Genomic DNA, 56,886 nt, shown 5'->3' on the forward strand with positions numbered 1-56,886 from the left:
TATTTGGTTGTCTAGGTTCTTGGCGCTTCTCTTTTCAGGTCGGGTTGCTTCGCTTTCGCTTCGCTTCCCTTCAGCGCTTTATTAAGTTAGCAAGGTTATTTCGGTTTGTCAACCCTTTTGTAAGGTTTGTTTTGGATTTTTTTACCTTGGCTCGTCTATTCCTTATGGTAGAAGGATTTCAGACTCCAAAAGAAATTTAAGATTTAGGCAATGCCGCTTCAATTGATTTAGTTACAAGAGCTTGAACTGCTTCTACACCTTCCCACCCTCTGATTTCAGTGACTTTCTTTTCTAGGTTTTTATAGGAACGGAAAAACTCTGCAATCTCTTCGAGGCGATGGGGGGCGATGTCATCTAAGGATTTGACATCAGCATAACGAGGATCTTTGGCAGGGACACAGAGAATTTTTTCGTCGCGATCGCCGCCATCAATCATGATCAGCATACCAATGGGACGCGCGGGGATAACACAACCAGGGAATGTGGGTTGATCCATAATTACCATGCCATCTAGGGGATCTCCATCATCGGCGAGGGTATTGGGAACAAAGCCGTAGTCGTAGGGGTATTGAACTGAAGAGTAGAGGACACGATCTAGGGCAAAGGCATTGAGGTCTTTGTCAAATTCGTACTTATTTTTGCTACCTGCGGGAATCTCGATTAGTACGTTCAGGATGCCTGCTTTGGGCTGTGGGGGAATACGAGATAAGTCCATGATATTGATTTCTCCTTACTTAATTTGGTTTGGTTTGTTTGGTTTGCAAGGTTATTTACAAACTATCTAGAAAAAGTATAAGTGTCTAGTGCGCTTATGTTTGAGGTTAATTAGTTACGCGGATATTCACTTAAAGAAAAGTATGCTTTACTGTGTGCATGTGAAGTGTGAGGATGTGCATGATTTTGCAGCAAGAAGCTCGGTTCCCTATTGGTGTGTTTGATAGCGGAGTTGGGGGACTTACGGTTTTACAAGAAGTTCATCGCCAACTGCCTAATGAGTCTGTTGTTTATTTTGGTGATACAGCACGTTTGCCCTATGGGAAACGCTCGCCTGCGGAAATTATTGAGTATGTATATGAGATCTTGCATTGGATGCAGTCTCTAGAAGTCAAAATGGCAATTATGGCTTGTAATACAAGTTCAGCTTTGGCTCTGGATGTGGTCAGACCTGAATTCAAGCTGCCAATTTTAGGATTGATTTTACCAGGGGCACGGGCGGCTGTGGGTAAAGGCAAGAGGATTGGCGTAATTGCAACAACAGCGACGGTCAAGAGTGAAGCGTATGTACAGGCAATTTGTGAGAGCGATCCACAAGCACAGGTTTTTCAGGTCGATTGCCCAGAATTTGTGCCTTTGATTGAGTCTGATCGCATTAACGATCCTTACACCTTACAAGTCGCAAGACAATATTTACAGCCGTTGATAGAGGCAAACATTGATACTTTAGTTCTAGGTTGTACTCACTACCCACACCTATCAGGTGTTTTGCGTCAGATTTTGCCATCCCATGTTGCACTGGTGAATCCTGCGTCTTATGTGGTCAAAGCTGCCGCTCAGGAGTTAGATTTAATGGGTTTAAAGTGTCTTGATGGTCGTCATGATCGCGCTGAAACTAAGTTTTTTGTGAGCGGAGAGCCTGAGAGGTTTGCTCAAGTATCACGTCGTTGGTTGGGCAAGTTACCTTTGGTAGAAAAAGTTCACCTATCTCCTGTAGAATTACTTTCTTAAAGTTTTGCTCAAGGGATTTAGTCAATATGGGAGTAATCTTTTGAACCAACATTACAAACGAGGGCTGTGGCTATTTTTGAGCTTACTAGCTGGTACTTACGGCAATACACAGACTGCCGAGGCACAAAGTAGTTTGCGATCGCAAGATATTGACAATCGGCAAGCCCAGTTGCCCTTATCTGCGATGCAGCAATTACAGCTCCGTGACATTAAAGTTGGTACTGACGGACTCGCATTATTGATTAATGGTCTACCGCAGATTAGTACATCGCGTGTTGCTAATCCCGATCGCATTATTGTGGATTTACAATCAACGGTTGTTCCACCATGGCTAAATAACTCGGTGTTGGCAATGAATCGCTATGGGGTGAAACAAATTCGAGTTGGGCAGTTTCAACAATCACCTGCGATCGCGAGATTAGTTTTTGATTTAGATAATAATTCCCCTACAAGCTGGCAAAGCTCTTTCGACCAATCAAGAGGGATATTGGCATTTCGCCCAACTGAGCAGACAGTAGCAAATAAAAATAGTAATCGCCATAGTAATCGTAGTCTCCCAACAACCATTGAGGGATTATCTTTTAACGGCTATGGTCAGTTAGTAATTCAGGCTAATCAGTCAATTACCTATAGCGGTAGATTAGACCCCACCACGAACACCTATAGTTTTTCAATTCCTGCGGCACAAATTTCTCAGCGATTACGAAGACCTGTTTTAGGTGCAAATAGCCCTATTGAGCAAATTCGCCTTAATCAAGTCAATGATGCCGTGGTAATTAGTGTCAAAACGATCACAGGATGGCAAATTCAAGAAACTGCTAGAACGAGTCCTCAAACAATTGCGCTTCAATTGACCAGTATTAGGCAAGTCGCACCAGTAAGTGTGTCCCAAAGAGCACAACCGCAACTACAATCACAATTACAGGCAAATAGTAATAGCAATGGTCGCCAATTGGTCATGATTGACCCCGGTCATGGAGGCCCAGATGTGGGGGCAACCAGAAATGGTCTGTATGAAAAAGATATTACGATGGCAATCAGCCGACAACTGGGTGGAATATTGCAACAGATGGGATATTCTGTGATGTATACCCGTACTAGTGATATTGATCTTGATTTGGAGCCAAGGGTAAAGATGGCGGATAATGCAAAGGCTAGTGCATTTGTCAGCATCCATGTAAATTCCCTTGATGCTAGTTCATCGCAAGTAAATGGGGTTGAAACTTATCATGCCCCTAATGCGTCTCTAGGAAAGAATCTTGCAGAATCAGTGCATCAGCAAATTATTGCTGACACGGGTGCAAATGACCGTGGTGTGAGGTCAGCTAGATTTTATGTGGTTACGAAAACTTCGATGCCTGCTGTTTTGGTGGAGACAGGATTTATCACAAATCCCACCGAATCAGCCAAGCTAGTCAATGCTGCCTATCAAGAGCGCATGGCTACTGCGATCGCAAAAGGAGTTGATCAATTTCTCAAATCTTACCGAAGATAGATGGTAGCGACAACGCTCTAACGTAAGAACTTATAAGAGATCTAGCTGTTCGATAGCTCAATTTCCAGATCTTGAACACCCATAGGAGAACTATTTTGCGATATCGACAACTAGCGGTTGGGGTTGTGTTAACTGTAGCTAGTGGCTACGCAATGCCCATATTAGCGCAGGTCAAACCAAACACAACGATAGCCTCAAGCCTATCCAATACATTACGCCTAAACAGCATTAGACCTGTAGGCAATGGCTTGATGTTAAACGTTAATGCTAATCCTCAAATTTCCATTCAACGCGAGGATAACCCCGATCGACTGATTATCGACTTACAAAACACAAGTCTACAACAGGAATTACATAAGGCAACTGTGCCGATGAATCGTCTTGGCATCAAGCAAATCAGAGTCGCTCAGTTTCAAAATAGCCCTGCGGTGACAAGGTTAGTTTTTGATCTAGATAGCGCAGATCCTAATAGCAAAAATGCATGGCGTAGTCAGTACATCGCGGCAACAAACACATTACTGCTCACTCCTACCAGCAGCCAACCTCAAGCAACATCAATACCATCTAGTCTCCCCACTCCTAGTGTCACTTTGCCGAGTAGACCAATCGTCTCGACGACAGGCGCACCTGCTGCGATCGAAAGATTGAGTTTTAGTAGCACAGGTCAGCTATTGGTCGAAGCGAACAAACCAGTAAATTATCAAACTAGACTAGACACAACATCTGGGACTTATAGTTTAACAATTCCCAACGCCAGCATATCTCCAAATCTGCAACGACCTAGTTTGGCAGCGAATAGCCCCATCGAAAGGATTCGACTGTCTCAGGTGGGTAGCGCCGTAGAAATCGGTATCCAACCAATTGCAGGCTGGCAAGTTAGAGAGCTACAACGTCGCAGCAATCAACAAATCCAGTTACAGGTTTCTCTAAATAGCAGCCCATCCCGAAACAATCCAGTACCTCTACCCGCAAATACAACTGTTACTCAATCTCCTCAAAATATAGGCGATCGCCGTCGTGGTGTAGTAGTAGTTGATGCAGGACATGGCGGACGAGATCCTGGTGCCATTGGTAACGGGATACAGGAAAAAGATGTTGTCTTAGCAATGAGTATGAATGTTGGTCGAGCTTTGCAAGCGATGGGTTATACAGTGTTTTATACCCGTACCAACGATGTGGAAATTGACTTAGAACCTCGTGTTGCCTTTGCAAGGCGCAACAATGCCGATGTATTTGTAAGCGTACACGCTAACTCTCTGGACTCGCGGAATAGTAGCGTAAATGGAGTAGAAACTTTTCATGCTCGTGGCTCGACAACAGGAAAAGAGCTAGCGAGCTATGTGCAGTCACAAATTATTGGTGCAACTCGCGCCAATAACCGTGGAGTCAAAGCGGCTGGATTTTATGTGCTTACAAAAACTTCAATGCCTGCGATTCTAGTCGAAACAGGCTTTGTCACTAATCCTACTGAAGCAAGAAACTTGAACAGTCCTGAATATCAGAGACAAATGGCTGATGCGATCGCAAAGGGAGTCGATCAATTTTTTCGAGTACGGGGAAGATAAGCAAAATATAAAAAGGCAGTGCTTAGCACTGCCTTTTTTATCTCATGATTTCGTCATGTCATTCTTTATACCAAAGGTGATTGCGTTTGTTGTTGATGACGCGCGTCGGTAATTAACCAATCCAAAGCCGCAGCTTGGAGATCAATAGTTGCACCTGTCTTATCTACGCAATAACGACCAAACACCAACTTATCAACCAAGCGGACATCGGATAAACGCGAATATTCAAAAATGACACTGCGTTCAACCACAGCACCACTGCAAACATGACAATTAGGTCCAATCATCGTAGGTCCCACGATAGTTGCGCCATCCTCGATTTGGGTCATGCCACCAATATAAACAGGACCGCGAATATCAACTTTGTCCCAGTTCACAGCTACGTTTAGCCCTGTGTATACTCCTGGTTTGACTTCATGACCGGGGATATTTACATTTTTGACTTTATTTAAAAGCACATCTTGAATTGCTTGCCAATAATCAGGAACTTTACCAATATCAACCCATTGAAAATCCATAGAAATTGCATGGAATGGAAGATCGGCGGCAACTAGTTTGGGAAATAAATCGCTACCCAGATCAAATTCAACATCGGAGGGGACGTAATCGAGAATTTCTGGTTCAAAAATGTAAATACCTGTATTGATCGTATTACTTAGAGCGGTTTCAATACTTGGCTTTTCTTGAAATTGCTTGATCCGTCCATTGGAATCAGTCACTACAACGCCGTAGCTAGACACCTGATCCTTTGGAACAGTTTTAGTAATAATTGTCGCTAGGGATTTCTTTTGACGATGCCAGTTAACGGCATAGGTCAGATCAAGATCGATTAAGGCATCGCCACAGAGGACAACAAAGGTATCATCAAAAAATGGTGAAAAGTCTTGGATCTTTTTAAGTCCGCCAGCCGAGCCAAGCGCACTACCTTGTAGTTTGCCATCGACAATAGTCCCTTCAAAGGAATATGCCATCTGCACACCAAATTTCTGTCCATCTCGAAAATAGTTTTCGATTTCTTCTGACAAGTGACTAACGTTGACCATGATCTGATCAAAGCCATGCTGCCTTAGCAATTCCACTAGAAATTCCATGACAGGCTTTTGCATGATCGGAATCATGGGCTTGGGCATGATATTCGTGATCGGGCGGATTCTAGTACCTTTACCCGCAGCCAAAATCATGGCTTTCATAAATTACGTTCTCCTCTCACTACGATTAAATGGTACTTGCTTATTTCCGAACTTGATCGGCTCAAGTATAAGCGAGTTACCGTAAAATCCGTCCTATCATACCTCGGAAGCAGTCTTAAAAATTTAGGGGCAAATACTGGGTGCAAATATTAAGGGCAAATACTGCGGCTGTTATACAAACTCATAGCTTTCTCCAAACCATCGGTCAAAATGCTATCTATTGCCACTTCTGTCATACTGAAAATTTCTGGCAAGAATTTGGTTTCAGAGGATGAAAAGCCGCCCAAGACATGATTAGTCACATTTTGATTCGCTTTTGTTGCGATCGCAGATTCAGACTTACCTCCACGCCCAATTCCCAAGCGCAGACGGGGAAAGTTTTGCGTACCAAGATGAGCAATGATTGACTTCATGCCATTGTGTCCACCCGCTGATCCTGATGGTCGTAGACGCAATTTACCGAGGGGCAAATCCATATCATCATAAATGACCAGAATATTTTCGGGATTAGCTTTAAACCAATCAGCACAGGCTCGAACCGACTGCCCCGATACATTCATATAGGTAGTGGGTTTGAGCAATCGAATTTTGCCGCTATTAGGATGACTAGTATGGACTAAGCGACTTGACAATCTACCTTCACCAAAAATGCCATAAAATCGCTTTTCTTTACCCAGAGAGATGCTCCAAGCTGTGGCTAGGCGATCAACTGCCATGAAACCAATATTGTGACGGGTACGCTCATATTCCGTGCCAGGATTGCCTAGACCCACAATTAGAGAAATAGATTGAGTCTCAAGCATCCTTGACGTTTGCTACTTCCTTAGCTTCAACTTCTGCGGGTACAGACTCTACTACTGTCGCAACAACAGCCTCAGCGTCATCAGACTTAGGACTAGTGGCAATAGATGCAGCCTCTGATGAAGTTTGCTCTATGCGATCAGCTTCACGCTTGAACTCTGATTCAAATTCACGGGAGGCATCTTGAAAACCTTTGATAGCTTTGCCTACACTCCGCCCAATTTCTGGTAATTTTTTGGGGCCAAATATCAAGAGGGCAACCAGCATGATCAGAATCATTTCGGGCAAGCCAATACCAAAAATATTCATTGAGAATGACCTTTTTTATAGACAGCTTAACGATGGAGACGGTAGGAAACATAGATATTTTCTAGATTTCACAAAAACAATAACTAATTTAAAGGCACGCAATGCGTGCCTTTAAATTAGTTATCAAGACGGCAAACTAGCCGCCCCAGTTGAGGTTAACGCCCTCAAGAAGTAAGGAGGAGTTGTACAACTGGAGAATAATAACGAGAAATACAAGAAATAATCCCATGAATACTGCCATCAGAGGAGTAGTTCCCCATCCGCGAGAAACTTTACCGTATTCTGCATTGAGTGGTCTGAGGATATCGCCAAGGCGAGTGCGTTGTGACATAAGTTTGTCTTCTTAAAAGGATTGTTACAAAATAGTATAATTGTAATTAAGAATAACTCAAATCATTGGTTCAATTCATGGAAAACGCAACTTCGATCGCGGTGACTATTGCCGTATGTGTGATCTGTTTAACGGCTTATGCGATATATGTGGCGTTTGGACCACCAAACAAGGGGCTAGTTGATCAGTTTGAAGAACACGAAGATTAATTGAGACAGGCAGCATGAAGCACTGCCTGTCTTAGTTTTAGAAATGTTTTAGTAATTATGATTAACAATTTTCGGCTTACCTATGATGTGTTAGATGTGGCAGATGTCTATGCGATCGCAGATAATGCGAGTAATGGGGCAGTGGTACTCATGAGTGGCATGGTACGCAATCAGACGGGGGGTAGAGCAGTGGATTATTTGGAATATCAAGCTTATGCACCGATGGCTTTGGAGATTTTTCAACAAATTTGCGATCGCAGCCGTGCCAAATTTCCCGACATTACCCAAGTTGTTATTCATCACCGCCTTGGCAAACTGAAAATTGGCGAGATCAGTGTATTGGTTGCCGTGGGTTCACCCCATCGAGCAGAGGCCTTTGAGGCATGTCGTTTTGCGATCGACACATTAAAAACCGATGCCCCAATTTGGAAAAAAGAATTTTGGCTAGACGGGATGAGCAGTTGGGTCAACAGCCCTATATAGACCCATATAGGAAAAGCACTTGATTTGATTGATTTATGTTGCTAGAACAATCTTTTTTTGAGCGCCCTGCAGATGCAGTTGCCCCCGATTTATTGGGCTGTACGATAGTAAGACGCATCGATGGCGAGGAATATCGCGGCGTGATTGTCGAAACCGAAGCCTATGATGCCACTGATCCCGCTTGTCATGGCTATCGTCGCAAAACTCAGCGCAATCAATCCATTTTTGGTGAACCTGGCACAGCCTATGTCTATTTAATTTATGGCACATATCATTGCTTTAATATCGTCACCGATCGCCAAGATTTTTGTAGCGCTGTGCTAATTCGTGCCATTGAATGCGAGAAATTACCAATTTGGCGAAACCCAACGGAAAAAGCCCATCGTGCAGGGGCTGGGCCGGGAAAACTCTGCCAACTATTTAAAATTGATCGTCAACTTGATGGGATTACCCTCGCTCCCAATTTTGGGTTGTGGCTAGAGTCGCGATCGGCTAATTTTGCAGAAGAAATTTATCAAACGACACGCATTGGCATTACGCAGGGAGTAGACTTGCCTTGGCGATGGTATTTACGCGATCGCAAATCTGTGTCGCGCAAATAGACAAAGAATAAAACCCCAGCTACTTAGAGGGGCAAGATCGGCATAACAAAGCGAGGCAAATGTTGTTAGAATTTCAGCATCATAATGATTGAGCAATACATTAAAACAAATCATGGAACCTGAAAAAACTACCGTTGAGGCGATCGCAGAAAATGTGATCGAAGCTGTAGAAGAAGTTGCCAGCGTAACTGCAAACCCTATCCAAGAAACAATGACCAAACCAGTAACACCTACGGCCCATGAGATCGCAGCCCCAATCGCGGTTACCAATAGCACTAAGGTTGAGTCCGACGCGACAAATAGTGATCAATTAAATAATGAGCAAGTCATTGATCTATGGAAGCAAGTTACTAAATTGTGGGATGAATATTTTGGTGAAGGCAAAAAAGCTAATCTCACCCTTGTACTAACGATTCTTGCAACTATTCCCGTATTAATAGCTACTTCGACACTTTTAGAATTCTTAAATAAATTACCTTTATTGCCTAGTATCTTTGAATTAGTAGGCTTTGGCTATTCAGCTTGGTTTGTATATCGCTACCTATTACTTGCTAATACCCGCAAAGAACTGACTGACACTATTTCAGGCTGGAAAAATAAAGTTTTGGGCTAGACTAGCTAGCCAATGGCAAGGGGTTATCCCCTTGCCACACAGTCATGGTGTCTATAGCGCGGTATTTAAGGCTAGGATATTAGAAAAGTAAAGCAAAATTAATAAACTAATAGACTGCTCTAAAACAGCAGTTACGTTGGGAAGTGAAGAGGTATATACGTCAAGCATGGGTAAAATTGTAGGTATTGACTTGGGTACGACAAACTCTGTGGTAGCCGTTATGGAAGGTGGCAAGCCCATAGTGATTGCAAACTCAGAAGGCAGCCGCACTACCCCCTCCGTTGTTAGCTTTACAAAAGACGGTGAGAGGTTAGTTGGACAAATGGCACGTAGACAAGCGGTGCTAAATCCTGACAATACCTTTTATTCAGTCAAGCGATTTATCGGACGCAAGCATAATGAACTGTCGGCAGAGACTAAGCGAGTTCCCTATACAGTGCGTCGTGATGACCAAGGCAATATCAAGTTACGCAGTTCTCGATTAGAAAAAGACTTTGCCCCCGAAGAAATTTCGGCAATGGTAATCCGCAAACTCGTTGATGAAGCAAGTCGCTATTTGGGCGAACCTGTGACGGGTGCGGTGATTACAGTACCTGCTTATTTTAATGATTCACAGAGACAAGCCACTAAGGATGCTGGACGCATTGCAGGAATCGAAGTTAAACGAATTTTAAATGAGCCAACGGCTGCATCCCTAGCCTATGGGTTAGACAAAAAGACCAATAAAAAGATTTTGGTGTTTGACCTTGGCGGCGGTACGTTTGATGTGTCAGTGCTAGAAGTGAGCGATGGTTTATTTGAAGTCAAGGCAACTACAGGCGATACCCAGTTAGGCGGTGATGATTTTGATCGTCAAATCGTCAATTATCTGGCTGAGGAATTTCTCAAATCCGATGGTGTGGATCTCCGAAAAGAACGCCAAGCCTTGCAACGGCTGACAGAAGCTGCTGAGAAAGCCAAAATTGAGCTTTCGACGGTGGGAGTAACTGAGATCAATTTACCGTTTATTACGGCGACAGCGGAAGGACCCTTACATTTAGAAACTAGTTTAAAGCGATCGCAATTTGAACGTTTGAGCGCCGATTTATTGGAGCGTTTACAAATTCCCCTCGATCGTGTGTTGCGAGATGCCCAGATTAGTCCCCGTCAAATTGATGAAGTGGTCTTAGTCGGCGGATCGACCCGTATTCCCGCAGTACAGGAAATGGTGGAACGGGCAATCGGCAAGCCACCGAGTCAAAGTGTGAATCCTGATGAAGTCGTGGCGATCGGCGCAGTTGTGCAGGCGGCAATTTTATCAGGCGAAATTAAGGATGTTTTATTGCTTGATGTCACACCTTTATCTTTGGGTGTAGAAACTTCGGGCGGTGTGGTCAAGCGTTTGATTCCCAGAAACACGACAATTCCCTGTCGCAAGATGGAATTATTCACCACCGCCGAAGATAACCAAACTTCTGTGGAAATTCATGTGATTCAAGGGGAAAGGGATCTAGCGGAATATAACAAGTCATTGGGACGGTTTAAACTAAGTGGGCTTGATCCGCAACCCCGTGGCATGGCACAGGTAGATGTCACATTTGATTTAAACACCGATGGCATTTTGGCGGTGACGGCTAGCGATCGCCGCACGGGTGTTGAGCGTCGCGTCACTATTAAAGGCGCTTCGACACTAGATGAAAAAGAAGTCCAGCGGATGGTTACAGAAGCAGAGCAATTTGCCGATCGCGATCGCGCCAAACGAGAACGCATCGAAAAACTCAATCGTGCCGATAATCTTGCTGTGGGTGCAGAGCGTCAACTCAAGGATTTAGCCTTGAACTATGGTTATAAACTCAGTTATGAACGACGCAAACAAATCGAGATGGCGATCAAGAAACTCAAAGATGCGATCGCAAAGGAAGATGATGCCCTAATCGATCGCGCTCAATCTGAGCTACAGGAAGCTCTTTATGCCCTATCGAGCGAACTCTATGCGGAGGATGAAGAGTATTACGATGATGAAGATGACGATTTATTTGGCGGTATTCTGGAGAGTATCGGCAGTTTTGCCAGTCGTAATAAACGCGGCAAAGATGAAGATGATCGCCGTCGTCCTAATACAAGAGTTTCCTATGACGATGATGATGAGTGGATGTGATCAGTCTGGCTCACCCATACTCAGCTCTTTAACATTTCCCACATAAATAAAGGCGGCGCTTCGCGCCGCCTTTATTTATAGCTATAGTTTTAACTTTTTTAGGATTAAGTTATTGACTTAAATTCTCAAATAGATTTTAATTAAAACAGATTGTTATTGATAGTAATTCTTTTTAGTGCGACTATTGCCTCAAAGTTAATGAATAAAAAATTATGTTTACCTACTAATCTTGCTGTAGTCGCAGGATTAGTATCGATACTTGCTTTGACTGCTTGTGGAGAAAACAGTCAGCCACCATCGACTCAGAAGCCAGTTGAAACCACCCAAGCTGCTGCACCTCAAACAGCAACGCCTACTCCTACCGAAACAGCACAGGCTCCCCTCACCGAAGTTACCATTGCTTTTGCGACTCGCCGCGACACCACCGACTTGCAGAGCAAAGTCGATAAGGTTTCTGAAATTTTGTCTAAGGAAATCGGTATTCCCGTTAAAGGGATCATTGCTGACGAAACGGCTTCGGTAGAAGCTTTGAGAGCCAATCGTGCTAATGTTGCCTTTGTCAGTGGTCGCGCCGCACTCAAGGCGGAACAATTAGCAGGGGCAAAGATGTACTTAGCCGAAGTACGCGACGACTATTCGGGGGGTAAGACCTATAACTCGATCTTTGTCGTTCCCAAAGACAGCCCTTTACAAACCTTGGCAGATCCCACAAAAACCCTTGAGCAGTTGCGTGGCAAGCGCATGGCGTTTACTTCACGCTCCTCTGGTTCAGGATTTATTTTCCCTGTGAGTGAGCTAGTAGGTCTCAAATTTGTGGATGGACCTGATCGCCTAGAGCAATTCTTTGGCAAAGTTACCTATGGTGATGGCTATAGCAGTGCTTTACAGGCTGTATTGCGCGATCAAGCCGATGTTGCGGTGGTGTCGGAATACGCATTGCTACCACCTTGGATCACAACTGAAGAAAGCGCAAAACTACGAGTGCTGCACCCAGTACCAAATGTGCCAGCCCATGGCATTACCTTTGATGATAGTGTGCCTGCGGAATTACGCGAAAAGCTGATCAATGCGTTTTTAAAACTCAACGAACCAGAGAACAATCAGTTATTTCGTAGCCTCTACAACTCTACGCAACTAGTCAAGGTTGATCACGAACAACATCTAGCGACTATGCGTACTGCTATTGCAAGGGCAGGACTCAAGCCCTAGTTATTGAATTGAGGGGTTGGTTAGTTGATCTAGCCAACCCAATTATGTTACTTGCTCAAGAATCAAAAATTAAACACCATGCAACCTCTACCTGACCAGAAGTTATTGAATTGAGGGGTTGGTTAGTTGATCTAGCCAACCCAATTATGTTACTTGCTCAAGAATCAAAAATTAAACACCATGCAACCTCTACCTGACCAGAATTTACCCGCAATCGCCTGCCATAATGTCCGCACCGCTTATCAATCGACTCTCAAGCGTCCGATTTTGAATGGCATTGATTTAGAAATCAAACATGGCGAATTTGTGGCACTACTGGGAATGAATGGCGCAGGTAAATCGACGCTTTTGCGATCGCTAGTGGGCTTAGTGCCAATCAAACAGGGTGAGATTGCGATCTGTGGGACATCCGTCACACCTAATTGTGTCGATGAAGTTCGCAAAAATATTGGATTTCTCTGTCAAGGCGGCGGCTTAGTTGATCAGCTTTCTTGCTTGGATAATGTCCTATGTGGCTGTTTGGGGGATCTGACCACATGGCAAAGTTTGTGGGGATTTCCGAAACGCGATCGCAGAATCGCAATGCAGCTATTACAAAAAATGGGCTTGCAAGAACAGACCTATCAAAAAGCGCGTCAACTGAGTGGTGGACAACGCCAAAGAGTTGCAATTGCCCGCACCCTAATTCAGTCGCCCCACATTCTTTTAGCTGACGAGCCGACCACAGGGCTAGATATTTCAGGTATTGAGCAGGTGATGACCAGTCTTGCGGAAATGAATCAGAATGGTTTAACTGTAGTGGTGGTGCTGCACGACCTCGCCCTCGCTGCCAAGTACGCCCAACGAGCAATCATCTTAGACGAAGGGCAGGTCATGTATGATGGAAATTGTCAAAATATTGAAAGACAATTTGCCAAACTGCAAAGTTTGGCTTTAGCTCAGTCTGCTACTGCCGCATAATGAAATTTACTGATCGGATTCGTGCCTATACTGCTAGCCGCTACAACGTTTGGATCATCCGAGTTTTAGCAATCATTGGTCTAGGTTGGGCCTATATCTGGTCATTACAAGGATTAAAAATCGATCCCAAATTATTACAGACCAGCCTGCCCTATATGACTGACTTTTTGTCACGTCTATGGCCACCTGATTTAAGCATTTTAGATGTGGCGGTCAAAGCGTTGATCGAAACAGTGCAAATGTCGATCTGGGGAACAACGATTGGCGCAATTCTCTCTATTCCGATCGCATTATTATCCGCACAAAATTTATCGCCATTGTGGTTACGCTGGATTGCAAATCTCTTCCAAAATGCAGTGCGTTCGGTTCCCTCAATTATTCTGGGACTATTTTTTGTAGCAGCGACAGGGCTAGGCGCACCTGCGGGAACTCTTGCCCTAGGGATTTACACAATTGGTTATTTAGCTAAGTTTTATCAAGAAGCAATTGAATCAGTAGATAAGCGATCACTAGAATCATTACAAGTGAGTCGCGCCTCATGGTGGCAAGTTGCTCAGTATGGCGTAATGCCGCAGGTACTACCCTTATGTCTGGGCTATACCCTGTATATGTTTGAGTACAATATTCGCGCCGCCTCAGTTTTAGGTGTTGTTGGTGCGGGTGGCATTGGTTTTGAGTTAGTCAGCTATATTCGGGGATTTGAATATAGCAAAGCAACTACCATGATGTTAGTGTTACTCGTAGTCGTGACTGCCATTGATGCCCTCAGTAGTCAATTGCGAAATAAGTTTAAATTAGACTAGTAGCTGTGACTGGCTGAGCAGGCTAAATACGCAAATAGCGGAGATATGAAGTCCTCAACTAAATGGCACATTTTAGAACCCGTTGTCCCGCCAACTTGGCTCAGCGAAAAAGTTGGTAAGTTTGCCGCGCAGTTGCTTTGGCAACGTGGCATTGTTGGGCCTGAACAAGTTGATGCATTCTTAAATATCGCCGACTATCAACCAACTAGTGCTTTTGCCTTTGGTGAGGAAATGCAATGGGCGATCGCAAGGATTCAGCAAGCATGGTCACAGGGCGATGCGATCGCAATTTGGGGGGATTTTGATGCCGATGGCATTACGGCAACATCGGTTTTATGGGAAGGATTGGGACAATTTTTTACACAACATGAACAATTATTCTTTTATATTCCCGATCGCCTCAAAGAGTCCCATGGGATATCGATTAGGGGTTTAGATGAATTGCGATCGCAATGTCATGCCGCAGGAAAAAACCTCAGTTTAATCATCACCTGTGATACGGGTAGCACCAGTTTAGAGGCTCTTCTCTATGTTCAAAAATTAGGAATTGATGTGATTGTCACCGATCACCATACTCTGCCCGATGTGCGTCCGCCTGTGACCGCGATTATCAATCCCCGCTATCTGGATGATGACCATCCATTGTTCCATTTGTCAGGGGTAGCCGTAGCCTATAAATTGATGGAAGCTCTCTATGAAACTCTATCCGAAATTCCACAAAAACCCCTAGAGGATTTATTGGATTTAGTCGCTATTGGACTAGTGGCAGACTTGGTGAAGCTAACAGGGGATTGTCGCTATCTAGCCCAAAAGGGAATCGAAGTATTACGGCAAAAAAAACGCCTCGGTGTGCGGATGCTGTTGGAACAATGTAAACGAGTCGGCGATCGCCCCATTGACATTAGCTTTGGAATTGCGCCACGGATTAATGCGGTTAGTCGAATTTGGGGGGATGTACAGAAATGTGTCGAGCTTCTCACTACTCGTGATGAGAAGCTTTGCGCTAGTTTGATTACCCAAACAGAACTCGCTAACACTGAGCGGAAATCTTTGCAAAAGAAAGTCTTTAAGCAAGTGCAAGCTAAAATTTCGCAGCTTGATCTATCGACAACAGGAATTATTGTCCTTGCCGATCCGCAGTGGTCAGTGGGTGTTTTGGGCTTAGTCGCAGGTCAAGTGGTGGCGGAATATGGTCGCCCGACCATTCTCTGCACAGTGGAAGATGGCATTGCCAAGGGGAGTGCGCGATCGCTAGAGGGAATTAATCTCTATGATTTGCTCAAAGGACAGGAACATCTCTTACTCAGCTTTGGTGGTCATCCCTTGGCGGGTGGATTGAGCTTTAAGTTGGAGAATTTACAGGTATTAACGGAAGCCCTCGATCAAACCTTTTGGAGTCAACATGGACAACTCCAAAGTAAAGCACTCACCATCGATTTGGAAGTCACTGTTGCCGATTTAACGAGAGAACTATTCAATGAATTCAAACAATTAGAACCCTTTGGCATGGGCAATCCCTCCCCTAAATTATTAGTGCGTGATTGTTTATTCTCAGAGATATCGAATGCAAATATTCGTAATCACAAAGGACAGAAGGTTGAATATATCAAAACCGAATTTACCTTGAGCGATCGCCATGGCGATCAAATCTATGGTGGTTGGTGGGGACATTACAGTTATGAAATGCCTGATACCCCCTGTGACGTGGTGATTGAACTAGTGGATAATGCTTTTCGTCGTCGCTATGATGCGCGATTACTGGATTTCCATGCTCAAAGTGCGCCCCTCACTGCTGATACACCAACACTTGCCCCCACCTCTCTTCAAAAGCCAGATCATTTACAAATCATTGATTGGCGAGGACGTAGTGCGATTGCCATTGATCCACAGCTATCGGCAACTATTTGTGATCGCTGTCCGCAAAGTTGGCAAGATTTGCACACTATCATTGATCGCGCCAATCAGAATACTCAATCCCTTGCCCTGATTTATCCCAATCCAGAACAGATCAATGGTGAGATGGCATGGCAAACTCTCGTAGGAATCGCGAAATATCTCTGTCGCACAGGCAAATCCATTTTGCGATCGCAATTAATCACCAAATTGGGAATTGATGATCTTGATGTATTACAAATGGGATTTATGGAACTTCGTAAATATGGCTATGCGATAAAACTTGGGGAACAAGTTCAGCATTCCGAAGATTCAGAATTACGAATTGCTTCTCTTGAGGCAAGCCATCCATCACCAACCCAGATCCCTCACCAGAGTAATGAATTTATCCAAGCCGTCAATGAATTAGCTTTTCAGCAGCAGTTCTTTGATCGCCAACTGCAAAACTTAGCTTCTGTTACTGGAACAGTCCTAACCAGTTAATGGGTATTGTTTCTATTCTAATTGCTCATCTAATTGCTCAAAATCTTTGTCTTGCCTAGATCTATTTTTCTGGACACCATAGACCTGTTAAGCAATAATTAACAAAATCGCCAAACCTTTTATTCAGAATCGTTTTCAATCCTTTTGCCTCAAAAGGATTGAAAGCTTTACCTAGAATGAGTTACAAGACTTTGTGAGCTTATTATCCAATAAGTTTAATTTAGACCATCAGAAGGTATAACCATGATAACTAATGAAAGTCACCTCAATCCAAAAGATTTACAGTCGGCGATCGATCCGCTTTTGGTGTCACCGAATACATCAGTCATGGCAGCGATCACAATAATGGGGGAAACTGGCGCAGACTATGTGCTAGTAGTAGAAAATCTATCGCAAAAGACGGGGTTAATTGGTATTCTGACCGAACGCGATCTTATTCGTATTATCACTCAGCCCATATCTTTAGCCGAGTTGCCAATTCAGTCGGTGATGAGCCATCCCGTCATCACCATCCAAGAATCTACATTCACTGATATTAATGATGCTCTAGCCCTATTTCAACAGCATCGTATTCGTCATTTAACCGTGCTAGATGATCGCGATCGCATTGTGAAGTTACTAGACCAAAGCACTTTAATCGAGATGGCGAATATAGCTGATCGCCAACAAGCTGAAGCTGCATTACAACAACTCAACCAAGATTTAGAAAGGCAAGTAGAACAACGGACTGCCGCCTTACAAGCTAATGAAGCAACCATTCGCACGATCTTGGAAACGATTCCCGACTTATTGCTGCGGCTTCAGCGTGATGGCACTTGCTTGGCATACATCAAGTCGGAAATTGAAGCGGAGAATTTTCTACCGATTGTCAACCATATTTCGGAAGTTTTACCACCGAAATTGCTCCAGAAACAGTTGCAATTTATCGAGAAAGCAATCACTACAGGTGAATTACAAGTCTATGAGCATCACTTCCTCAAGCAGGATCGTGTAGTCTACGAAGAAGTGAGAATACTCGCACTTAATGATCAAGAAGTTTTGGCAATCGTGCGGAATATTACGGCTCGTAAACTTGCCGAAACAGCGCTACAGCAACTTAACCGAGATTTGGAACGCCGCGTGGAACAACGCACTGTAGATTTGCAGCAGATTGCGTTACGTGCAAGCCAAGCCCAACAAATCGCGCATCTGGGGGATTGGGAACTAGATGTACCAACCCAGAAAATAATCTGGTCTGATGAAGTCTTCAAAATCTTTGGGCGTGATCTCAATCAATCAGAACCGACCTATGAACAGCTACTCAACTACTATCCACGAGATGAACAAAAGCGCCTTAATCATCTAGTAGACAGAGCCATTCAGTATGGAGAACCCTATGCAACAGAACTACGGATTGTTCGAGATGATGGTTCATCTAGATGTCTGTTTACTCAAGCTGAACCCATATATGATCAAGCAGGACAGGTGACTGGATTGTTTGGAATTGTGATGGACATTAGCGATCGCAAAGTCATCCAAGAAGCTCTAAGACTTAGCGAGGAACGCACCCATGCCACTCTATTGGCTTTACCTGATTTGGTGTTTCGAGTTAACCGAGAGGGTGAGTATATTGACTTCTTAACATCTCCCCAAGGGAAGAATTTAGTTGATCCTGAACAAGTAATTGGCAAAAGTATTTTTGATTCTTTGCCAGCAAATATTATCCCATCGCATTCGGATGCTAAATACAAGGCTCTTCAGCAAGCACTTGCTACGCAAACTTTGCAGACATACGAACAGCAGGTTTGGATTGAGGGTGAACTACGTTACGAAGAAGTGCGTGTTGCTCCATGCAACAATAATGAAGTCGTCTTTCTGATTCGCGACATTAGCGATCGCAAGCTGGTTGAAAATGCTCTATTGGAATCTCAACAATTTATTCAAACTGTGGTTGACACCGTTCCTCTCGCATTATTTTGGAAGAATCGAGAGTCTGTTTACTTGGGATGCAATCAGCAGTTTGCCAAAGTAGTTGGCTTGAAATCGGCTGAAGAGATCATTGGGAAAACTGATTTTGATCTTCCATGGACACCAGTCGAGACAATCGCCTATCGGAAAGACGATCAGAGCATCATAGAATCTGGTACATCCAGATCGGGGATCGAAGAAACGATGACCTTGGCTAATGGTGAACAACGATGGATGGAAACCCACAAAGCGCCATTGCGTGACTGGACAGATTATATTATTGGTGTAGTGGGCATAACAAAAGATGTTACTGTTCGCCGCCAAATTGAAGCAAGACTAAAATATCAAGCAGATCAAGAACGCATTCTTGGAGCAATTACCCAGCGAATGCGATCATCCCTAGACTTGGCAGAGATTCTCAAGGCAACTGTTGAGGATGTCCGTGATGTCTTGCAGTCAGACCGAGTGTTAATCTATCAGTTGATTTTAGGAGAGCCAAGGTCAGCCCTTGCTGAATCCACTGCACCAAATTGCTCAAAACTGCTGAATGTCGTCTTTCCTGATGATGCACTCTCTCAAGAGAGCTACGATTACTATGCTCAAGGAGGTATGTTTGTACTTTGCGATCGCGAATCAGAAGACCAATCAAACTTACCGCATCTAGTCAAAGTCCTCACAGAACTCCAGGTTAGAGCCGCACTCGCGGTTCCCATTATCCAAAATCAAATCCTTTGGGGCTTGCTGATTGTCCATCAATGCGACTCTCCGCGCCACTGGCAAGACATGGAAATAAATTTGCTTCAACAAATTGCTAACTGGTTAGCGATCTCAATTCAACAAGCCAGCCTCCACAAACAACTCCAATCTGAACTATTGGTAAGGCAGCAAACAGAGATCAAGCTCACTGAGAGCAATCAAGAACTCTTGATCTTTAACGAAGAACTGGGGCGCGCCACTCGCTTGAAGGATGAGTTCTTAGCCAATATGAGCCATGAACTCCGCACCCCTCTAAATGCCATTTTGGGAATGAATGAAGGGCTACAAGAGGAAGTCTTTGGCTCTGTAAATGAACGGCAAATCAAAGCATTACAAACCGTAGAAAGGAGTAGTAATCACTTACTAGAGCTAATCAATGACATCCTCGATATTGCCAAAATCGAATCGGGGCAGATGGAACTAGATTGTACTATCTGCGCTGTGGCTCCGCTCTGTCAATCCAGTCTTGCCTTCATCAAACAACAAGCGTTGAAAAAACGTATCCAACTAGAGATTAGACTGCAACTGAATCTACCAGATCTGTTAGTGGATGAGCGGCGCATTCGTCAGGTGTTGATTAATCTGCTTAACAATGCAGTCAAATTTACACCAGAGGGTGGACGCATCATCTTAGAAGTGAAGGAAGTTAAGCAACTTCTCCCTGCATTAGACAATTCGCCCCAAAACTTTTTACAGATATCTGTGATTGATACGGGCATTGGTATTTCCGCAGAGAATATTAAGAAGCTATTTCAACCCTTTATTCAAATCGATAGTGCCTTAAATCGTCAATATGATGGGACTGGATTGGGACTAGCTCTCGTTAAACGAATTGTGGAACTCCACGACGGTAGAGTGGGACTAACCAGTGAGCTTGGTGTGGGAAGTCGTTTTACAATCGAGTTACCCTGTGCACTCGATTCTTCTATATCAACGAATCTAACAGCAGATGGGGAACTAACTATTACCCCAGAACAAAACGGCTCTTTCCCAACCGACGAAGTCCCTACCCGATCGCCTCTAATCCTCATTGCCGAAGATAACGAAGCCAATATTGGGACTTTCTCTAGCTACCTCACTGCGAAGGGCTATCGACTTTTGATCGCTACGAATGGTCAAGACGCACTTGACCTTACTAAAGCTAATCATCCTGAACTGATCTTGATGGACATCCAAATGCCAACTATGGATGGACTAGAAGCAATCAAACAAATTCGCCTTGATCCAGATTTGGTTAATATACCAATCATTGCCTTGACAGCATTAGCGATGACAGGCGATCGCGAAAAGTGTTTAAAGGCTGGAGCTAGTGAATATCTGACAAAACCTGTCAAACTAAAGGCATTATCCCAAATGATTCAAACTTTTTTGGCTCACTAGTGGAGTTACCTATGACGAACTTTTTGCCCAGAGATATTTTATCCGCAGTCTCTCGCAATCCTCTGATCGTTTCACCAGAGCTAAATGTGATCGAAGCGATCGCACTGATGGATAAAACTGGCTCAAGCTATGTGATAGTTTGCCGAGAGGATGTTGGTCAAGTTATAGGAATACTCACAGAGAGAGATATTATTCGTCTTAACTCCCAACGATTACCACTAGACCAATTAGTCGTTCAAGCGGTGATGAGCCATCCCGTCATCACTATCCAAGTTTCAGAACTGACTGATATCAATGCTGTGATCATGCTATTTCAAGAGCATTCGGTGCGCCACTTACCTGTACTAGATGGCGATCGCTTAGTGGGACTGCTAGAAAAAGAAAACTTAACTGAGCTATTAACTAAGCAAGTTCAAGCATTTGCTCAAAATCCGATCGCTCAAACACAAAACCGTTCAGAAACAGGCGATCGTCAAACAGAAGATGCCAAGTTTTGGGCTAGTGAACAGCGATCGCAAAAATTATTTGATGCGCTCCCAAAGATATCGGTACAGGGCTATAACCGAGATCGTCAAGTAATTTATTGGAATAAAGCAAGTGAGAAAATCTATGGCTATACTGCTTATGAAGCCATCGGTCAGAATCTAGAGAACCTGATTATTCCTCCAGCAATGCGCCAAGATGTCGTTAACTTGATAGAGGTATGGGTAAATGGGGGAGAGCCTATTCCTGCCTGTGAGTTAACTCTAATGGCGAAAGATAGATCTAGTGTGTATGTCTACTCCAGCCATGTTTTGCTGAATAACTCAAGGAACGAGCCAGAACTATACTGCATTGATATTGACTTGAGCGAGCATCGGCAAACTGAATCGGCACTCAAGCAAAGTGAAGCCCAAAGTCGAGCAATTTTAGAGGCTATTCCTGATCTGATGTTTCGGGTGGGGACTGATGGTCTTTATCGCGGATTTATTACGTCAAATCGAGATTTTGGAATATTACCATCGGATGCTGATCCCACGGGGCAATCAATGGCAGAGCTAATGCCAGAAGCAATCTCTAATCAACAGTTTTACTATATGCAACAGGCCTTGTTGACGGGGGAGTTACAGGTATATGAGCAGCAAATCCAAATTGGCGATCGACTGCAAGATGAAGAGGTCAGAGTCTTCAAAAGTGGTGATGATGAAGTGCTATTTATGATTCGTAATATTAGCGATCGCAAGCAAGCTGAAGCCGCCCTTAAACAAAGTGAATTTCAAAATCGAGCAGTTTTAGCCGCCATTCCCGATCTTCTGTTTCGGATGGGTTCTGATGGTCTTTATCGCGGGATTATTACGGACTATCGTGACTTTAATTTATTGTCGCCGACATCAGACCCCACGGGTCGCTCTATGATAGATGTGTTACCCACCGAGGTTGCTGAACGACATTTTTACTATATGCAGCAAGCCTTGCAGACTGAGGAATTGCAGATATATGAACAACAAATTCAAGTAGGCGATCGTCTCCAAGACGAAGAAGTCAGAGTCATCAAAATTGACGATGATGAAGTGCTATTTATGATCCGCAATATTAGCGATCGCAAGCAGGCTGAAGCCGCTCTCAAACAAAGCGAAATGACTAACCGCACAATTATTGAGACATTGCCAGATCTCTTAATTCAAATGGATATAGAGGGACGATATATCAGCATGTTTGCAGGTAGTGGCGTTCGAGTTGTTTGTCCTCCTACCTCGCTTGACCAGCCAGAAATCTACAATGTGTTGCCAGCCGATTTAGCGGAACAAAGGCTGTATTATGCCAAGCAAGCGATCGAAACTGGTAGCTTACAGATATATGAACAGATTTTTAACTTTGAAGATGAGAAACGTTATGAAGAAGTTCGGATTGCCCCCCTCAACGATCGGGAAGTATTGATCATTATTCGAGATATTACGGATGCTAAACAAATTGAATTTGAGCGATTGCAAAATGAAGAGTTGACCCGCGCAACTCGGCTCAAAGATGAATTTCTGGCTACCATGAGTCATGAACTCCGCACGCCTCTTAATGCCATCCTTGGGATGAGCGAAGTGCTCATAGAACAGATTTTTGGGGACATTAATGAACGACAACTTAAAGCATTACAGACTATTCAGAACGGTGGTTCCCATTTGCTAGAGCTGATTAATGATATTCTAGATGTTGCGAAGATTGAATCTGGTCAAGTAGAACTGGATTGTCACCCTACAGCCATAGTCCCACTCTGCCAATCCAGTCTGGCTTTTATTCGGCAGCAAGCGATCGCCAAACACATCCAGATCAAGACTCACTGGCAAAACAATCTACCTGATGTATTAGTAGATGAACGACGAATACGCCAAGTCTTGATCAACCTCCTGAATAATGCAGTCAAGTTCACGACGGACGGGGGACAAATTACCTTAGAGGTTAATCTCACCTCACAGGAAGACCCTCTTTTAGGAACGAGGAAGCATCTGCAAATTGCGATCGCTGATACAGGTATCGGGATATCTCCAGAAAATATCCCTAAGCTATTTCAGCCCTTTATTCAAATTGATAGTGCCCTTAACCGCAAATATCAAGGTACAGGCTTGGGACTAGCCCTAGTGAAACGGATTGTGGAGTTACATGGCGGCACTGTAGGATTAATCAGTGAAGTGGGTGTGGGTAGTTGCTTTACCATCGTTATTCCCTGTACTGATGTTGTAACAACTTCTCCTAAAAGGGAAACCCAGATTGATCTCAGACATGAACCTAGTCAAGCAAAACATGATAACTACTTCTCGATCTTGTTAGCAGAAGATAATGAAACCAATATCGAGATGCTCTCCCCCTATTTAGAAGCCAATGGCTATCATCTTCTATTTGCAAAAAATGGACTGGAGGCGATCGCCATAGCTAAATCACATCAGCCTGACTTAATTTTGATGGATATCCAAATGCCAATTATGGATGGACTAGAAGCAACCAAGCAAATTCGACTCGATCCTAATTTGGTTAATACACCAATCATTGCATTGACAGCATTAGCCATGACAGGCGATCGCGAAAAATGTCTAGATGCAGGTGCTAGTGAATATCTGACCAAACCTGTCCAGCTAAAAGCATTAGCTCAAATGATTCAAACTTTTTTGGCTCACTAGCATTCTGCGCGGCATTTATAGCGGTCGCCAGTCTTGTTAGAACATAAAACCCAGAAAACGAGTTGCGGCGCAACTCGTTTTCTGGGTTTTGATTAGTCCTAATGCAAGTGACTACCGCTATACCTGTACTGAGGGAGAAGAGTCATTTACATTTTGCGTAAATCCTAAGTTTCTTAAAACTTCGACAGATTTGTTGATAAAAATTATTGAAATTGTCGAATTTTCCTTAAGACAGTCAAAAGGAATGAATTACTTTCCAGCAATTGCAGTAATGTCTGGAGGAAATGTGCATCACTCTGTAGATTTTGGTCAGTGAAGATAATTGCATAAGGTACATGAATGAAGATCGGCGTTATTAAAGAAATAGAATTTGGAGAGCGCAGAGTTGCTCTCATCCCTGATGTGGCAAGTCGTTTAGTCAAAAGTGGATTAGAAATCTTAATCGAAAGTCATGCTGGCGAATCATCGTTTTTTGCGAATTCCGCCTATGCAGAAGTCGGTGCAAACATAATTGATGATAAAACTGCGCTGATCAACGAATCAGATATTTTATTGAAAGTAGGCGCGCCGCGAGAAGAAGAAGTGAGTATGTTCAAATCTGGACAGATCATCATCGGCTTTCTCAACCCGTTAGGCAGACCCGAGTTAATTCGTCGCCTCGCGCATCAGGGAGTTACCGCTATGGGCATGGAGATGATCCCCCGTAGCAGTCGGGCGCAAAGTATGGATGCCCTGTCTTCTCAAGCCTCAATCGCAGGTTATAAAGCCGTCCTCATCGCCGCCGCCGCCTTGCCCAAATACTTACCAATGCTCACCACCGCCGCAGGTACGATCCCCCCCGCAAAGGTGGTGGTTTTAGGTGCAGGTGTGGCTGGACTGCAAGCGATCGCCACGGCGCGTCGTCTCGGCGCACAGGTCGAAGCCTATGACATTCGTCCTGCGGTGCGCGAAGAAGTGCAAAGTCTGGGCGCGAAGTTTATTGATGTCACCCTAGAAGAAGACACAACTGCCGCAGGGGGCTATGCCAAAGAGATTTCGGAAGCTGCCAAACAACATGCTCAAACGGTTCTGGCAAAGCATATTAAAGATGCCGACATTGTGATTACCACCGCTCAAGTTCCCGGACGCAAAGCGCCTGTGATGGTCACCGATAGTATGATTGCTCAAATGAAACGTGGCTCGATCATCGTCGATATGGCAGGAGAACAGGGCGGCAATTGTGAAGGCACAATCGCGGGTAAAGATGTCATTTGCCATGGGGCAACAATTATTGCGCCGATTAATTTACCTGCTTCGATGCCGATCCATGCGTCCCAAAAATACGCCAAAAACCTCCTCAATTTGCTCAATCACTTAATCAAGAAAGGCGAACTCCATCTTGATTTTACCGATGACATTATCAGTAGCACTTGCATCACCCACGCTGGCGAAATTCTCAATCAGCGCGTCAAAGATGCCCTTTCGCAATTAGCAGTCTCAGCATAATCCATATTCAATTACAAAGTCGGCACTGTGTGCCGACGCAATTCACTATGAACGAATCATTAATTAGCGCTCTATTTGTATTTGTCCTCGCGTCCTTTGCAGGATTTGAAGTAATTAATAAAGTTCCGCCGACCTTACATACACCACTGATGTCTGGCTCCAATGCCATTTCAGGAATATCGGTCATTGGCGCTTTGATTGTGGCAGGTAGTGATGTTAATCCCAATCTCTCGGTAATTCTGGGACTAATATCGGTGGTCTGCGCCACGATCAACGTTGTTGGCGGCTTCCTTGTCACCGATCGCATGTTGCAAATGTTCAAAAAGAAAGAGGCGTAAAGCACCATGCTAGAAAGTATTTCGGGTTATCTACCCACAGGGATTCAGCTTACGTATTTGGTGGCCGCGACTCTATTTATGATTGGTCTCAAACAAATGGGATCACCTGCTACGGCGCGTAAGGGGAATTTGCTCGGCGCAATTGCAATGCTCTTGGCGGTCGTGGCAACTTTGCTCGACAAACAGGTATTGAGCTACGGATTGATTTTAGTTGCGATCGCAATTGGTTCAGCGATTGGTTCACTAATTGCCTACAAGGTCGCCATGACCGACATGCCCCAGATGGTTGGGTTACTGAATGGTTTAGGAGGTTTAGCATCCTCCTTAGTTGCCGTGGGCGAATATTGGCGTGTGACTAGCAACGGGCTAGAGTTGCCCCTAGTCGATAACCTGTCGATTATGGCTAGTGTCCTGATCGGTAACATCACTTTTACAGGCAGTATGATCGCCTTTGCCAAACTCCAAGGGATCATGAAAGGCGCACCTATTCGCTTTGGCTATCAACAAACAATCAATATTTTGCTCCTAGTTGCCTTTGGTGTTGGCGCAGCACTAATAATTGCCGATCCTACTAATGTGGCGGGATTCATTAGTATTAATGTGATTTCGCTACTGGTGGGCGTACTATTTGTAATCCCCATCGGTGGCGGCGATATGCCCGTGGTAATTTCCCTGCTCAACTCCTTGTCAGGGGTTGCCGCCAGTGCCGCAGGTTTCGTGGTGATGAACAATGTTTTAATTATTTCTGGAGCCTTAGTTGGCGCTTCGGGCTTGATCCTCACCCAGATCATGTGTAAAGCCATGAACCGAACTCTCCCCAATGTCTTATTTAGTGGCTTCGGCACAACCTTAGTCACCGATGGCGATGCGGGTAATAGCAGCAACAAAACCGTCAAAACCATTGATCCCGAAGAATGCGCGATGATGCTCGGCTATGCGCGATCGGTGGTGATTGTGCCAGGGTATGGCATGGCAGTTGCCCAAGCCCAGCACGCCGTGCGCGAGTTGTCCGACATGCTGGAGCGCAAAGGTGTCGAAGTGAAATTTGCGATTCATCCTGTTGCGGGTCGGATGCCCGGCCATATGAATGTGTTACTAGCAGAGGCAAATGTGCCTTACTCGCAACTCTATGACATGGATGATATCAATACCCAGTTTGAAAATACTGACGTGGTGTTGATTATTGGTGCGAATGATGTGGTCAATCCTGCGGCAAAGACAAATCAAGCTAGTCCTATTTATGGTATGCCAATTCTTGAAGTGGATAAAGCCAAAAATGCGATCGTGATTAAGCGCGGTATGAGTGCTGGTTTTGCGGGTGTGGAGAATGATCTGTTCTATCAACAAAAAACGATGATGTTATTTGGTGGGGCAAAGGATATGGTAAGCAAGCTCGCCAATGAGCTAAAGCAAATCTAATTAGGTGAATGGTGGCGCGAAGCGCCACCATTCACTTCTAAGCCCAAAAAGAAGCCTCGCAAAGCGAGACTTCTTTTTTAATTACTCAGCTTCGAGGGGAGCCATCGTTAAACCTGCTTGCTTGAGTTGAGCATGATATAACTCCGCTTGCTCCATTGGCCCCACCCAGACGATCGCCAAACCTTCAAAATGAATTTGATTGGTAAATTCCCAAGCCATCTGCTCAGTCATGTGGGGAATATATTTCATCAAGCAATTAGACACATGCTCAAAGGTATTGAAATCATCGTTTAGCACAATCACCTTATATTTTGGGTAAGGCTTGCGTACTATTTCCTTTACAGTGTCCTTAACTTTTTCGGGAGATTGTATCGCAGCAAATATAGGCATAATTTCAACTAACGCTTTTTTGCATTATCGCAAAAAAAGAATCGCAAAGCGCTATATCCATGATAATTAGAAAGAAGTGCGATCGCATTTCTTCCTGATTATTGTTATTCAGACCACTGACTCCATGTTTACCTTCGCACTGCCCAAAGGCTCTCTGTTAAAAGATTCGATCCGCTTGCTCCAAGGAGTCGGGATGGACTTTAGCGCCTTCCTTGATGCCTCGAACCGACAACTCCAAATCACCGATCCCACAGGCAGCGCTAAGGCTTTGCTAGTGCGGGCGCAGGATGTGCCTGTATATGTAGAATATGGACAGGCTCAGGCGGGCATCGTCGGGGAAGATGTCTTGCGGGAAAAAACGCCTAAAGTTGCGAAATTACTGGATTTAGGTTTTGGTGGCTGCCGCATGTCGATCGCAGTTTCAGGGGAGAGCCGCTATCGTTCACCCTTAGATTTGCCACCCCACAGCCGCATTGCTTCTAAATACGTCGGTTGTGCCCGTGCCTACTTTGACAGCATTGATTTACCCGTCGAGATTATTCCTCTCTATGGCTCAGTGGAGCTAGGACCAATTACAGGTATGGCTGAGGCGATTGTCGATTTGGTATCGACAGGCAAGACCCTCAAGGATAATGGCTTAATTGAAATTGAAGTTTTGTATCACAGCACAGCTCGACTGATTGGGCATCCGCTAAGTTATCGCGTCCATAGTGAGCGTTTTGGCGAGTTAATTAGCAAAATGCAAGTAATACCAAATTAAGAAATGGCTATGCCACACTCCCGTGAATTGGGATAACTGCTTAATCGCATAAAAAGAGTTGGGGCAAAGCTCCAACTCTTTTTTATTTGGAAATTTTGCCCCATACAGACTGAGCAGCTTTTTGGATGCGGCTCACAGTTTTGGAAACTTTTTTTTCTAGTTTTTTTTCCACACCTTCTAAAGCTTCATTAACCGACTCTACCGCCCAACTATCAAATTCTTCAATGCGATCGCGTACTGAATCAAACCGCTTATCAACATTTTTGTGAGCTTTTTTAAAGTTCTTTTCGTACTGTTGTTGAGCCACATCCGCCACAGTATCAACGGCATCATGGATAGTCTTGCCAATCTGATGTTTAAGATCTTTCGGCTTTTTGGACATCGCGGTAACTCCTGAATGATCCACTGCAAAAGTATTGGTTTTAAATATAATACTAGGGCGATCGCCAGTTATATAATCTCGTTGACACAATGACACAAGAGCCTAGTGGAAATTTTTATGAGCAGGGGTTAGCCAAGGCAAAGACTGGCGATCGCTATGGTGCTGTGCAAGCCTTTAGTTGTGCGATCGCAAATAGGCAAAACTTAGCTGAGTCACACTATCAGCGCGGACTAGTCCTATTCGATTTGGGCGATCGTCAAGGTGCGATCACAGATTACAGTCAAGCAATTAGCCTTAATCCTGAAGCAGTTGATGCCTATATTGCCCGTAGCATTACCTATATTGCGATCGCAGATCTTGTTGCCGCCCAAGCTGACATTGCCCAAGCCCTAGTCATTAATCCCAAATCAGCAATTGCCCATCAACTCTTGGGCTTAACCTACAAACAACAAAATCAAATTGAAAAGGCGATCGCAACTTACAAAAAAGCCGCCAGTTTATTTCTAGAACTGCGCGATGAAGCTAATTGTCGCCGTTGCATTGAAAGCTATAAACCACTAGAAGCAATAGTACCGCCCTCAACCGAGGATGTCCTGAGCAATGTGCAGCAAAGGCTCAACAAAGGCGACTATACCAATGCCTTAATTGATCTTAATTGGCTTCTGCAAATTGAGCCCAAAAATGCTGAAGCCTTTTGTCTGCGCGGTTTAACCCTCGGCAAAATGGGCGATCCCCAAGGTGCAATCAAAGACCTCAATCAAGCCACATTTTTAGCACCAGAAAACTTTGATGTTCGTATCGGGCGAGGCAGGATTCGCTTAGAAATTGGTGACGCTCAGGGGGCGATCGCTGATTTTAATGAATTATTGCGCGAATATCCCAGCAAGTCCGAAATTTATAGCGATCGCGCCAAAGCCTACATCAAGCTTAAGGACTATCGCACCGCCATCGAAGACTTTTCTAGAGCGTTATCCCTCGATCAAACCAGCCCCCAAATCTATTGCGATCGCGCCGAGGTGCGCTACGACTTTGGAGATCTTCAAGGTGCGATCGATGACTACCAACAGGCTGCAAATATTTGGTTTCAGCAGTCAGTCATGGATCGTTATCAATTTGCGATCGATCGTGTCAATCTCTGGCAGTCGGAACTAGCCAAGCAAACCAAAGAGGCAAAACGCCAACAGGCAAAAGCGGCGGCAGCGGTTGATTTGATGCAAATGCCAAGCCTTGAATTACAACAACGACTACTGGCTCTCGTTGGTGGCAATATGGCAATTGCCCAGCGTTTGATTGATATTGCCAAGCAAGAGCATCCGAATATGCCTGAAATTTGGTATTGGCAGAAAGTAGTATTTGATTTAGAAAGCGATCGCCAAGGTTAAAACCAGCGCTTGTGCCGCCCACGTCGCGGGCGGCACAGGCTCTTAAACCAAAGAGAGTGATCACGCCAAGCGCAATCACTCTCTTTGAAAGCTCAAAAACATAGATAAACTCAACACAAAAAACTTATTTAGGGTAATTTATCGATTACCACAAAGCAGGCACAGGACGCGAAGGTACTGCGGCTGGAGCTTCAAAGCGGGGCATAGGAACCGCAGGGGCTGGCTCTTCAGGAGCAGCACAAGCATTGAATCCTTCACTTAGCAAAGATGAGCAGTAGGAACTAGGCAAATCACGAGTACGAATCGTCGCATCGCTAAGAGTTTGCAAGTCCATCATTTCACGATTAATTGCCCGAAAAGCATTAGCTTGACGTTCAATCCATTGATCCCTAAAGGTTGTTTGAATATAGGGATTAGGCAGATTTGGATCAGAGGTCATATCCAAGATTTTATTCTGTACCTGAGGATAGGTAGCAGGAAAGTTACGTGGAAATTGATCTTGATCCGTGAGCAGAGGGTCGGCAAAGGCAACACCACTAGAGAGCAATGCTGAAGCAGCTACTAATGATGAAGCGAGCCAAGAGAATTTGGTACTCATATAAATACACATCCTCACAGTTGAACGCTGACTAATGTAGCAGATCCAGCCATGAATTAACGAGTTAAGTCACAAAGTAGCAAATCGATTCTTATAGCTACCGCCCAGTTAAAAACCAAAATAGCGTTGCGGCGCGAAGCGCCGCAACGTGTAATTTTTCACTGGGAAGGGAGTAACGTAGCTGACTGTGACTATAGCTATAAGTTCTCATGGACAAAAAATAAAGGAATAACTGCAACCAAGCGAAGAATCGTGGAAAGAAAAAATATGCCAAAGATTCCTTCGTAATGGGCATATTGAGCGAAAGTACCGCCTACAGTCGCGCCTAATGCACTGCTAACACCTGCGATTGCCGAGACGATCGCAAAAAAAGTGGCGTGATGTTTGATCGGGGCAATTCCGATCTGAAGATTATTACTACCTAAATCAATTGCTGCCCAAGTCCCGCCTAAAAAGAGATGAAAAATAATCAGATATAGCCACAATTGCTCTTGTACTTGCGATAGCCCAGTCAGTAACCAAAATAAAGGCGTAATTGCGATCGCAATACCCACCACTATTAATAAAAGACGATTACCAAAGCGATCGCTTAATTGTCCCCACAGCAATAGCATCAACATATTTGCGCCACTAGATAGACTACTCAGTAAAGTTACCCAAGTAATATCGACATCAAGATTCTCTAACATATAGAGATTAAAGAAGGGAGTGCTGAGATTAACGGCAAATCCCCAAAGGGCAACATAAATCAGAAAAAAGATGAGGTTACGATCTTGAAAGGGAGTAATGAGATTATTAAATAGGTTTATTCGATAACATTCTTGCTCTTGTTCAGCTTGATATTTTTGAGGATTAACATCAATCATCAAGTGTTGACAGGTCAAACTCGCTACACCTGCTAAAATGCCCACCCCCAACACAAGACCATATCCTGCGATACTTCCACCTTGCCAATTAGCAATGATAAAACTTGCGATCGGTAAACAAAGCAAGCCTGTCACATTGCTAACAATGCTACGCACACTATAGTATCGCCCCCGTAATTTTGCAGGAACTAATGCAGCAAGCCAACTCATCCAAGAAGCACTACCCATCGCCGCTAAGATATTGGAAGTGATCACCAAAGTTAATGTCAAATAGACTAGTTCTTTAGAAAGATTAGTATTTGTACCTTTCAGAATAATGCCGACAAGTAGAACGAGCCAGAGCAGTCGTGCTGGTAAGAATGTCCAGATGCCATAGTCATGACGACTATAAGAGCGATTAGATAATAAAGCTCCTAAAGGTTGTAAGAGATTTGCTAGCATTGGCAAAGAAGCTGTCATCCCAATCTCAAAAGGACTCGCACCTAAATCGATCAAAAAGCTGCTAAGCAAAACGCCCCCTGTGATATTACTAAAAACCGTTGATAAACTGCCATCAATACTCGACGCACGGAGGCTAGTACGAACGGATATTTTTAGTTCTCTTGCTTCTTCAGTATAGGTTTGGACGATCAAAATGAGCCTAGATATTTTATAAGATTTTGTATAAATGGAATTGACAATGTTCTTACCTCATAAATCTCAACCAGCTTCGGTCAAATATAAACTTTCTCATCAATGGAGAGTGCGATCGCGACTAATTTTATCAATTCTAGTTGCTTTAGTTTTCGCAATTTTCCTGCCTCATTGGTTTAGCTTATCTACACGCATTCTCTGTATATGGAATATAGGAATGATTAGTTTTTTATTAGCAACTTGGACATTAATGGTGCAAGCAAAACCAAAAACAATGCGTCGTAATGCCCAAAGTCAAGATGAAGGAAGTTTAGTAATTTTGAGTTTAATTACGGCGGCAGCTTGTGCCAGTATTTTAGCGATCGCTTTTATTTTGAGAGAAGCTAAAGGGCAAGACATCAATATTGTAATTTCTCATGTAATTCTCGCAGTAATTACGATTGTTGGCTCTTGGTTACTTGTCCATACAATTTTTGCAATGCACTATGCCCATGAATATTATCAAGATCATCAAACAAATTGCGATACCGAAGCAGGTGGACTAGATTTTCCTGACGATATTGAGCCAGACTATTGGGATTTTTTATATTTTTCATTTGTCATTGGCATGACTAGTCAAGTTTCTGATGTGCAGATTACTTCGCGATCGCTAAGACGATTATCTTTATTACATAGTATTCTTTCTTTTTTCTTTAACACCGCTATTGTAGCAATGACTATTAACATCATTGCTGGTTTAATTCAGTAACTTACAGCTCTTTGCGCTTAATTAAAATCCATAAATATTTTTGAAAGCGGCGCTTCGCGCCGCTTTCAAAAATATTTATGTACTACTCAAAGCCTCAATAGGCTGTACGTGAACCAAAAGAGAGTTGCAGTGATTCGCGCCGCAACTCTCTTTTAGTTTTATGTCTTAACTTGCTTAGCTATAGCTATAAACTAATTAAACGTCTCAAAAAGCATGATCAAAGTTGTGGAACATTCAAATCGCGGAAAATTACTCGACCTGTTTTGTCGTCTTGCCTATAAAAGTGGGGATTTTACACTATCATCTGGGCAAAAAAGCACCTACTACATCAATGGCAAACTAGTAACATTGCATCCCTTTGGGGGGCTATGGACTGGACAGGTACTATTGAGCATGTTGCCAGAGGGTACAGGCGCAGTGGCAGGCTTGACCCTAGGCGCAGACCCGATCGTGAGTGCTGTTAGCGTTGTCTCAGCCTACGAAAATAAACCGATTCCCGCTTTGATTATTCGTAAGCAACCCAAGGGACATGGCACAGCCGCATGGATCGAGGGGCCAGAACTCGCACCAAATACGAATGTAGTGGTTTTAGAAGACGTAGTAACCACAGGGCAGTCCGCATTGTTTGCCGTCGAGAAATTGCGGGATGCAGGTTACACCGTGACCCATGTGTTAACGCTAGTAGATCGCAAACAGGGGGGAGCAGAGCTTTATGCCAAGGAGAGCTTACAGTTCGCCGCCGTGTTTGGCATCGACGAAATTCAGGACTATGCCAAAAATTTAAGCTAAAAAATATCCCAGCCTACGGCTGGGATATTTTTTAGCCAGCTATAGCTAGTTGTTCCTTTGATTGGGTCAGTCGCTCAAAGGCTTCGCGCATCTTTAAGCCCACAATGATTTGCAACAAGCCAGTGCCACTATTGGAACCAGGGTAATCGGGATGGCGTAGTAATAACTCCGTCAGTTCACCATAAAATTTGCTGCTGGTATTACTGAGGTGATTTTCGATGTAAATCAATTCTTCCAAGCGATCGAATTGACCATCAATTTCTAAAATGCTGACAGGATGACCACACCAGCTATCTGGCCCCGAAAATAGTTTGATGCCTGGGTAAGAGCAGGTGAGTTTTGTGCCGCAGGGAATCCAAGAAATTGTCGAACCTTCATCAAATAGATAGGCAGGCTGTAGCCCTTGCATATCGAGACGTTGAATCAGCCGTACCCGCAATACTTTCCGTTCTGTATCATTGGGAATCAAATTGGTGGGCAAGATTTGGATCACCACATCGGCATCGGCTTTCTGTGGATCGATATATGCCTCAAAGTCTGGTCGTCTGGCTGCGATCGCTTGGACAACATCGGCTAGGGTATGCCCGCGTTCTGCCATATCCCGTTGGGTTTTCCAAGCAATTTTAATTTCATCACTCAGATCGAGATAGATACTGAAGTCAATTAATTCTCGAACGCGCGGATCATAGAGTGGATGCAAGCCCTCAATCACGATCACTTTGTTGGGATGCACCAATTCAGGAGGATCAAGTAGTCCCGTCTCATGATTGTAAATCGGCTTCATGATCGATTTACCTTCCTTGAGCGCTTTTACTTGTTCATACATCAAGTCAAAATTATTAGCGCGTGGGTCAAGGGCAGTAATTCCTGTTTGCTTACGTTGCTTGCGATCGAGGCTGTGATAGTCATCTAGACAAATCACCGTCATAAATTCTGCACCAAACAGATCATTTAAGCGGCGGAGAAAGGTGGACTTACCACAGCCAGAGTCTCCTGCGACCCCAATGACAACAACGCGGTTAGATTTACTGCTCATCATGCTGAACTCTTCCTTAATATGAATTTTTCAGTTTAATAAATTGTGCTTATTTTGAATTTATGTATTCTTAACTACTTTTTTATAAGCTCCAATCTATCAAAGCCTCGGCATTCATACAAGACTAAATCAGCAATTATCCTAATATTTTGTATTGTTAGTGAATTTTAAATGTGGCAACACAAGAAGCCTCAAATAAGTGAAAGCGGCGTGAAGCGTCACTTTCACTTATTTGGTCATCAAAACTTATAAATCTATCTAAACCCTGCTGCTCAAAATATCGCGACTGAGCGCTTGTTGAAAATCTTGGATATGCAATTGGTGTTGTGGTAGCCAAATATTCCCCGTTTCTGTATCCATGGGCGGCAAAACATCATAAATTGGCTCTTGAAGAAAATAGGTTTCTTTGAGCCTTACTAACCATGCCGATTGAGATTCGTCAGCGAGTCGTGATTGCAAATCTATGAGAGTAGTTGGCGCAATATCAAGCTGGCGCTCTAGCTCAAGGGTAAGTTTCACATCATGGCGATCGCAATGCACAATGGAATCGATGGTGGCAAGTCCCTGTAGGGCAAAGGCAGGAAAAGTATCGGCATCAAAGCCAAATTCATCCATAAGCTGTTTGCAGATATGGGCAGATTCAGGATTGTCGGGGTAGCCGAGGGAATGGATCAAAACGCGACTGTCAACCGCAGTCTTGATGAACTCAGGTGGATTAAAAACAACCAAAGTTGCATAAACCCTTGCTAGGTAGCAAACTGCTTCTTCAGGACATAGGGAAATAGCTACAGTTATTGCTGCTTGGTCAAACATGATGCCAAAATGCAAGTATTTTTGATGTTTAAGATGATCAGCATACAACGATTGTTGGTTTAAACCTTTGCTGCAAATGACTTAATCTTGTTTATTCCTAAGCAAAAATAGGCGAGAATCTTAGACTACTAAATTTCACAAAACCAAAATAGAGTTGCGGCGCTTCGTGCCGCAACTCTATTTTGGTTTTGTTCTAACGTCAATGGCTACAACCATAAACAGACAGCGACAGATTTTCAAAAATCGTAAAGTAACTTGAACTATCGGCAAATTAGGCAATTGCAAAGCGTAAGATCTTAGTATATGAGATTCTTTTAGATTACCGACGATAATCTAAAAGAATCTCATCAATGCACAACTTCTCAGCTTTGGAGACAAGATCATGGCGATTGCCTCAATCAATCCTGTCACGGGAGAATTGTTAAAAACTTTCACGCCGCTATCCGATGCGGAAATAGAGCAGAAGATTGCCTTAGCTGATCATACCTTTGCCACCTACAAACATAGTAAATTTGCCGATCGCAGTCGGTGGATGCACCAAGCCGCCGATATCCTCGAGGCAAAAAAAACAGAGTTGGCAATTATCATAACCCTTGAGATGGGAAAGACCCTCAAAAGTGCGATCGCAGAAATCGAGAAATGCGCCCATCTCTGTCGTTTCTATGCCGAACATGCGCCACAGTTTTTAGCTGACACCCCTGCCACCACCGATGCTAGTTGTACAATCATCCGCTATCAACCCCTAGGCGCAATTCTGGCGGTGATGCCGTGGAACTTTCCCTTTTGGCAAGTGTTTCGCTTTGCCGTACCCGCGCTGATGGCAGGCAATGTGGGACTGCTCAAACATGCATCCAATGTGCCGCAATGTGCGCTGGCAATCGCCGAAGTCTTCCATGCCGCAGGCATCCCTGAAGGTGCATTTCAAACCCTCCTCATCGGTGCGGATCGGGTAGCAAATTTGGTTGCCGATGCCCGCATCAAGGCCGCCACATTAACAGGTAGTGAACCTGCGGGGCAAAGTCTCGCGGCAATGGCGGGGCATCATCTCAAAAAAGTAGTTTTGGAACTGGGGGGCAGTGATCCATTTATTGTCCTCCATAGTGCCGATCTGGACTTAGCCGTAAGTACCGCCGTCACCGCAAGGATAATGAACAACGGACAAACCTGCATTGCCGCCAAACGATTTATTCTCGAAGATGCGATCGCAGATTTATTTATTGCCAAGTTTGTCGAGAAATTTAAAGCTCTCAAAGTGGGCGATCCGATGCAGCCTGAAACCGATGTGGGTCCCCTCGCCACGCCACAGATTTTGCATAAACTTGATGCTCAGGTTAAGGCTAGCGTTGATGCAGGGGCAAAAATTCTCATTGGTGGGTATCGCCTTAAAGACAAAGGAAATTTTTATGCGCCCACCATTTTAAGTGACATTCCCCTTGGCGCACCTCCCTATCAAGAAGAGTTTTTTGGTCCCGTCGCCTCGATATTCCGTGTCAAAAACATACAGGAGGCAATTGCCCTTGCCAACAGCACTAATTTTGGTTTGGGTGCAAGCATCTGGACTCAAGATCTAGAGGAAATCGAATTGGCGATCGAACAAATCGAATCGGGGGCAGTCTTTGTCAATGGCATGGTCAAATCCGATCCGCGAGTTCCCTTTGGCGGTATAAAGCGATCAGGCTTCGGTCGTGAACTAGGCTGCGAAGGAATTCGCGAATTTGTAAATATCAAAACCATTTGGATCGCCTAGTTCCATTCCCAAATCAGAGCCTACATTACCCACACTTCTTTAAGAGAAACACGATGAACACCGCAGAACTATTGGTCAAATGTCTAGAAAGAGAAGGAGTGGAATATATTTTCGGACTACCGGGAGAAGAAAATATGGCAGTTCTCAATGCCCTTGAGCATTCATCAATTCGATTCATTACCACACGCCATGAGCAGGGAGCAGCTTTTATGGCGGATGTCTATGGGCGACTGACGGGGAAGCCGGGGGTATGCCTATCCACACTGGGGCCGGGAGCAACTAATTTGATGACGGGGGTTGCCGATGCGAATCTAGATTGTGCGCCATTGATTGCAATTACGGGACAAGTGGGAACTGATCGGATGCATATTAATTCCCATCAATATCTCGATTTAGTGGCGATGTTCGAGCCTGTGACCAAATGGAACGCTCAAATTGTGCGTCCAAGTATTACTCCCGAAATTGTCCGCAAAGCCTTTAAAATTGCCAAGTCCGAAAAGCCGGGGGCAGTGCATATTGACCTACCTGAAAACATTGCGGCGATGGAAGTGGCAGCACAACCGCTATCGATCAGAAGCGATCGCAATTCTATGTATGCCTCCTACCGCAGTCTATCAGAAGCAGCATTGTTGATTGCTCAGGCAAAAAACCCCTTAATTCTGGTCGGCAATGGTGCAATTCGTTCCCAAGCTAGCCAAGCTCTCACCGATTTCGCCACCCGTCTCAACATTCCCGTGGCGAATACCTTTATGGGTAAAGGGGTGATTCCCTATCGTCATCCCTTAGCGCTGTGGACTTTGGGATTACAGCAACGAGATGTAATTAATTGCGCCTTTGACGAAACTGACTTAGTGATTGCCGTTGGTTATGACTTGATCGAATATTCACCGAAAAAGTGGAATCCCCAAGGCACAATTCCGATTATTCATGTGGGAGAATTAACCGCCGAGGTGGATAGTAGCTATATGCCCCAAGTGGAAATTGTCGGGGATATTTCTGATTCCCTTGTGGAAATTATGCACCGTTGCGATCGCACAGGCATGACTGAACCCCATGCAATTGCGCTGCGTCCACAAATTCTAGAAACCTATGAGCATTATGCCCATGACGAGGGTTTCCCCATTAAGCCGCAAAAAATTATCTATGACCTACGGCAAGTGATGGGAGCCGATGATATTGTCATCTCCGATGTGGGAGCGCACAAAATGTGGATGGCTCGCCATTATCATTGCGATCGCCCCAATACTTGCATCATTTCCAATGGTTTCGCGGCCATGGGGATTGCGATTCCAGGGGCAATTGCCGCGAAGCTAGTCCATTGCGATCGCAAAGTGGTAGCGGTGACAGGTGATGGTGGTTTCATGATGAACATGCAGGAGCTAGAAACCGCCACCCGCATCGGTACACCCTTTGTGACCATTATTTTTAATGATGGCGGCTATGGGTTGATCGAATGGAAACAACAAATCCATTATGGTAAAACCGCATTTATCAAATTTGGCAATCCTGATTTTGTGAAACTAGCCGAAAGTATGGGGTTAAAGGGCTATCGGGTTAATTCTGCGATCGATCTTGTGCCAACCCTCAAGGAAGCTCTAGAACAGGATGTGCCTGCTGTGATTGATTGCCCCGTGGACTACCGTGAGAATATGCTCTTTTCTCGCAAAGTGGGCGAGTTGTCCTGCCCTATTTAGCCGATCACGACGAAAGTTTTCCCCCTCTATAGCAAAGCAAAAATTAGTTATTACAAACCCAAGAAGCGAGTTGCGGCGCGGAGCGCCGCAACTCATCTTCTGGGTTTGTGTCTTATCGCAAAACTTTTTTGCGATAAGACAGGGAAACAACTCCCTGTAAATTTCTTGATATAGTCAAACCTATAACGCAGCTAGCTTGTAAAAATTTTTATTTATGATTGGCATTAGGCAAAGTTTAGATTCAGAAGATTTACCACCCCAACTGCCGCCCAAACTGCCGTTATTGCAGATGTTTCGGATTGGGCTGTTCCAAATGGGGCTAGGAATTATGTCCCTATTGGTGGCAGGACTCTTAAACCGCGTCATGATCAATGAGTTGACGATTCCTGCAACCTTGACCGCCGCATTTATTTCCATGCCCTTGTTGGTATCCCCCGCCAGAATTTGGTTTGGACAAACCTCCGACTCTAAAACTATATTTGGCACTCATCGCTCTGGCTATGTCTGGATTGGGGCGGTTCTATTTGCAGTGGTTGCATTTTTAACCACACAGGTCATGTGGCAACTAGGGCGCAGTGTCCATGAGATTGGCTGGAGCGGTATTACCTACGCATGGGTAACCCTATTAGCCGCCATGTTTGCCCTCTATGGCATGGCAATTAGCCTCAGTTCCACCCCCTTTGCGGCGATGTTGGTGGATGTTTCCGATGAAGAGGAACGCTCAAAGTTAGTGGGGATCGTCTGGTCGATGCTGATGGTGGGAATTGTCATCGGTGCGATCGCAGTTTCGAGGCTATTACCCTGCACCGAGAATCCCGTGACAGGAGTTTCCATTTTTGCCAATAGCGCCCGTCAAATTCAGCTTCAAAATGCAATTAATTCTGTATTCGTGATTATTCCCGTGGCAGTAGTCGGCTTGGCTGTCTTTGCCACCTATGGCATTGAGCAAAAATATTCTCGTTATAAATTGCGGGTTGAGGAAAATCATATTCTCAATGGCACAACTGCCACCGAAGACAAACTGACTCTCAGCAAAGCTTTACGGGTATTGACTGCCAGCAAACAAACGGGTTTATTTTTCTCATTTTTGCTGATGATGACCATTGGCATTTTTATGCAGGATGCAATCATGGAACCCTTTGGTGGTGCAGTATTTGGGATGAGTATCTGTGCAACAACACAGCTCAATGCCGCCTTTGGGATGGGAACTTTGATAGGACTCAGCTCCGCAGGTTTTTTAATTGTGCCGCGTCTGGGCAAACAAGCTGCTACTAAGTTTGGATGCTATGCGGTGGCAGCAAGTTGCGCCTTACTGTTACTTTCAGGCTTTGTCCAAAAAACTTGGGCATTGCAAGCTTCACTGGCTTTGTTTGGCTTTACGTCAGGGATTACCACTTCAGGGGCTTTGAGTTTGATGCTCGACCTGACCGCAGCCGAAACTGCGGGTACATTTGTGGGGGCTTGGGGATTGTCTCAGGCAATCGCAAGGGGACTAGCGACAGTTACAGGTGGTGTGGTGCTAGACATTGGTAAAAAGATTTTTACTAATGCCACCTTTGCCTACAGTTTTGTATTTGTCTGCGAAGCCGCAGTGATGATTTTGGCGGTGGTGCTATTAGGTCGCGTCAATGTGCAGGAGTTTCGTACTGATGCGAGGCAAGCGATCGCCACGGTGTTTGCCAACGAAATTGACTAAATGTAAGCAAGGGGCTTAAGCCCCTTGTCTTAAAAAAAGAGGGTGGCGACTGCCACCCTTTTTTTTAGGAATTTTTATTTTCTTTCAACAGCTTGGTATATTCCTGATCCGCCAAGTCCTGCTCGGTGGTGTAGGCAAGATTATTTTGATCGATGACCTCTTGCTTGGTGGCAAAGGTACGCGCAAAATCTAGCTTTTGACGCAGGGTGCTTGATGGCTTTTGGAGTTTTTCGGCACTTGCCGCCCGCTTTTGATTGCGATCGCTAATGCCGCCATTCAAATATTGCAACACAAAATAGCGTACCAAGGGCGTAGATAGAAATAGCACCGCATAGCCCAACAGGAATCCATAGGCAGCATTGATCAATCCTAAGAATCCACCTGATACCAAAGTCTTAGCAAGTCTAGGATCGCCCAGTAAACTGCCAAGATATAGCGATGCAACTAGATAAAAAACACCTAAACCAATGGATAGAGCAATTTTGCCTTGAGGGGCTTGGCTAAACTGCCAAACCTTTTCTTGCAAATAGGCACTGGTGGTTTTAGCTCTGCGCTCTGAGGCGACCTTTTGTAATTCGGGGAATTTATAGGCAATAGTTCCTGCTTCGCTGACTTCAGGAAAGCCATTAAATTTTGCCAACACAGGGATCACAAAATATTCATCACCCTCAAGACGGCTAGTTTCATCGAGATAGGGCGCGATTTGTTCTGCAATGACCACGCCATTATGACTGCGGATCATCGAGGCAATCTCGCGCCAGCGACGTTCTTCGAGGTCGGCGTTGGGGTTGCCATCACCAAACAAAAATGAAAATACACTTTCTAAAAAGCCCATTTCATTGGGGTCGCGTTGACGAACTCGTTCTGGCTCGTAGTAGTAGGGGTCAAACATGATGAAGGGGTTGCCAAAGGGATTACCCCAACCGCCGAGCCAAATAAAGCCGCCGCCGCCGCGATTGTCACTACGGCGATCATTGCGATCGTTGTCGCTGCGCCCTTGACTTTGAATGGCAATTGTCGCGGCAATAATGCCAAGTACCACAATCAAAATCGAAACAACTAGCAAAATCCCAAAGGATATACGGATCGCATAAAACACCCATTTCCAGACACCCTTCAGCCATTCGTTAACCTGTAACCAGAACGATCGACTAACAAGAATTTGCCGAAAATTGGGTGCAAATTTATAGGCAATTTCGCCCGATTCGGCAACTTGGAGATTACCACCCGTCTCCGAAGCAAGCGCCAACACTTCACGCTGTGCCGTATTGAGATCAAGTCCAGACTGTGCCGCCACATCACCTATCGTGACCCGATAGTTGAGCTTTTCGACGGCTTCCATCACTGCTGTACGCGGAGCCATATGCTTTCCCTAATCGAACTTCTAAGACTATTATGATGGAAATAGTTAACAACTAGCGCATCAGCAGTTTTAGGATATCCGTCATGCAGCAAGAACCATTGAGATCGCCTGCAAATCAAGATTACACTTTAGAGCCAACGGGGGAAGATGACTCTGATTTTGTATTAACAACTGCACAGGAAGCGGCGATGTTGGCAGAATATGGGGATAGTCAAGAGGTTGATCTACAAAGTCTAAGTGATGAGGATGAAGTTGAGTCAGGGACAAACCTAGAACAGGGTTTAGAGCAGGGTGTTGATGTTGTCTCTGATTTCAAGCATTTTCATAATCACTACATTGGCAACATGGAGCTACTTGCCGATAAGCAAACCGTGATGAAATATCTTGATGCTCATCAGGGTTGGTTTAGGCGTTGCGCCCATCCTTTTAAGGCTGATCCGATTGGGGAAACGGGCTATGCCATGGGTATCGGCAAAGTAGGCGCTTTAGGCTTTCAGGTTGATGCGCGAGTGGGGCTAAATTTGTTGCCACCCGATGAAAATTGTGTTTATCGGATTGTGACAATTCCAATTCCTGAGCAAGCGCCACAGGGCTATGAGGTGGACTTCCAAGCGGAGATGCGTTTGGCGGAGAAAACCTTAGAGGTAAAAGCAGGAGATAAATCAGAGGATGCTCCATTAATCACCTGTATTGAATGGGATTTGAATCTCACGGTTTCCCTCCATTTCCCTACTTTCATTCAGAAGCTAGCGGCCGATATGATCCAGAAGACAGGGGATAGTGTGCTTGGGTTTATTGTGCAGCGTGTCTCTAAGAGTTTGACTGCCAAAGTTCAGGATGACTTCCATAAAACCCATGAGATTAAAGTTCCCAAACAAATTAAGCTCAGAAGATAGCCCTCACCCCTAGCCCCTCTCCCTTTGGGAGAGGGGAACAAGAAAGAAGAAACATGATTTACACCTTTGCGATTTTACTTGCACCCGCCCCCGACGATTTACCTTTGGGAATTACGGGCAAGCCAATTCAATATTTAAATTGCGATCGCATTATTGCGGCGATCGAGCCAGATGTGGATATTGAGGCTCTCAAGTTATTACCTGAGCAGTCACTAATGCAAGCGATTATTCAACACGATCGCCTTATTTGTGAACTCTTCGAGCATCGCACTCTCTTACCTTTGCGCTTTGGAACTGCTTTTGTTTCTATTAGCGCCTTAGAGGCTTATTTACAAACAGAACAAGAAAGACTAGTCGCAAGTTTAAAACGCCTTGATGGTTATGCCGAATTTTTGATTACTGGCAGTGCGACAACACCTAAGGCTGAAGCTGTTAGCAATCTCAAGGGCAAAGATTATCTCTTAGCTAAGCGATCGCAATATTTGCAACAGGAACAATTGCGATCACAGTTGCAACAGGAAGTTCTCGATTATCGACAGACAATTACTAATAGCTTAAATCCTGCTCTCTATAAACCTGAATTTCAGCATGTGGAAACTCAAGGCTCGGAAGATGTGCGGGTTTATGCGTTATTGCCGCGATCGCAGGTTGAGTTTTTACAAGAATCATTGCGATCGTGGGAAGAGCAACATTCCCATTGGCAGATCTCATGGAGTAATGCTTTGCCGCCCTATCATTTCTTGAATTAATGCTGGTAGCGATATAATGAGATTAAGCTAAGTTTAAACAAGACAAAGCTATGGTTTAAAAATCAAAGTAAGTAAGCAGCCCTCAAAACATCTGATAAGCTGAACATATACCGTGATCACTCTGGTGGTCTATAGTCTTAATCAAAATTAGAATACACTTAGAAAATGGAATTATCTGATTTTCAGTTAGAAGACTATCAAGTATGGCTCAACAAAGGTCTTGAGCTAATTGATCTAGGAAAATATGAAGAAGCAATAGTTGCCTGTAATCAAGCACTACAAATAAATCCTGATGGTCAAAAAGCATGGAGATATAGAGGCATTGCACTAGCTCTTTTAAAAAGATATGAAGAAGCATTTTCTTGCTTTGATAAAGCTTTACAAATTAATCACAACGATAGTGAGTCTTGGAAAACAAAAGGGAGTGTACTAGGTATTTGTGGCAGATATGAAGAAGAGGCTGCATCTTATAATCAGGCGTTACAAATTATACCGAATGATTATGAGGCGTGGAGTGGATTAGGCAACGCTTTAGATAGCTTAGAACAATATGAGCAGGCTATCGTAGCTTATGACAAAGCCTTGAAAATCAAACCTGACCAATACGAGGACTGGAAAGACAGAGGCATTGCACTTAGTAATTTAGGTAAGTATGAGGAAGCTATTACATCTTATAAGCGTGCATTAGAGATCAACTCTAATGATGATGAAATCTTAAAAAAAACAGGTGATGCACTATTCGCCTTGAAAAAATTTGAAAATGCAATTGAATTTTATGATTTAGCAATTCAAATTAATCCTAATTATTATGATGCATGGGACAAGCGAGGAGACTCTTTAAAAGAATTAAAAAGTTATTCAGAATCAATAAACTCATACAATGAAGCATTGTTAATTATTCCACATAATGAAGATGGATGGTTTAGCAGAAACCTCATACTAATTAAAACAGATAGATTTGAGGAATGTCTCGATAATCTTTTCCAGCCTTTACTATTTAAAAATGATGATAGACTATGGAATTTATTTGAATCCATTTTAAGGATTATCAAAAACAGTTATAAATCATCACAATTAGTTGAAAGAATTACTCAAACCTACAAAGATGCAATTAAATTATTGAAAGATATTGAGAATCATAATCGTCTCGTTCGGTTTAGTTCACAGCTAGGGAAAATATTATTTGAAGTAGGTAACTACACTGAAGCAATTGAAAATCTTCAAGTTTGTGAGCAGATTTCTTTAGAATTAAATGATATTTCTAGTTTAGCCCTCACTTTATATGACTTAGCACGTTTGTATCATCTTACGGGTAGATTAGAACAAGCAAGGCTATATTTCAAAGACTCATTACGACTGTTTAGGAGATTACAAGATCCCGAAAAAATTGCAGCAGCAACATTATCATTGGGTAATTTAGAAATGCAAATTGGTAAGACTTCTCAAGCTTTAACTCACTTGAAAGAAGCAGAAACTTATTATCAAGATCAAAATAACTCCGATCGCTTACACGAAATCAATTACTTACTCCAAATCTTACAAGTAGCTTAATTATGTCACCTAAAAAATTTCGACTTGACGGTTATAAAGCATCTCTCAAAAAATGGGAACTACGAGAAAATCCATTTCATGCAACTCCACCCGATGATCCGCAGCTACTAGCTCAAATATTTTATGGACGCGATCAAGAATTAGATATTGCCATTCCTACCCTCTATGAAGGTAATAATATTCTGGTGAGAGGCACTTGGGGCATTGGCAAAACAGCTCTCATCCTCAATTTGATCTATCAACTACAACAAGAAGTAGCGGCTCAAGATGAAAAGATGTTGGTACTTTATCTGAGTAGTATTCCAGCAGATAAACCTGTAGATTTTTATCGTTCCTTACTAATGGCGATCGCAGATAGTTTAAAAGAGCAAGATTCCGAAGCTCAGGACATTGTCAATAGTCTCTTAGGTTATTCTATCCAACGTACTAAAACTTCTACTGAAGGCAAAGTTCAATTGTGGTCAATATCTTTTAGCGTCAAAGATGAAACTCCCTCCAATCCACTTACGCCAAATACTAACGCTGATCCTTATCCTTTACTAATGCGACTATTAGATAAAGCCGAACAGAAATATAATCGCATAGTTTTTGCGATCGATGACTTTGACAAAAAAGATCCCATCGTTGTCCAAACTATTCTAGAAGGAAGCCTCGACCTTTTCCGTAACAGTAAAAATCGTGCGTTTATCATTACAGGTAGAGGCTTTACCGATCTCCAAGAAGCAACCTTAAAAGCTTTAGGCATCTTTTCAGAAGATATTAACCTTCCACCTATGGCTCCAGACGATCTGCGACACATAGCCATCAACTATCTCAATAGTGCCAGAAAATCTTTCCGTGATGATTGTTATCCTTTTACTGATGAAGTGATGTCATTAATCACTGACTATGCCCAAGGATTTCCTCGCCAACTAAACACCATTTGCGAGAAAGTGCTACGCCAAGCTGCATCTAAAGGATACGACGAAATTAATTTAGAAGCTTTTACAGATGTCTGGCAACTAGTCCAACAAGACTATACACGTTCTATTTCTCCTCAATTACGTCATTTACTCTATGTTGCCCACCAAGCTGGAGGCATAAGCGAAGATATTGAAGATGAAGATCTAGCCAAACTAGATGTCCTAACCTATGTCTCATTATTACCAAAACTCAAATCGATGGAAGATCTAGGAGTATTAATTCGTCGAGAAGATGAAGGCGGTATTCGTTTTTTACCATCTAAACTATTTCAACCTCCTACATAATTTCCAAATACCTTTTCAAGCCTTGATACAATAGGAGAAAACCATGATTACAACTACAGAAATCTTCCAAACCATTACCAAACCTTCTCAAGAAGACCGCTTCCAAATCGCAGAAACACTTTTACAAAGACTGCTAACTCAGACAAAACCCACCCGCACCCAAATCAACCAGCAGCTAAAAATCGCCGCCTTACTTGCCGTTGACGACTACACCAACGATCCAGAACTAACAGCCCTAACTGCCCTTGATGGCGAGGACTTATACGAATATTAGATATACAATATTACGATACAAGGAGAAAACCCATGCAACTAAACGTAAATCTTGAAGAAGAAGAAATTACAAAACTTTCTACAATTCAAAAGATAACAGGCAAAGACTTAACAGAAGTATTACGAACAGCGATTGATCGCTATCATCAACAAGTTAATAAAGCACCCATACAAAAAAGTCCCCTCCAAATATTTACAGAACTCGGCTTAGTTGGATGTATTGAAGGAGATCCCGATCTCTCAACCAACTACAAATCCGTAGTCAAATCCTACATTCTCAAAAAACATGATCATCATTGATACAGGAGCCTTTGTCGCACTGTTCAATCGCCGAGATTCTGCACATCTAGCAGCGCAAAAAGCCTTTGAAACAATCCAAGAACCAATGATTACGACATTCCCTGTCATCCTGTTACTTCCTAGCCGCAACAGTCAGCCACACCGCCCAATCGAATTTTCTTAAAAGCTTTGTCCTAGGAGCATTTCAAATATTCGACCTTGAACCAACTCACATCGATCGGATGATCATTCTCATGGAAAAATACGCAGATCTCCCAATGGATATGGCAGATGCCTCTTTAGAGCAGTTAAACAGTGGACGCATATTAACCCCGTCGATTGCCGCGATTTCAATGTCTATCGCTGGAATAATAAGCCATTTGAGAACCTTTTGATTTAGCGCCGCGATCGCCACTTTCCAGCCTTGAGATGAATGATAAAGCTGAGATTGTTATATTGGAGATAGTAAATCCCTCTAGAGTAAGCGATCGCAATATCAAGACCATGACTTTTGCCACCACAGCCTCACCCACCCATAATAATTTCAAGATTCGCCCAGATATCCTCGAACTGCAACCTAGCCTCGTGCAATGGCGGCGAGACTTTCATCGATTTCCTGAACTTGGTTTTCAAGAAAAGCGCACCTCCACAGCCATTGCCGAAAAACTCACTGCATGGGGCATCCCCCATCAAACAGGCATCGCACAGACAGGTGTTGTTGCCACAATTACAGGCAAGGAACATGGCAATAACAAGGTTTTGGCGATCCGTGCTGATATGGATGCGCTACCAATTCACGAAGAAAATATTGTGGGATACAAATCCCAAATTGACGGGCTGATGCACGCCTGTGGTCATGACGGACATACTGCGATCGCAATTGGTACTGCCAAATATCTTTGGGAACATCGGGCTGACTTTAGTGGAACTGTCAAAATCATTTTCCAACCCGCCGAGGAGGGACCGGGGGGTGCAAAACCGATGATTGAAGCAGGCGTATTAGAAAACCCTAAGGTTGATGCGTTGATTGGTTTACATGTCTGGAATAACCTTCCCCTTGGCACAGTTGGAGTGCGTTCGGGCGCATTGATGGCGGCAACAGAATACTTCCATTGCAAAATTATTGGCAGGGGTGGACATGGTGCGCTTCCCCATCAAACTATTGACTCAATTTTGGTGGCATCTCAAGTCGTCAATGCTATCCATAGCATTGTTTCCCGCAACATCAGCCCCCTAGAGTCCGCCGTTATTAGCATCGGCGAGTTTCATGCGGGTTCAGCAACCAATATCATTGCCGATTCCGCTAAAATTAGTGGCACAGTCAGATTTTTTAATTCTGAAGTTGGCGCAAAACTATTACTACGCTTAGAAGAAGTAATCGCAGGAGTCTGTGCTGCCCATGGCGCGGAATACGAGTTTGAATATACAAAACTCTATCCTCCTGTGATCAATGACTTTGCGATCGCAGAATTAGTCCGCTCTGTTGCCGAAAATGTAATCGAGACAACCACAGGCATCGTTCCCGAATGTCAAACCATGGGCGGCGAAGATGTATCCTTCTTTTTAGAAGCCGTCCCTGGCTGCTACTTCTTCCTTGGTTCGGCAAATCCAGACAAGGGCTTAGCCTATCCCCACCACCATCCGCGCTTCAACTTTGATGAGGCTGTGCTAGCAACAGGTGTAGAGATTTTTGCGCGTTGTGTAGAGAAGTTTTTGTAATAAAGGATGAGAGCAGATCATTCTTTTGTAGGATGGTGAACTATGGTGCTGAGGAATATGCTCTGTCTGACAGATTAAGATTACAAATCTGAACCAGTCCAACTGATGGAGGTTAAGTAAATGAGTACCCAAGAAGCTACTATTATCGCACTACAAAACCGCGTTGAGTATCTAGAGGCTCATCTCCATCTTGCGTTGAGAGTTTTAAGGGAAATTGAGCAAGATAGCCAAGATTTATCGCCAAGTTTAGATTCTCAATTTCAAAGTCAAACGATCGATGTGATCCCCACTAGCAAGGTGGAATTGCCAACTTTTTTAAATTACCGCACATGGAAACATCCTCTTGAAGTGCAACCCTATCTCGAAAAAAATTTAGAAAAGAAAGAGCAACAAGACTATCTGGTTGCCAAAGTGTCCTAAGCTCATTAATTTTTTAAACAAAAAGGCTCTCACTGAGAGCCTTTTTGTTTGTTTACTCCTTTTGCGATCGCAGTTCCTTCGCCCTAATGCGCTGCCAGACTTTCCAACAAGCATAGATCATCAGTAGGGTACTAATCGCCGCATAGCTGCCACCTGCGGGCATCCCTGAAATTGCCATGGCAATACTACCCACCCAAAGCGTCAGGGCATAAATAAATAGCACTGTAAGGCGTTTGGATACACCAGCTTTAACTAAACGATGGTGTAAATGTTGGTTGCCCGCCGCCATCGGTGACTCACCTCGGATCAAGCGCTGCAAAATAACCGCAGTGGCATCAATAATCGGCACTGCCAAAATCATATAGGGAAGGATCAGGGCAACGGTTGCCACGGCTTTCACCAAGCCAATCACACTCACCCCTGCAAGGGTAAAGCCCAAAAAGTATGCCCCACCATCACCCATAAAGATCTCAGCAGAGCTTTTGGGCTTAAAGTTATAGCGCAAGAAACCTAAGCAACCTCCTGCCAGTGCCGCCGCAATCAAAGCCGCCGCAGGTTGTTTCATAAATAGACTGGTAATCAACAGTACCGCCGCCGCAATGGTGGTTACGCCTGCCGCTAATCCATCGAGTCCATCCAGCCAATTAATCGCGTTTGCCATCCCCGACAGCCACACCATTGTAATTGGCAAGCTGAGCCAACCAAATTTGATCAATCCAATAAATGGAACCGTAATAAAGTCAATTCTGACTCCTACGCGCCAAGCTGCTGCCGAGACTGCCAACTGAGCAATCAGTCGCGGTAATGGCGGTAAATTAAACAGATCGTCGGCAAAGCCAATCAGGAAAAATGCTGCCCCACCAATAGTGACACCCCAGACCTCGTACTCCCGCTCGGTTGGCAAAATGCCAAACCAACCTAAAGACCAAACGATCAGTAGGGCTGTGACACTACCTAAAAAGATCGCCACACCACCCACGCGAACAACGGGAGTCGTGTGCATTTTGCGGCTATTGGGCTTGTCTACCAATCCTGCTTGTAGCCCATAATGACGGATAACTGGTGTACTTAGCCAGACTGCGATCGCAGAGAGCGTAAAGGCGACCAAGTAAGGAATGGCATTTGGATGCAACATTACGGAAGTTAAGGGGATTGAGTGTTTAAGTTGGCTGAATTTATGCCGTAAGCATAGCACTGGATGGGTGAAACGCACATGCTCAGAGCATTGATCAACATGGGATTGAGCAAGACTCTGAGACGAGTTTCAAATTTAGGGCAAAAATCATGTTAAGATTGTAAGCCGTGTGAAAAATTTCCATCATCAAGTAAGCGTTAGAGATTAGTTCATGAAAGTTGTTAGCTCTCTGAGATCGGCAAAAACTCGCCATAAAGACTGCAAAGTTGTACGTCGTCGCGGCAGAATTTATGTCATTTGTAAGTCAAACCCAAAGTTCAAAGCTCGTCAAGGATAATCAGCAATTTTGCGTTATTTATCAAAAGAAAAAGACCGTCGTACGACGGTCTTTTTCTTTTTTGGGCGACTGCGTTAAAATAAATCCATGACAAGTAACACGCGCAAAGCAAATCTCCTCAATGCGATCGCACCTGTGAGTCGCGGCTTGCAAATGACCGAAAATCAGCGCAAGGCAATTTTTTCGGCAGTTGCTTATTTGGAAGAGCTAAACCCCACACCTGCGCCAAATCAAAGCCCTGAGCTACTAGATGGCAATTGGTTGCTGATGTTTACCACCAGTCAAGAACTATTGGGTATTGATAAATTTCCTCTCTATAAATTGGGCAATATTTATCAATGTTTGCGGGTCAAGGAAGGCAAAATTTTTAATATTGCCGAAATCAAGGGTTTACCATTGCTAGGCGGAATTGTCAGCGTTTGCGCCAATTTCACTGTGGTTTCTGACCAACGGGTTAAGGTAAATTTTGAGCGCTTAGTTGCTGGTTCCCAAACCTTAGCAGGCTATCGCGACGTGAATAGTTTTATTGATACTTTGCAATCGCAAAAAAGATTATTGGCAGTAGATTTTCAAATCAAGCGCGAAGACCAGAAGGGCTGGCTAGAAACTACCTACCTCGATCAAGATCTGCGAATTGGGCGCGGCAATGAAGGGAATTTGTTTGTCTTGAGAAGAGTTCCCTAATAATCGCAGTTACCGAAAGCTTAGGGATGCACCTGTCCCAAAATTGCACTCAGCCGATCATAGTCATCCTTCAGCAGAATACTGAGCTTTCGCCCCGACTGCACTAACCAATTGCGATCGCAATTTCTGACTTGATAAACATTGCGTAATACCGCCGCAATCAGTTCATCCACAGGCGCATTACTCATCTGTACCAAAGTGCGTAAAAAATTAAATTCCTCAGTGAAATTGGCAATTTCCGACTCCTCGCAGGCATATACAGCTTGATGAATTTGCGGAGGCTGAGCAGGTAAATGCTGATAGATGTTCCCCATAGAGCTAAAGCCAAGCAACACAACTTTAATTTCGGAGCGGAGCATCGCAAAAATTTGGGGTTGCTGCTCACGGAGTTCCTGAAGACTCAGACCAAGTGCTACGGCACGATGCACCGAATCGATCGGCGCAGTAGTGGCATGGTAAACCACTCCATAGGTCACAATTTCACTATACTCATCCTGTTGCGACTTTACCCAACTCCCAAAAGCAGGCATCAATGGAAAATCCAGATTCTCTGGCTCAAGACATTGCGCCAAAAATTCTGTGGTAGAAGTGGCGACAACTTCGGCTAAATGCTGAGGATGACGATCGCGCTGAGGCTGAGACAGTGGTAAAAGCATTGGCTTTAGTGGTTAATACTTGCAGTAGATCTCAAACTAACGCTCCTATAGACCGATGACCACCCCAGCGCTGCACAATCAGGTCATCATAATGTCCCGCGCTGTCTAAAACTTCAGCAAGCGCAAGTTTAAACTCATTTTGCTGACAAGAAGCACCCAACAAAGTCACATGAAATCGAATATCCCCATCCTCTACCATACTAAAGCCACCAAAACAGAAGTTATCATTTTGATGGAGTAGATATCGCAACAAATCAGAGCTAACTTCTACTTCTGTGGCAATACCTGCCCAAATGTAAATGATTGATTCTGATTCACGAAAGGTTTTTACTTCCACCAAAACATTAATGGAATCGAACTGCAAACTAAAGTTAGGATTAACGGAATCAGAAGTAATGCGATCGCAAATTGCGGGTAGCCATTCAGCTACTTTGTCGTAGCACTCTTGCTGTGCCTTTGATTGAAAATTCATGCACTCAACTCACTACTTACTAAAGCACTCTAAAGCAATTAAGAGTTTACCGTATATTTTCAACCTAATTTTCATCGCACTTGTGCCTTACATGCTGCGATCCGAAGCCCTCTCGCCGCCCCAAGCTGCCACAATCTCGTTATCGTACTTATCCGCAGTTTCTAACACTGACGACACAGAAGTTTGCAATTCGTCACGATCGCAGGTCGAGCCAACTAAAGTGGTGTGAAACCGAATATCGCCATCATCGTCAATGCTAAACACCCCAAAGGGCAGTTCAGAATTTTTATACAGCAAAAACTTCATCAAATCTTGGGTGATTTCTGCGCCCGTTACCACATAAGACCAAGTAGAAATGATTGCTTCTGTATTGCCCCAAGGTAATACCTCAACGGTTGCGGTCGCTGATCCCATGGGCAATACAAATATGGGCATGTTATAGGGAGGCGAATAAACGTTCTCATACAACTCCTTCAGCCAAGGCTGGATTTTCTCATAGCAGGCTTGTTGTATGGTGGTTTCAAATCTCATATCCTTACCTATAATTTGAAATTCTATTTAGGTTTTGTTTAGCATCTCGCTAATTATGTTACAAAGAGACCACTTTTTTAGTAGTCTGGACTACTCACAATGGCATAGATGCCATCATTCTATATGGTTAGGATCAAACTGAAATCCATCAAAAAAAGTCTCGATCCCGCGTGAAGTCGATTCAGGAATATGCGTATCAGGAACTCCGATTGATTTAGCGGCTTTTTTCCAAAGATCTTCGCGATTGACGGCATCAATGGTTTCCTTAATCTCAAAGTTGTCTGGCAACTTTTGCCAACGTCGATATTCATTCAAAAACCATAGATCATGACTCTTGTATGGATAGGAAACCGAAATGCCATCACTTGACCAATATTTAATTGGATTGTTTGAGCGATCAACCTTGAGAGTCCCTGTTTTTTGATTAGGAATACTTTTAAACAATTCCGAAAATATCTTGGTTGGTTGGGAAATAAGACTGCGAATGTCTTTGAAACTCATTGCCAAAATTGTATTCAACTCCTGAGCATTGGCAGGATCATCACACCAAATCTGTGCTTCCATTGTCGCTTGCATCAATGCTTGCGTCGCAATCGGGTACTTATCCACCCAATCAGCACGCATTGCCAGCACTTCACCAGGGTAGTTGCGCCAAATCTCAGCAACTGCGATCGCAGGTTCAGCAACACCAGCTTCCGTAAGTTTGAGCGTATGCCAACTATCAACACAAAGCAAATCGGCTCTGTTTTGTTTCACATCAGCCAGCATTTGCTCGGTGGCGATCGTCAAAATATCGATATTTTGCTTAGGTGTCACCTCAAGGGCTGCCAGCCAATATCTGAGCCATAGATCATAATTACTACCCTGCTCGGCGATCGCCGCTCGCATCGGCTTACCAAACAGTCGCGCCATATCTTGCCAAGCAGAGAGCGTGGTACGCCCAATCTGCATTCCCAAGGTCTTCAGGCGCTTTGAGGCAAGAATATAACCGCCATGGGTATGCAAACGCATCAACACATACATTGCCATGCGACGGCTGTAGCGATTGATCATCCCCTCATTCAACAATTCGGGACAAGGGCTATAAAAATGACCGCCATCAATTCCAGTATTACCTCCCGCATTGCTATTGCCAAGATCTGTACCAATCTCAGTGCGATCGCAAATATTTTGCCATGACTTAAAAGGAACTAATTCGACATTTTTCATGCCATACTTGGCAAAAATCTGCTTGTTTTGAGCAACCAATAAAGGTGCAACTTCAAGGGAAGGAATAATGCCAAGGCGAACTGTGTTTACTTCGGGATTTGCAACAACGATCGTATAGGGATTAAGTTGAAATGGTCGTTTAGATGGCACTCCAGAGGTACAGTTCTGCAATAGCACCGCACCTGCTGCTGTACCAAAAGTCCGTAATAGTCTGCGTCGAGACAGCCGCATCACTTCCCAACCATGGAGACAATCTAGGATTTCTCCGATAAAAATGCTTGTACGATTTCTAGGATACGCTGACTCGACTTGCCATCGCCAAAGGGATTAGCCACATTTGCCATTTGGTTATAGGCACTGGAATCACTCAATAATGCGGAAGCCGCCGTCACAATATTCGCCGTTTCTGTACCAACTAATTCACTTGTGCCTGCGGCGATCGCCTCTGGGCGCTCCGTCGTTGATCGCAATACCAGTACAGGTTTACCAAGGCTCGGCGCTTCTTCTTGCAAGCCACCCGAATCACTCATAATCAGATAACATCTTTGCATCGCTCCCACTAGCTGCTCATAGTCTAGCGGTTCAATCAAGAAAACACGGGGATGATCGCCTAACTGCGCCATCAATGGCTCTCGCACCACAGGATTCAGATGCATTGGCAACACCAAAGCCACATCAGGAAAATCTGTCAAAATCTGTAACCATGCAGCGATAATATGCGCCAACGGTTCACCCCAGTTCTCGCGGCGATGTACCGTCGCCAAAATCACGCGCTGTCTCTCCCAGTCTAAGCCCGCAATTTCGCACTTAGGCGATCTTCCCGAAACATACAACAACGCATCAATTACTGTATTCCCCGTATGGTGAATTCCTTCTTTAATCCCTGAAGTTTTGAGATTTGCGATCGCAGCCAAGGTCGGCGCAAAATGTAATTGAGCAATTTGCGAAACTAAACGACGATTAGCTTCTTCAGGGAATGGATTAAAAAGATTATCAGTTCGCAACCCTGCCTCTACATGTCCCACAGGAATCTGTTGGTAAAAAGCAGCTAACCCTGCGGCAAAAGCCGTAGTCGTATCTCCTTGGACTAAGACAATATCAGGCTGAATCTCTTTATATAACTTCTCTAAGCCAATCAAACTATTGCAAGTTATCTCCGTTAAGGTTTGCTTAGGACGCATGATTCCCAAATCATAATCAGCCTTGAGTTCAAATAACTGCATTACCTGTTCCACCATCTCGCGGTGTTGCCCAGTCAAGATTACAGAGGTTTGGAAGTTAGGATGATTCCGAAACAAATGAATCACAGGAGCAAGTTTAATTGCCTCTGGACGGGTTCCTAATGTAATACAGACATGAAATTTGGTTACCAAAACAATCTCCCTAAGCAGCCTTCACAATCGTTTTCTAGATGAAAGTCATAATTTAAGATATATCTTTTTTATAACTTTTTTCTGATTTTGATTAATAAAAAATGTGTATGCTCATATAATCACATTAAAAGTTAGAGAAAATTACGCACATCAGAAAACAAAAATAGCTTTCCTCGATTTTGGGTTATTTAGTTCATTTTTTAAGTGGTTAGTCTATGAAAACACTGCTTCAAGGTTTATCTGCTAGTGCTTTATCTCTAGCAAGTGTAGGTGCTTTGTTCACCACTCCAGCGATCGCCTCATCCCTCACAGGTGCGACCATTGGCGGCTCGGCTTCTAGTGACTATCTTGTGTATGACGCTAATATAACTAATACTTTCCTTGTACCAAGTACATTCGCCAATGTACAGACAGTTTTAGATGGTGATGCAGATAGTCCCACAGGAAACGTAGAGCTGCGTGCCAGCAGTGAGCAAACTGTTTTTGACTTTGACAAAAACACTACCTTATCAGGTACGCTCGGTGGTAAAAGCATTACCCTGAGCAGTCTCACAGCATCAGATTGGTATACAGCCAACTATAACGGCTCAGGCAAAACATTTGGAGAATATTGGCTTGCCGAAGCTCTAACTGCTAATGGGTTTGGAGCAGTAGTTGGTACACCATTTGGCAATACTCTTTTTAATACATTTGTTGCTAATGGCGGTTTTCAAAGATTTAGCGATCCCAACATTTCTTACGTTAATCAGGACGAGGTAAATGGCGTAGTTTCTATTGGGTTAGCAGGTTACTATAATGCAGCATTTTTATTTGGTTTACCTAGTGCAAACATACAAGCTAGCGAAGTTGTGAAGTACAGCTATAATGGCGGTCAGCAAACTGGCTATTTGTATGGATTCATCGCCACCGATTCTAAATTGATTTCTAATGACGGCACTAGCTCCCACACTGGCAATTATGAAGTGACTTTCCAAGGTGCTAGACCCGTCCCTGTACCTGCGGGATTTGTGGGTGTTGCCTTGGCGGGTGTCATTGGCAGTGGCATGATCAAGCGTCGTAAATTGGCTAGCAACGTCTCATAAGTAGCCATGCAGAATTATTTACACATATCCGAACTAATGGGAAGATTCTAAGAATCACCATATCCGAACTAATTACTGTGAGACTAATTGAGCCACT

54 protein-coding genes are annotated in these 56,886 nt (G+C 44.0%); 36 read left to right on the forward strand and 18 right to left on the reverse strand.

Translation table 11 applies throughout. From position 1 onward, the window contains the following. Positions 1 to 196: 196 nt before the first annotated feature. Positions 197 to 715: an inorganic diphosphatase gene (locus H6F41_RS11730; protein WP_190403665.1), complete on the reverse strand. Its 519-nt coding sequence runs from the start codon at positions 713 to 715 to the stop codon at positions 197 to 199. Positions 716 to 894: 179 nt separating this feature from the next. Here H6F41_RS11730 and murI point away from each other — a divergent pair, with 179 nt between their 5' ends. The 3 genes from murI (at position 895) to H6F41_RS11745 (ending at position 4,785) form a co-directional block, all read left to right on the forward strand. Further along, the gene (gene murI, locus H6F41_RS11735) at positions 895 to 1,725 is read left to right on the forward strand and encodes a glutamate racemase (RefSeq protein ID WP_190403666.1); all 831 of its coding nucleotides are present in this window, start codon (positions 895 to 897) and stop codon (positions 1,723 to 1,725) included. Between the two features lie 40 nt (positions 1,726 to 1,765). Further along, a complete protein-coding gene (locus H6F41_RS11740; protein WP_190403667.1) occupies positions 1,766 to 3,220 on the forward strand; it encodes an N-acetylmuramoyl-L-alanine amidase in 1,455 nt (484 codons plus the stop codon). Positions 3,221 to 3,291: 71 nt separating this feature from the next. Beyond that, positions 3,292 to 4,785 (forward strand): N-acetylmuramoyl-L-alanine amidase, encoded by a 1,494-nt coding sequence (locus H6F41_RS11745; RefSeq protein ID WP_190403668.1) that lies wholly within the window; start codon positions 3,292 to 3,294, stop codon positions 4,783 to 4,785. Between the two features lie 65 nt (positions 4,786 to 4,850). Here H6F41_RS11745 and H6F41_RS11750 read toward each other — a convergent pair whose 3' ends face one another. From H6F41_RS11750 to psbH, 4 genes are all read right to left on the reverse strand, one after another. Continuing rightward, on the reverse strand, positions 4,851 to 5,975 hold the full coding sequence (locus H6F41_RS11750; RefSeq protein WP_190403669.1) for a sugar phosphate nucleotidyltransferase: 1,125 nt from the start codon (positions 5,973 to 5,975) through the stop codon (positions 4,851 to 4,853). A 149-nt stretch (positions 5,976 to 6,124) separates the two neighbouring features. Then, positions 6,125 to 6,778, reverse strand: a complete 654-nt coding sequence (gene pth, locus H6F41_RS11755; protein WP_190403670.1) for an aminoacyl-tRNA hydrolase — start codon at positions 6,776 to 6,778, stop codon at positions 6,125 to 6,127. Then, positions 6,771 to 7,085, reverse strand: coding sequence for a TatA/E family twin arginine-targeting protein translocase (locus tag H6F41_RS11760; RefSeq protein ID WP_190403671.1), 315 nt, complete (start codon positions 7,083 to 7,085; stop codon positions 6,771 to 6,773). Before H6F41_RS11760 ends, pth begins: the two co-directional genes overlap by 8 nt. 136 nt (positions 7,086 to 7,221) lie before the next feature. After that, entirely contained in the window at positions 7,222 to 7,416 is a 195-nt protein-coding gene (psbH, locus tag H6F41_RS11765) for a photosystem II reaction center phosphoprotein PsbH (RefSeq protein ID WP_190403672.1), read from the reverse strand. Positions 7,417 to 7,493: 77 nt separating this feature from the next. Here psbH and psbN point away from each other — a divergent pair, with 77 nt between their 5' ends. The 14 genes from psbN to H6F41_RS11835 all read left to right on the forward strand — a co-directional run bounded on the left by psbN (position 7,494) and on the right by H6F41_RS11835 (position 27,279). Beyond that, positions 7,494 to 7,625 (forward strand): photosystem II protein N, encoded by a 132-nt coding sequence (gene psbN / locus H6F41_RS11770; protein WP_190403673.1) that lies wholly within the window; start codon positions 7,494 to 7,496, stop codon positions 7,623 to 7,625. A gap of 57 nt (positions 7,626 to 7,682) precedes the next feature. Continuing rightward, entirely contained in the window at positions 7,683 to 8,108 is a 426-nt protein-coding gene (locus H6F41_RS11775) for a molybdenum cofactor biosynthesis protein MoaE (RefSeq protein ID WP_190403674.1), read from the forward strand. 35 nt (positions 8,109 to 8,143) lie between these two features. Then, a complete protein-coding gene (locus H6F41_RS11780; protein WP_190403675.1) occupies positions 8,144 to 8,710 on the forward strand; it encodes a DNA-3-methyladenine glycosylase in 567 nt (188 codons plus the stop codon). 112 nt (positions 8,711 to 8,822) lie between these two features. Further along, on the forward strand, positions 8,823 to 9,323 hold the full coding sequence (locus H6F41_RS11785) for a CAAD domain-containing protein (RefSeq protein WP_190403676.1): 501 nt from the start codon (positions 8,823 to 8,825) through the stop codon (positions 9,321 to 9,323). A 166-nt stretch (positions 9,324 to 9,489) separates the two neighbouring features. Continuing rightward, positions 9,490 to 11,460, forward strand: a complete 1,971-nt coding sequence (gene dnaK / locus H6F41_RS11790) for a molecular chaperone DnaK (RefSeq protein WP_190403677.1) — start codon at positions 9,490 to 9,492, stop codon at positions 11,458 to 11,460. A gap of 198 nt (positions 11,461 to 11,658) precedes the next feature. Next, positions 11,659 to 12,669 carry a phosphate/phosphite/phosphonate ABC transporter substrate-binding protein gene (locus H6F41_RS11795; RefSeq protein WP_199288755.1) on the forward strand — a complete coding sequence of 337 codons (1,011 nt, stop codon included), beginning with the start codon at positions 11,659 to 11,661 and terminating at the stop codon, positions 12,667 to 12,669. 180 nt (positions 12,670 to 12,849) lie between these two features. Continuing rightward, positions 12,850 to 13,629, forward strand: a complete 780-nt coding sequence (locus tag H6F41_RS11800; protein WP_190403678.1) for a phosphonate ABC transporter ATP-binding protein — start codon at positions 12,850 to 12,852, stop codon at positions 13,627 to 13,629. Beyond that, entirely contained in the window at positions 13,626 to 14,432 is an 807-nt protein-coding gene (phnE, locus tag H6F41_RS11805; RefSeq protein ID WP_408962542.1) for a phosphonate ABC transporter, permease protein PhnE, read from the forward strand. Before H6F41_RS11800 ends, phnE begins: the two co-directional genes overlap by 4 nt. A gap of 45 nt (positions 14,433 to 14,477) precedes the next feature. Further along, the gene (gene recJ, locus H6F41_RS11810; protein ID WP_190403680.1) at positions 14,478 to 16,808 is read left to right on the forward strand and encodes a single-stranded-DNA-specific exonuclease RecJ; all 2,331 of its coding nucleotides are present in this window, start codon (positions 14,478 to 14,480) and stop codon (positions 16,806 to 16,808) included. A gap of 243 nt (positions 16,809 to 17,051) precedes the next feature. Next, the gene (locus H6F41_RS19500) at positions 17,052 to 20,891 is read left to right on the forward strand and encodes a PAS domain-containing protein (protein ID WP_190403681.1); all 3,840 of its coding nucleotides are present in this window, start codon (positions 17,052 to 17,054) and stop codon (positions 20,889 to 20,891) included. Positions 20,892 to 20,902: 11 nt separating this feature from the next. Next, a complete protein-coding gene (locus H6F41_RS11820) occupies positions 20,903 to 24,037 on the forward strand; it encodes an ATP-binding protein (RefSeq protein ID WP_190403682.1) in 3,135 nt (1,044 codons plus the stop codon). A 339-nt stretch (positions 24,038 to 24,376) separates the two neighbouring features. Beyond that, positions 24,377 to 25,522: a Re/Si-specific NAD(P)(+) transhydrogenase subunit alpha gene (locus H6F41_RS11825; protein WP_190403683.1), complete on the forward strand. Its 1,146-nt coding sequence runs from the start codon at positions 24,377 to 24,379 to the stop codon at positions 25,520 to 25,522. A 47-nt stretch (positions 25,523 to 25,569) separates the two neighbouring features. Beyond that, positions 25,570 to 25,860, forward strand: a complete 291-nt coding sequence (locus tag H6F41_RS11830; protein WP_094533598.1) for an NAD(P) transhydrogenase subunit alpha — start codon at positions 25,570 to 25,572, stop codon at positions 25,858 to 25,860. Positions 25,861 to 25,878: 18 nt separating this feature from the next. Next, positions 25,879 to 27,279 (forward strand): NAD(P)(+) transhydrogenase (Re/Si-specific) subunit beta, encoded by a 1,401-nt coding sequence (locus H6F41_RS11835; RefSeq protein ID WP_190403712.1) that lies wholly within the window; start codon positions 25,879 to 25,881, stop codon positions 27,277 to 27,279. A gap of 81 nt (positions 27,280 to 27,360) precedes the next feature. Here the strand turns inward: H6F41_RS11835 and clpS are convergent, their stop codons facing one another. Further along, positions 27,361 to 27,669, reverse strand: coding sequence for an ATP-dependent Clp protease adapter ClpS (gene clpS / locus H6F41_RS11840; RefSeq protein WP_190403684.1), 309 nt, complete (start codon positions 27,667 to 27,669; stop codon positions 27,361 to 27,363). Between the two features lie 124 nt (positions 27,670 to 27,793). On the opposite strand from clpS, the gene hisG reads away from it, so the two are divergent. Next, positions 27,794 to 28,429, forward strand: coding sequence for an ATP phosphoribosyltransferase (gene hisG, locus H6F41_RS11845; protein ID WP_190403685.1), 636 nt, complete (start codon positions 27,794 to 27,796; stop codon positions 28,427 to 28,429). A gap of 82 nt (positions 28,430 to 28,511) precedes the next feature. Here hisG and H6F41_RS11850 read toward each other — a convergent pair whose 3' ends face one another. Further along, positions 28,512 to 28,811 carry a hypothetical protein gene (locus H6F41_RS11850; RefSeq protein ID WP_190403686.1) on the reverse strand — a complete coding sequence of 100 codons (300 nt, stop codon included), beginning with the start codon at positions 28,809 to 28,811 and terminating at the stop codon, positions 28,512 to 28,514. An 89-nt stretch (positions 28,812 to 28,900) separates the two neighbouring features. On the opposite strand from H6F41_RS11850, the gene H6F41_RS11855 reads away from it, so the two are divergent. Then, a complete protein-coding gene (locus H6F41_RS11855; protein WP_190403687.1) occupies positions 28,901 to 30,193 on the forward strand; it encodes a tetratricopeptide repeat protein in 1,293 nt (430 codons plus the stop codon). A gap of 145 nt (positions 30,194 to 30,338) precedes the next feature. Here the strand turns inward: H6F41_RS11855 and H6F41_RS11860 are convergent, their stop codons facing one another. Beyond that, positions 30,339 to 30,791, reverse strand: coding sequence for a hypothetical protein (locus H6F41_RS11860; RefSeq protein ID WP_190403688.1), 453 nt, complete (start codon positions 30,789 to 30,791; stop codon positions 30,339 to 30,341). A gap of 197 nt (positions 30,792 to 30,988) precedes the next feature. Next, positions 30,989 to 32,290, reverse strand: coding sequence for an MFS transporter (locus tag H6F41_RS11865; protein ID WP_190403689.1), 1,302 nt, complete (start codon positions 32,288 to 32,290; stop codon positions 30,989 to 30,991). A gap of 34 nt (positions 32,291 to 32,324) precedes the next feature. Here H6F41_RS11865 and H6F41_RS11870 point away from each other — a divergent pair, with 34 nt between their 5' ends. Together H6F41_RS11870 and pyrE are read left to right on the forward strand one after the other, a co-directional pair. After that, positions 32,325 to 33,038, forward strand: a complete 714-nt coding sequence (locus tag H6F41_RS11870) for a DUF1345 domain-containing protein (RefSeq protein ID WP_242023026.1) — start codon at positions 32,325 to 32,327, stop codon at positions 33,036 to 33,038. 213 nt (positions 33,039 to 33,251) lie between these two features. After that, positions 33,252 to 33,827 (forward strand): orotate phosphoribosyltransferase, encoded by a 576-nt coding sequence (gene pyrE, locus H6F41_RS11875; RefSeq protein WP_190403690.1) that lies wholly within the window; start codon positions 33,252 to 33,254, stop codon positions 33,825 to 33,827. Between the two features lie 31 nt (positions 33,828 to 33,858). On the opposite strand, the gene H6F41_RS11880 is transcribed toward pyrE, so the two are convergent. Beyond that, positions 33,859 to 34,863, reverse strand: coding sequence for a phosphoribulokinase (locus H6F41_RS11880; RefSeq protein ID WP_190403714.1), 1,005 nt, complete (start codon positions 34,861 to 34,863; stop codon positions 33,859 to 33,861). A gap of 258 nt (positions 34,864 to 35,121) precedes the next feature. Further along, positions 35,122 to 35,676 (reverse strand): hypothetical protein, encoded by a 555-nt coding sequence (locus H6F41_RS11885; protein ID WP_190403691.1) that lies wholly within the window; start codon positions 35,674 to 35,676, stop codon positions 35,122 to 35,124. A gap of 382 nt (positions 35,677 to 36,058) precedes the next feature. Between H6F41_RS11885 and H6F41_RS11890 the strand changes: the two genes are divergently transcribed. The 3 genes from H6F41_RS11890 to H6F41_RS11900 all read left to right on the forward strand — a co-directional run bounded on the left by H6F41_RS11890 (position 36,059) and on the right by H6F41_RS11900 (position 40,813). Next, the gene (locus H6F41_RS11890; protein ID WP_190403692.1) at positions 36,059 to 37,423 is read left to right on the forward strand and encodes an NAD-dependent succinate-semialdehyde dehydrogenase; all 1,365 of its coding nucleotides are present in this window, start codon (positions 36,059 to 36,061) and stop codon (positions 37,421 to 37,423) included. 53 nt (positions 37,424 to 37,476) lie between these two features. Continuing rightward, entirely contained in the window at positions 37,477 to 39,117 is a 1,641-nt protein-coding gene (locus H6F41_RS11895; RefSeq protein WP_190403693.1) for an acetolactate synthase large subunit, read from the forward strand. 214 nt (positions 39,118 to 39,331) lie between these two features. Further along, complete coding sequence (locus tag H6F41_RS11900) at positions 39,332 to 40,813, forward strand: BCD family MFS transporter (protein ID WP_190403694.1); 1,482 nt, start codon at positions 39,332 to 39,334, stop codon at positions 40,811 to 40,813. 64 nt (positions 40,814 to 40,877) lie between these two features. Here the strand turns inward: H6F41_RS11900 and H6F41_RS11905 are convergent, their stop codons facing one another. Then, entirely contained in the window at positions 40,878 to 42,176 is a 1,299-nt protein-coding gene (locus H6F41_RS11905) for a hypothetical protein (RefSeq protein WP_190403695.1), read from the reverse strand. A gap of 83 nt (positions 42,177 to 42,259) precedes the next feature. On the opposite strand from H6F41_RS11905, the gene H6F41_RS11910 reads away from it, so the two are divergent. The 9 genes from H6F41_RS11910 (at position 42,260) to H6F41_RS11950 (ending at position 49,310) form a co-directional block, all read left to right on the forward strand. Further along, positions 42,260 to 43,072: a DUF1997 domain-containing protein gene (locus H6F41_RS11910; protein WP_190403696.1), complete on the forward strand. Its 813-nt coding sequence runs from the start codon at positions 42,260 to 42,262 to the stop codon at positions 43,070 to 43,072. Positions 43,073 to 43,125: 53 nt separating this feature from the next. Next, positions 43,126 to 43,821: a GvpL/GvpF family gas vesicle protein gene (locus H6F41_RS11915; RefSeq protein ID WP_190403697.1), complete on the forward strand. Its 696-nt coding sequence runs from the start codon at positions 43,126 to 43,128 to the stop codon at positions 43,819 to 43,821. 165 nt (positions 43,822 to 43,986) lie between these two features. Continuing rightward, a complete protein-coding gene (locus H6F41_RS11920; protein WP_190403698.1) occupies positions 43,987 to 45,372 on the forward strand; it encodes a tetratricopeptide repeat protein in 1,386 nt (461 codons plus the stop codon). Positions 45,373 to 45,374: 2 nt separating this feature from the next. Then, positions 45,375 to 46,619, forward strand: coding sequence for an ATP-binding protein (locus tag H6F41_RS11925; RefSeq protein WP_190403699.1), 1,245 nt, complete (start codon positions 45,375 to 45,377; stop codon positions 46,617 to 46,619). 43 nt (positions 46,620 to 46,662) lie between these two features. Further along, entirely contained in the window at positions 46,663 to 46,893 is a 231-nt protein-coding gene (locus H6F41_RS11930) for a hypothetical protein (protein ID WP_190403700.1), read from the forward strand. Between the two features lie 32 nt (positions 46,894 to 46,925). Then, positions 46,926 to 47,192 carry a CopG family transcriptional regulator gene (locus H6F41_RS11935; RefSeq protein WP_190403701.1) on the forward strand — a complete coding sequence of 89 codons (267 nt, stop codon included), beginning with the start codon at positions 46,926 to 46,928 and terminating at the stop codon, positions 47,190 to 47,192. Beyond that, positions 47,179 to 47,355 (forward strand): hypothetical protein, encoded by a 177-nt coding sequence (locus H6F41_RS19005; RefSeq protein WP_242023027.1) that lies wholly within the window; start codon positions 47,179 to 47,181, stop codon positions 47,353 to 47,355. Before H6F41_RS11935 ends, H6F41_RS19005 begins: the two co-directional genes overlap by 14 nt. Positions 47,356 to 47,675: 320 nt before the next feature. Further along, the gene (locus H6F41_RS11945) at positions 47,676 to 48,890 is read left to right on the forward strand and encodes a M20 metallopeptidase family protein (RefSeq protein ID WP_190403715.1); all 1,215 of its coding nucleotides are present in this window, start codon (positions 47,676 to 47,678) and stop codon (positions 48,888 to 48,890) included. Between the two features lie 120 nt (positions 48,891 to 49,010). Then, positions 49,011 to 49,310, forward strand: a complete 300-nt coding sequence (locus tag H6F41_RS11950) for a hypothetical protein (RefSeq protein WP_190403702.1) — start codon at positions 49,011 to 49,013, stop codon at positions 49,308 to 49,310. A 52-nt stretch (positions 49,311 to 49,362) separates the two neighbouring features. Here the strand turns inward: H6F41_RS11950 and H6F41_RS11955 are convergent, their stop codons facing one another. Beyond that, on the reverse strand, positions 49,363 to 50,445 hold the full coding sequence (locus H6F41_RS11955) for a glycosyltransferase family 4 protein (protein ID WP_190403703.1): 1,083 nt from the start codon (positions 50,443 to 50,445) through the stop codon (positions 49,363 to 49,365). Between the two features lie 211 nt (positions 50,446 to 50,656). On the opposite strand from H6F41_RS11955, the gene ykgO reads away from it, so the two are divergent. Together ykgO and H6F41_RS11965 are read left to right on the forward strand one after the other, a co-directional pair. Continuing rightward, positions 50,657 to 50,782, forward strand: coding sequence for a type B 50S ribosomal protein L36 (gene ykgO, locus H6F41_RS11960; RefSeq protein ID WP_094534052.1), 126 nt, complete (start codon positions 50,657 to 50,659; stop codon positions 50,780 to 50,782). 87 nt (positions 50,783 to 50,869) lie between these two features. Then, on the forward strand, positions 50,870 to 51,466 hold the full coding sequence (locus tag H6F41_RS11965) for a PAP/fibrillin family protein (RefSeq protein WP_190403704.1): 597 nt from the start codon (positions 50,870 to 50,872) through the stop codon (positions 51,464 to 51,466). A 20-nt stretch (positions 51,467 to 51,486) separates the two neighbouring features. Here H6F41_RS11965 and H6F41_RS11970 read toward each other — a convergent pair whose 3' ends face one another. The 5 genes from H6F41_RS11970 to wecB all read right to left on the reverse strand — a co-directional run bounded on the left by H6F41_RS11970 (position 51,487) and on the right by wecB (position 55,707). Then, positions 51,487 to 52,122 (reverse strand): hypothetical protein, encoded by a 636-nt coding sequence (locus tag H6F41_RS11970; RefSeq protein WP_190403705.1) that lies wholly within the window; start codon positions 52,120 to 52,122, stop codon positions 51,487 to 51,489. A 31-nt stretch (positions 52,123 to 52,153) separates the two neighbouring features. After that, complete coding sequence (locus H6F41_RS11975) at positions 52,154 to 52,594, reverse strand: T3SS (YopN, CesT) and YbjN peptide-binding chaperone 1 (protein ID WP_190403706.1); 441 nt, start codon at positions 52,592 to 52,594, stop codon at positions 52,154 to 52,156. An 87-nt stretch (positions 52,595 to 52,681) separates the two neighbouring features. Next, positions 52,682 to 53,125: a T3SS (YopN, CesT) and YbjN peptide-binding chaperone 1 gene (locus H6F41_RS11980; RefSeq protein WP_190403707.1), complete on the reverse strand. Its 444-nt coding sequence runs from the start codon at positions 53,123 to 53,125 to the stop codon at positions 52,682 to 52,684. Between the two features lie 114 nt (positions 53,126 to 53,239). Continuing rightward, positions 53,240 to 54,565, reverse strand: coding sequence for a CmpA/NrtA family ABC transporter substrate-binding protein (locus H6F41_RS11985; protein WP_190403708.1), 1,326 nt, complete (start codon positions 54,563 to 54,565; stop codon positions 53,240 to 53,242). Between the two features lie 23 nt (positions 54,566 to 54,588). Further along, a complete protein-coding gene (wecB, locus tag H6F41_RS11990) occupies positions 54,589 to 55,707 on the reverse strand; it encodes a non-hydrolyzing UDP-N-acetylglucosamine 2-epimerase (RefSeq protein ID WP_190403709.1) in 1,119 nt (372 codons plus the stop codon). A 215-nt stretch (positions 55,708 to 55,922) separates the two neighbouring features. Here wecB and H6F41_RS11995 point away from each other — a divergent pair, with 215 nt between their 5' ends. Then, on the forward strand, positions 55,923 to 56,789 hold the full coding sequence (locus H6F41_RS11995; RefSeq protein WP_190403710.1) for an NF038130 family PEP-CTERM protein: 867 nt from the start codon (positions 55,923 to 55,925) through the stop codon (positions 56,787 to 56,789). The last annotated feature ends 97 nt before the right edge of the window (positions 56,790 to 56,886 follow it).

Origin of the sequence: Pseudanabaena mucicola FACHB-723, assembly GCF_014696385.1 — a bacterium.
In the GTDB taxonomy this organism is placed as follows: domain Bacteria; phylum Cyanobacteriota; class Cyanobacteriia; order Pseudanabaenales; family Pseudanabaenaceae; genus Pseudanabaena.

What these genes read in the sequence shown, in the direction of transcription:
- H6F41_RS11730 (WP_190403665.1), bottom strand. Translation starts at nt 715, where the DNA reads ATGGACTTATCTCGTATTCCCCCACAGCCCAAAGCAGGCATCCTGAAC.
- murI (WP_190403666.1), top strand. Translation starts at nt 895, where the DNA reads ATGATTTTGCAGCAAGAAGCTCGGTTCCCTATTGGTGTGTTTGATAGC.
- H6F41_RS11750 (WP_190403669.1), bottom strand. Translation starts at nt 5,975, where the DNA reads ATGAAAGCCATGATTTTGGCTGCGGGTAAAGGTACTAGAATCCGCCCG.
- pth (WP_190403670.1), bottom strand. Translation starts at nt 6,778, where the DNA reads ATGCTTGAGACTCAATCTATTTCTCTAATTGTGGGTCTAGGCAATCCT.
- H6F41_RS11760 (WP_190403671.1), bottom strand. Translation starts at nt 7,085, where the DNA reads ATGAATATTTTTGGTATTGGCTTGCCCGAAATGATTCTGATCATGCTG.
- psbH (WP_190403672.1), bottom strand. Translation starts at nt 7,416, where the DNA reads ATGTCACAACGCACTCGCCTTGGCGATATCCTCAGACCACTCAATGCA.
- psbN (WP_190403673.1), top strand. Translation starts at nt 7,494, where the DNA reads ATGGAAAACGCAACTTCGATCGCGGTGACTATTGCCGTATGTGTGATC.
- H6F41_RS11775 (WP_190403674.1), top strand. Translation starts at nt 7,683, where the DNA reads ATGATTAACAATTTTCGGCTTACCTATGATGTGTTAGATGTGGCAGAT.
- H6F41_RS11780 (WP_190403675.1), top strand. Translation starts at nt 8,144, where the DNA reads ATGTTGCTAGAACAATCTTTTTTTGAGCGCCCTGCAGATGCAGTTGCC.
- H6F41_RS11785 (WP_190403676.1), top strand. Translation starts at nt 8,823, where the DNA reads ATGGAACCTGAAAAAACTACCGTTGAGGCGATCGCAGAAAATGTGATC.
- dnaK (WP_190403677.1), top strand. Translation starts at nt 9,490, where the DNA reads ATGGGTAAAATTGTAGGTATTGACTTGGGTACGACAAACTCTGTGGTA.
- H6F41_RS11795 (WP_199288755.1), top strand. Translation starts at nt 11,659, where the DNA reads ATGAATAAAAAATTATGTTTACCTACTAATCTTGCTGTAGTCGCAGGA.
- H6F41_RS11800 (WP_190403678.1), top strand. Translation starts at nt 12,850, where the DNA reads ATGCAACCTCTACCTGACCAGAATTTACCCGCAATCGCCTGCCATAAT.
- recJ (WP_190403680.1), top strand. Translation starts at nt 14,478, where the DNA reads ATGAAGTCCTCAACTAAATGGCACATTTTAGAACCCGTTGTCCCGCCA.
- H6F41_RS19500 (WP_190403681.1), top strand. Translation starts at nt 17,052, where the DNA reads ATGATAACTAATGAAAGTCACCTCAATCCAAAAGATTTACAGTCGGCG.
- H6F41_RS11820 (WP_190403682.1), top strand. Translation starts at nt 20,903, where the DNA reads ATGACGAACTTTTTGCCCAGAGATATTTTATCCGCAGTCTCTCGCAAT.
- H6F41_RS11825 (WP_190403683.1), top strand. Translation starts at nt 24,377, where the DNA reads ATGAAGATCGGCGTTATTAAAGAAATAGAATTTGGAGAGCGCAGAGTT.
- H6F41_RS11830 (WP_094533598.1), top strand. Translation starts at nt 25,570, where the DNA reads ATGAACGAATCATTAATTAGCGCTCTATTTGTATTTGTCCTCGCGTCC.
- clpS (WP_190403684.1), bottom strand. Translation starts at nt 27,669, where the DNA reads ATGCCTATATTTGCTGCGATACAATCTCCCGAAAAAGTTAAGGACACT.
- hisG (WP_190403685.1), top strand. Translation starts at nt 27,794, where the DNA reads ATGTTTACCTTCGCACTGCCCAAAGGCTCTCTGTTAAAAGATTCGATC.
- H6F41_RS11850 (WP_190403686.1), bottom strand. Translation starts at nt 28,811, where the DNA reads ATGTCCAAAAAGCCGAAAGATCTTAAACATCAGATTGGCAAGACTATC.
- H6F41_RS11855 (WP_190403687.1), top strand. Translation starts at nt 28,901, where the DNA reads ATGACACAAGAGCCTAGTGGAAATTTTTATGAGCAGGGGTTAGCCAAG.
- H6F41_RS11860 (WP_190403688.1), bottom strand. Translation starts at nt 30,791, where the DNA reads ATGAGTACCAAATTCTCTTGGCTCGCTTCATCATTAGTAGCTGCTTCA.
- H6F41_RS11870 (WP_242023026.1), top strand. Translation starts at nt 32,325, where the DNA reads ATGGAATTGACAATGTTCTTACCTCATAAATCTCAACCAGCTTCGGTC.
- pyrE (WP_190403690.1), top strand. Translation starts at nt 33,252, where the DNA reads ATGATCAAAGTTGTGGAACATTCAAATCGCGGAAAATTACTCGACCTG.
- H6F41_RS11880 (WP_190403714.1), bottom strand. Translation starts at nt 34,863, where the DNA reads ATGAGCAGTAAATCTAACCGCGTTGTTGTCATTGGGGTCGCAGGAGAC.
- H6F41_RS11885 (WP_190403691.1), bottom strand. Translation starts at nt 35,676, where the DNA reads ATGTTTGACCAAGCAGCAATAACTGTAGCTATTTCCCTATGTCCTGAA.
- H6F41_RS11890 (WP_190403692.1), top strand. Translation starts at nt 36,059, where the DNA reads ATGGCGATTGCCTCAATCAATCCTGTCACGGGAGAATTGTTAAAAACT.
- H6F41_RS11895 (WP_190403693.1), top strand. Translation starts at nt 37,477, where the DNA reads ATGAACACCGCAGAACTATTGGTCAAATGTCTAGAAAGAGAAGGAGTG.
- H6F41_RS11900 (WP_190403694.1), top strand. Translation starts at nt 39,332, where the DNA reads ATGATTGGCATTAGGCAAAGTTTAGATTCAGAAGATTTACCACCCCAA.
- H6F41_RS11905 (WP_190403695.1), bottom strand. Translation starts at nt 42,176, where the DNA reads ATGGCTCCGCGTACAGCAGTGATGGAAGCCGTCGAAAAGCTCAACTAT.
- H6F41_RS11910 (WP_190403696.1), top strand. Translation starts at nt 42,260, where the DNA reads ATGCAGCAAGAACCATTGAGATCGCCTGCAAATCAAGATTACACTTTA.
- H6F41_RS11915 (WP_190403697.1), top strand. Translation starts at nt 43,126, where the DNA reads ATGATTTACACCTTTGCGATTTTACTTGCACCCGCCCCCGACGATTTA.
- H6F41_RS11920 (WP_190403698.1), top strand. Translation starts at nt 43,987, where the DNA reads ATGGAATTATCTGATTTTCAGTTAGAAGACTATCAAGTATGGCTCAAC.
- H6F41_RS11925 (WP_190403699.1), top strand. Translation starts at nt 45,375, where the DNA reads ATGTCACCTAAAAAATTTCGACTTGACGGTTATAAAGCATCTCTCAAA.
- H6F41_RS11930 (WP_190403700.1), top strand. Translation starts at nt 46,663, where the DNA reads ATGATTACAACTACAGAAATCTTCCAAACCATTACCAAACCTTCTCAA.
- H6F41_RS11935 (WP_190403701.1), top strand. Translation starts at nt 46,926, where the DNA reads ATGCAACTAAACGTAAATCTTGAAGAAGAAGAAATTACAAAACTTTCT.
- H6F41_RS19005 (WP_242023027.1), top strand. Translation starts at nt 47,179, where the DNA reads ATGATCATCATTGATACAGGAGCCTTTGTCGCACTGTTCAATCGCCGA.
- H6F41_RS11945 (WP_190403715.1), top strand. Translation starts at nt 47,676, where the DNA reads ATGACTTTTGCCACCACAGCCTCACCCACCCATAATAATTTCAAGATT.
- H6F41_RS11950 (WP_190403702.1), top strand. Translation starts at nt 49,011, where the DNA reads ATGAGTACCCAAGAAGCTACTATTATCGCACTACAAAACCGCGTTGAG.
- H6F41_RS11955 (WP_190403703.1), bottom strand. Translation starts at nt 50,445, where the DNA reads ATGTTGCATCCAAATGCCATTCCTTACTTGGTCGCCTTTACGCTCTCT.
- ykgO (WP_094534052.1), top strand. Translation starts at nt 50,657, where the DNA reads ATGAAAGTTGTTAGCTCTCTGAGATCGGCAAAAACTCGCCATAAAGAC.
- H6F41_RS11965 (WP_190403704.1), top strand. Translation starts at nt 50,870, where the DNA reads ATGACAAGTAACACGCGCAAAGCAAATCTCCTCAATGCGATCGCACCT.
- H6F41_RS11970 (WP_190403705.1), bottom strand. Translation starts at nt 52,122, where the DNA reads ATGCTTTTACCACTGTCTCAGCCTCAGCGCGATCGTCATCCTCAGCAT.
- H6F41_RS11975 (WP_190403706.1), bottom strand. Translation starts at nt 52,594, where the DNA reads ATGAATTTTCAATCAAAGGCACAGCAAGAGTGCTACGACAAAGTAGCT.
- H6F41_RS11980 (WP_190403707.1), bottom strand. Translation starts at nt 53,125, where the DNA reads ATGAGATTTGAAACCACCATACAACAAGCCTGCTATGAGAAAATCCAG.
- H6F41_RS11985 (WP_190403708.1), bottom strand. Translation starts at nt 54,565, where the DNA reads ATGCGGCTGTCTCGACGCAGACTATTACGGACTTTTGGTACAGCAGCA.
- H6F41_RS11995 (WP_190403710.1), top strand. Translation starts at nt 55,923, where the DNA reads ATGAAAACACTGCTTCAAGGTTTATCTGCTAGTGCTTTATCTCTAGCA.